This is a genomic window from Pseudomonas vranovensis DSM 16006, from assembly GCF_000425805.1.
In the GTDB taxonomy this organism is placed as follows: Bacteria; Pseudomonadota; Gammaproteobacteria; order Pseudomonadales; family Pseudomonadaceae; genus Aquipseudomonas; species Aquipseudomonas vranovensis.
Genome location: NZ_KE384454.1, coordinates 114,569 through 164,353 on the forward strand (window position 1 = coordinate 114,569; position 49,785 = coordinate 164,353).

The 49,785-nt window shown below is 64.0% G+C and carries 41 protein-coding genes and 1 riboswitch (1 of these 42 running past the window's edge); of the genes, 29 read left to right on the forward strand and 12 right to left on the reverse strand.

Going from position 1 to position 49,785, the window contains the following annotated elements; all coding sequences use genetic code 11:
* The 5 genes from H621_RS0120055 to H621_RS0120075 all read right to left on the reverse strand — a co-directional run.
* Nucleotides 1-6,391, reverse strand: the 5' portion of a protein-coding gene (locus H621_RS0120055) for a VCBS domain-containing protein (RefSeq protein WP_028945084.1). 4,961 nt of this gene lie to the left of the window's left edge; 6,391 of the gene's 11,352 nt are visible here — the first part of the coding sequence; its start codon is at nt 6,389-6,391; its stop codon lies off the left edge, out of view.
* Nucleotides 6,392-6,524: 133 nt separating this feature from the next.
* A complete protein-coding gene (locus tag H621_RS0120060; RefSeq protein ID WP_028945085.1) occupies nt 6,525-7,346 on the reverse strand; it encodes an HpcH/HpaI aldolase/citrate lyase family protein in 822 nt (273 codons plus the stop codon).
* Nucleotides 7,343-8,191: an HTD2 family dehydratase gene (locus H621_RS0120065; protein ID WP_028945086.1), complete on the reverse strand. Its 849-nt coding sequence runs from the start codon at nt 8,189-8,191 to the stop codon at nt 7,343-7,345. The genes H621_RS0120060 and H621_RS0120065 overlap by 4 nt, the downstream gene beginning before the upstream one ends.
* 39 nt (nt 8,192-8,230) lie before the next feature.
* Nucleotides 8,231-9,433: a CaiB/BaiF CoA transferase family protein gene (locus H621_RS0120070; RefSeq protein ID WP_028945087.1), complete on the reverse strand. Its 1,203-nt coding sequence runs from the start codon at nt 9,431-9,433 to the stop codon at nt 8,231-8,233.
* Nucleotides 9,434-9,516: 83 nt separating this feature from the next.
* Nucleotides 9,517-10,680: an acyl-CoA dehydrogenase family protein gene (locus tag H621_RS0120075; RefSeq protein ID WP_028945088.1), complete on the reverse strand. Its 1,164-nt coding sequence runs from the start codon at nt 10,678-10,680 to the stop codon at nt 9,517-9,519.
* Between the two features lie 130 nt (nt 10,681-10,810).
* Here H621_RS0120075 and H621_RS0120080 point away from each other — a divergent pair, with 130 nt between their 5' ends.
* Together H621_RS0120080 and H621_RS0120085 are read left to right on the forward strand one after the other, a co-directional pair.
* Nucleotides 10,811-11,734: a LysR family transcriptional regulator gene (locus H621_RS0120080; protein ID WP_028945089.1), complete on the forward strand. Its 924-nt coding sequence runs from the start codon at nt 10,811-10,813 to the stop codon at nt 11,732-11,734.
* A 144-nt stretch (nt 11,735-11,878) separates the two neighbouring features.
* Complete coding sequence (locus H621_RS0120085; RefSeq protein ID WP_051270640.1) at nt 11,879-13,780, forward strand: potassium transporter Kup; 1,902 nt, start codon at nt 11,879-11,881, stop codon at nt 13,778-13,780.
* A gap of 62 nt (nt 13,781-13,842) precedes the next feature.
* On the opposite strand, the gene H621_RS0120090 is transcribed toward H621_RS0120085, so the two are convergent.
* The 3 genes from H621_RS0120090 to pdxR all read right to left on the reverse strand — a co-directional run bounded on the left by H621_RS0120090 (nt 13,843) and on the right by pdxR (nt 17,816).
* Nucleotides 13,843-15,111: an MFS transporter gene (locus H621_RS0120090; RefSeq protein WP_028945091.1), complete on the reverse strand. Its 1,269-nt coding sequence runs from the start codon at nt 15,109-15,111 to the stop codon at nt 13,843-13,845.
* 31 nt (nt 15,112-15,142) lie between these two features.
* Nucleotides 15,143-16,204 (reverse strand): TIM barrel protein, encoded by a 1,062-nt coding sequence (locus H621_RS0120095; RefSeq protein WP_028945092.1) that lies wholly within the window; start codon nt 16,202-16,204, stop codon nt 15,143-15,145.
* Nucleotides 16,205-16,316: 112 nt separating this feature from the next.
* Nucleotides 16,317-17,816, reverse strand: coding sequence for a MocR-like pyridoxine biosynthesis transcription factor PdxR (gene pdxR, locus H621_RS0120100; RefSeq protein ID WP_028945093.1), 1,500 nt, complete (start codon nt 17,814-17,816; stop codon nt 16,317-16,319).
* Nucleotides 17,817-18,011: 195 nt separating this feature from the next.
* On the opposite strand from pdxR, the gene H621_RS0120105 reads away from it, so the two are divergent.
* From H621_RS0120105 to H621_RS0120135, 7 genes are all read left to right on the forward strand, one after another.
* A complete protein-coding gene (locus H621_RS0120105) occupies nt 18,012-18,992 on the forward strand; it encodes a quinone oxidoreductase family protein (protein WP_028945094.1) in 981 nt (326 codons plus the stop codon).
* Nucleotides 18,993-19,004: 12 nt separating this feature from the next.
* Nucleotides 19,005-19,853 (forward strand): TauD/TfdA dioxygenase family protein, encoded by an 849-nt coding sequence (locus tag H621_RS0120110; protein WP_028945095.1) that lies wholly within the window; start codon nt 19,005-19,007, stop codon nt 19,851-19,853.
* A 58-nt stretch (nt 19,854-19,911) separates the two neighbouring features.
* On the forward strand, nt 19,912-20,964 hold the full coding sequence (locus H621_RS0120115) for a beta-keto acid cleavage family enzyme (RefSeq protein ID WP_028945096.1): 1,053 nt from the start codon (nt 19,912-19,914) through the stop codon (nt 20,962-20,964).
* Between the two features lie 108 nt (nt 20,965-21,072).
* A complete protein-coding gene (locus tag H621_RS0120120; RefSeq protein ID WP_028945097.1) occupies nt 21,073-22,389 on the forward strand; it encodes an MFS transporter in 1,317 nt (438 codons plus the stop codon).
* Entirely contained in the window at nt 22,386-23,036 is a 651-nt protein-coding gene (locus H621_RS0120125) for a DsbA family oxidoreductase (protein ID WP_028945098.1), read from the forward strand. The genes H621_RS0120120 and H621_RS0120125 overlap by 4 nt, the downstream gene beginning before the upstream one ends.
* Complete coding sequence (locus H621_RS0120130) at nt 23,033-23,359, forward strand: Rieske (2Fe-2S) protein (protein ID WP_028945099.1); 327 nt, start codon at nt 23,033-23,035, stop codon at nt 23,357-23,359. The genes H621_RS0120125 and H621_RS0120130 overlap by 4 nt, the downstream gene beginning before the upstream one ends.
* Nucleotides 23,356-24,366 carry a YeiH family protein gene (locus H621_RS0120135; RefSeq protein ID WP_028945100.1) on the forward strand — a complete coding sequence of 337 codons (1,011 nt, stop codon included), beginning with the start codon at nt 23,356-23,358 and terminating at the stop codon, nt 24,364-24,366. The genes H621_RS0120130 and H621_RS0120135 overlap by 4 nt, the downstream gene beginning before the upstream one ends.
* A gap of 23 nt (nt 24,367-24,389) precedes the next feature.
* On the opposite strand, the gene H621_RS0120140 is transcribed toward H621_RS0120135, so the two are convergent.
* The 4 genes from H621_RS0120140 to gspG all read right to left on the reverse strand — a co-directional run bounded on the left by H621_RS0120140 (nt 24,390) and on the right by gspG (nt 27,559).
* Nucleotides 24,390-25,049 carry a TenA family protein gene (locus H621_RS0120140; protein WP_028945101.1) on the reverse strand — a complete coding sequence of 220 codons (660 nt, stop codon included), beginning with the start codon at nt 25,047-25,049 and terminating at the stop codon, nt 24,390-24,392.
* Between the two features lie 3 nt (nt 25,050-25,052).
* A complete protein-coding gene (locus H621_RS0120145; protein WP_028945102.1) occupies nt 25,053-25,700 on the reverse strand; it encodes a TenA family protein in 648 nt (215 codons plus the stop codon).
* Nucleotides 25,701-25,779: 79 nt separating this feature from the next.
* Nucleotides 25,780-25,894: riboswitch (TPP riboswitch) on the reverse strand.
* Nucleotides 25,895-25,933: 39 nt separating this feature from the next.
* Entirely contained in the window at nt 25,934-27,121 is a 1,188-nt protein-coding gene (locus H621_RS0120150) for a type II secretion system F family protein (protein WP_028945103.1), read from the reverse strand.
* A gap of 15 nt (nt 27,122-27,136) precedes the next feature.
* On the reverse strand, nt 27,137-27,559 hold the full coding sequence (gspG, locus tag H621_RS0120155) for a type II secretion system major pseudopilin GspG (protein ID WP_028945104.1): 423 nt from the start codon (nt 27,557-27,559) through the stop codon (nt 27,137-27,139).
* 176 nt (nt 27,560-27,735) lie between these two features.
* Here gspG and H621_RS0120160 point away from each other — a divergent pair, with 176 nt between their 5' ends.
* The 20 genes from H621_RS0120160 (at nt 27,736) to H621_RS0120255 (ending at nt 49,652) form a co-directional block, all read left to right on the forward strand.
* Nucleotides 27,736-28,341 carry a lytic transglycosylase domain-containing protein gene (locus tag H621_RS0120160; protein ID WP_028945105.1) on the forward strand — a complete coding sequence of 202 codons (606 nt, stop codon included), beginning with the start codon at nt 27,736-27,738 and terminating at the stop codon, nt 28,339-28,341.
* 198 nt (nt 28,342-28,539) lie between these two features.
* Complete coding sequence (gene mnxG, locus H621_RS0120165; protein ID WP_028945106.1) at nt 28,540-34,419, forward strand: manganese-oxidizing multicopper oxidase MnxG; 5,880 nt, start codon at nt 28,540-28,542, stop codon at nt 34,417-34,419.
* Between the two features lie 18 nt (nt 34,420-34,437).
* Entirely contained in the window at nt 34,438-36,432 is a 1,995-nt protein-coding gene (locus H621_RS0120170) for a cytochrome D1 domain-containing protein (RefSeq protein ID WP_028945107.1), read from the forward strand.
* Nucleotides 36,429-37,076 (forward strand): SCO family protein, encoded by a 648-nt coding sequence (locus tag H621_RS0120175; protein WP_028945108.1) that lies wholly within the window; start codon nt 36,429-36,431, stop codon nt 37,074-37,076. Before H621_RS0120170 ends, H621_RS0120175 begins: the two co-directional genes overlap by 4 nt.
* A 26-nt stretch (nt 37,077-37,102) precedes the next feature.
* Entirely contained in the window at nt 37,103-37,741 is a 639-nt protein-coding gene (locus H621_RS0120180; protein WP_028945109.1) for an SCO family protein, read from the forward strand.
* A gap of 5 nt (nt 37,742-37,746) precedes the next feature.
* Nucleotides 37,747-39,282 carry a cytochrome c/ABC transporter substrate-binding protein gene (locus tag H621_RS0120185; protein WP_084168008.1) on the forward strand — a complete coding sequence of 512 codons (1,536 nt, stop codon included), beginning with the start codon at nt 37,747-37,749 and terminating at the stop codon, nt 39,280-39,282.
* Nucleotides 39,279-39,923, forward strand: a complete 645-nt coding sequence (locus H621_RS0120190; RefSeq protein ID WP_028945111.1) for a SurA N-terminal domain-containing protein — start codon at nt 39,279-39,281, stop codon at nt 39,921-39,923. Before H621_RS0120185 ends, H621_RS0120190 begins: the two co-directional genes overlap by 4 nt.
* A gap of 230 nt (nt 39,924-40,153) precedes the next feature.
* Nucleotides 40,154-40,687, forward strand: a complete 534-nt coding sequence (locus H621_RS0120195; protein WP_028945112.1) for a response regulator — start codon at nt 40,154-40,156, stop codon at nt 40,685-40,687.
* Between the two features lie 53 nt (nt 40,688-40,740).
* A complete protein-coding gene (locus H621_RS0120200) occupies nt 40,741-42,444 on the forward strand; it encodes a GspE/PulE family protein (protein ID WP_028945113.1) in 1,704 nt (567 codons plus the stop codon).
* A complete protein-coding gene (locus tag H621_RS0120205; protein WP_028945114.1) occupies nt 42,425-43,213 on the forward strand; it encodes a hypothetical protein in 789 nt (262 codons plus the stop codon). Before H621_RS0120200 ends, H621_RS0120205 begins: the two co-directional genes overlap by 20 nt.
* Before the next feature lies 1 nt (nt 43,214).
* On the forward strand, nt 43,215-43,757 hold the full coding sequence (locus tag H621_RS0120210; RefSeq protein ID WP_028945115.1) for a pilus assembly protein: 543 nt from the start codon (nt 43,215-43,217) through the stop codon (nt 43,755-43,757).
* Nucleotides 43,744-44,292 carry a type 4a pilus biogenesis protein PilO gene (gene pilO, locus H621_RS0120215; protein WP_028945116.1) on the forward strand — a complete coding sequence of 183 codons (549 nt, stop codon included), beginning with the start codon at nt 43,744-43,746 and terminating at the stop codon, nt 44,290-44,292. The genes H621_RS0120210 and pilO overlap by 14 nt, the downstream gene beginning before the upstream one ends.
* Nucleotides 44,292-44,792, forward strand: coding sequence for a hypothetical protein (locus H621_RS0120220; protein WP_028945117.1), 501 nt, complete (start codon nt 44,292-44,294; stop codon nt 44,790-44,792). The genes pilO and H621_RS0120220 overlap by 1 nt, the downstream gene beginning before the upstream one ends.
* On the forward strand, nt 44,789-46,618 hold the full coding sequence (locus tag H621_RS27365; protein WP_036990180.1) for a secretin N-terminal domain-containing protein: 1,830 nt from the start codon (nt 44,789-44,791) through the stop codon (nt 46,616-46,618). Before H621_RS0120220 ends, H621_RS27365 begins: the two co-directional genes overlap by 4 nt.
* 3 nt (nt 46,619-46,621) lie before the next feature.
* Nucleotides 46,622-47,095 carry a prepilin-type N-terminal cleavage/methylation domain-containing protein gene (locus tag H621_RS0120230; protein WP_028945118.1) on the forward strand — a complete coding sequence of 158 codons (474 nt, stop codon included), beginning with the start codon at nt 46,622-46,624 and terminating at the stop codon, nt 47,093-47,095.
* A gap of 5 nt (nt 47,096-47,100) precedes the next feature.
* Entirely contained in the window at nt 47,101-47,475 is a 375-nt protein-coding gene (locus H621_RS0120235) for a type II secretion system protein (protein WP_028945119.1), read from the forward strand.
* Entirely contained in the window at nt 47,450-47,977 is a 528-nt protein-coding gene (locus H621_RS0120240) for a type II secretion system protein (RefSeq protein ID WP_028945120.1), read from the forward strand. The genes H621_RS0120235 and H621_RS0120240 overlap by 26 nt, the downstream gene beginning before the upstream one ends.
* Nucleotides 47,974-48,369 (forward strand): curli production assembly/transport protein CsgE, encoded by a 396-nt coding sequence (gene csgE, locus H621_RS0120245; RefSeq protein WP_028945121.1) that lies wholly within the window; start codon nt 47,974-47,976, stop codon nt 48,367-48,369. Before H621_RS0120240 ends, csgE begins: the two co-directional genes overlap by 4 nt.
* Nucleotides 48,366-48,782, forward strand: coding sequence for a curli assembly protein CsgF (locus tag H621_RS0120250; RefSeq protein WP_028945122.1), 417 nt, complete (start codon nt 48,366-48,368; stop codon nt 48,780-48,782). The genes csgE and H621_RS0120250 overlap by 4 nt, the downstream gene beginning before the upstream one ends.
* 27 nt (nt 48,783-48,809) lie before the next feature.
* A complete protein-coding gene (locus H621_RS0120255) occupies nt 48,810-49,652 on the forward strand; it encodes a CsgG/HfaB family protein (RefSeq protein WP_028945123.1) in 843 nt (280 codons plus the stop codon).
* The last annotated feature ends 133 nt before the right edge of the window (nt 49,653-49,785 follow it).

The following is a 49,785-nucleotide window of genomic DNA, read 5'->3' on the forward strand; positions in this document are numbered from 1 at the left end:
CCGCCACCGGTGTGTCGTTCACGGCAGCAAGGATGATCTGCAGGCTGTCCTGGTCAGTGAGCGCATCGCCAGCGGTGCCAGGGATGCCGTCGCCATCGGCGTCGCCAAAGTTGCCCTGGTCGTTGCTGAGCACGGTCAGCGTGTCGGTGCCGTTGAAGTTGGCATTGCCCAGGTACATCAGGTTGGCCAGGGCCAGGTTGAGGTCGGCGAGGTTGCCGGTCAGGGTCATGCTGGCACTGTTGCTGCCGGTGACCGTCACACCCGACGGCGTGGTGCTCAGCGACAGGGTGCCGTGCAGCACGTTCAAGGTGATGGTCAGGGTGCGGTCGTTGATAGCGGGATCGCGGTCGGCGTCGGCATCGCTGACGCTGATGCCGGTGATCGCCAGGGGGATGTCTTCCTGGCCGTTCTGGGTGCCCGGCAGGTTGTTGACCGGCGCATCGTTCTGCTCCACGAAGCCTGCGTCGGCGATGCCGGTGCCGGCATCGGCCAGGGTGACGTTGATCTGACCTACCGCGGTATCGGCGTCACTGTCGATGCGTACGCGCAAATCACCCACAGGCTGCGGGTAGTTGATCAGGCCGGTGGGTACATCGATGCGGAACACGCCCGCCGGCAGTACGCCGAAGCGGTACTGGCCGGTGGCATCGGTCACGGTGCTGAACTGCAGGTTGTCGGCGGTGGTGTCGAGCAGGCCGTCCACGCCGGCCCAGGTCAGGATCACGGTTTGCCCGGCAAGGCCAGGGCCGTCGGGAGCAATGCTGGTGTCGGCGGAGCTGGTGTCGTCCCACAGGGTGCCGCTGATCACGCCAAGCCCTGCGTTGTCGCGCAGGATGTACTGGTTGGGGCCGGTGCCGCTGCCGGTACGCTCGCCATCGACCTGGCCATCGACACCGACGCTGGAGCCGGCGAAGCTGCTGAAGTCTTCAGGCAGGCTGCTCCAGGTCAGGGTCGCATCGCTGCTGGCGATGATCTGCGCGTTGGGCAGGGTTACCTGGTACACCACGCTGACCTGGGCGCCGACATCCAGCTGGTCGAAGTTCACGCTCAAGCCGCCGGTGGTGCTGACGCTCACGCCGGCCGGCAGGTTGCCCGGGCCGTAGGTGATGCCGTTGATCTGCACGCTGAGCAGGGTATAGCCGCTGCCGCCGGCAAAGCTGTCGGTGAGCTGGGTATCGAAGGCGGGCAGGCCGCCGTTCTGGGTGAAGTTGATCTGCACCGTGGCGGTGCCGGTGCTGCCGCCGGGGTTGGGGTCGAAGCTGCTGATGTGTTTGTCCAGGCCGGTGAAACTGGGCTCCACCACCTGCTCGAACAAGGTATCGCTGCTGGCCCGGGCGTTGCCGTTGACGATTTCCTGCGCGCTTACGCCGAGCTGGGCGCCGGCAATGTTGCTGGCCTCGTTGCTGACGCGCACGTTGAACTCCAGGGAGATCCCTTCGAGGTCGTCGTCGTTGCCGTTGCCGTTGGTCACATTGCCCAGGTTGAAGGTGATGGTCTGGCTGCCGTCGGGGTTGGTGACGATGACCAGACGGGAAGGGTCGAATATCCCCGTGGGTGCCGCGCCGGAGAGGTCCGGGGTGATGGGCAGGGCCTCGGCGCTGTTCTCGTTGCCATCGATATCCAGGGTGCCGCCAATGATCAGGTTGGCGTCGCTGGTCAGGCCGCCATTGGAGATAAAGGCAATGCGCAGGGCATTGGCCAGCTCATCCGGGGCGATGAATTCCAGGCCGTTGGCCAGGGTGATCTGGATCTGGTAGTTGGGGTTGTCGCCTTCGGGCACCAGCACCACCACGCGGTAGCGAATCACTTCGCCGACCGTGACCTGCTCCACCGGACCATCGGTGGGCGAGGAAGGCGGGGTGTCCGGCAAGCCACCGACCCGCGAAATGCTGATGGCCTGGGCCACTGGCACGATCAAGCTGGAAATGAGCTGGTAGTCGTTGAGCACGCCGCTGTTGAGGGTGCCGTCGACCCCGGTACGTTCCCCGGCCTGGGTGCCGTCCAGGCTGGTCCACTGCACCATGGCCTGGTTGTCGAACGAGGCCTCGGCAGCGGCGGTGGCGTTGATCACTCCACTGATGCGCAAGACGATGCTGCCGCCCTTGGCGATGTCGATATTGGCGCCGCTGACCGTGCGCAACTGGCCGTCGACCAGCTCGAAGTCGACGCCGCCATTGTTGGTGGCGCCATTCTGGTACAGCACGCCGACCAGGGTCAGGTTGTCGATTTCGGTGGGCAGGTTGTCCAGCAGGCTAATGTCGAAGGCGTTGAAGTCGCTGCTGCTGGTGCCATTGCTGATGGTGATGGTGAACTCGACGGGGTCGCCTTCGTCATAGCCGGCAGCGCCGGTGGTGGAGGTCAGCTCCTGGGTCACCTGCAAGGTCGGCTCGCGCACGGTGATGGTGGGCTGGCCGCCGGTGAGCGCAACCGGGCGGTCGACCGGGGTCGTGCCGTTGGGGGTGTCGGCGTCCGGGTCGCTGTAGAGCACCTGGGCACTGTTCTGCAGCGACTTGTTGGCCTGGTTGCCGATGACGTTGTTGGCCACCAGTTGCAAGCGGATCACAAAGCTGTTGTTGCCCGTCTGGTTGTCGGCGCTGGCGCCGGACACGCTGAAGGTCAGGCGGGCATCCACGCCGTCGTCGCCCAGGGTGCCGCCCTGGCCGCCAATGCCGCTGACCACCACACTGCCGACAAAGTCAGCGCCCAGGGCGCCGCTACCGGCAGTGGTGGTAATGATCTGGTAGCCCAGGCCGCCGTTGAAGCTGGTATCCAGGCGCATGCCCGGTGGAATTAGGTCGTCGATGCGCAGGTTCTGGGTGCCGCCTTCGGGCAGCGTGACAATGATGTCGTAGCGCATGGATTCACCCACCACCAAGTCACTGCCGGTGGTGTGGCTGGCGCTGGAATCGCCGTCGTCGAGGCTGCCGTCGGCAAAGTTCTTGCGTATCTCGGGGGCGGCGACCTGCTGGTTGGCGAGGTCTTGCAGGTCGGTGGGGGTGAAGTCGCTGCCGCCATCGACACTGGCATAGTTGCTCAGGGTGGCAGTGCTTTGCAGGCTGCGACTGGCTTCGATGCTGGCGCTGACTTCGACATCGTAGCTGATGACCACAATGTTGGCGCCGCTGGTGTCGGCGGCCGTGCCGCTGCGCCCGGCCTGCAGGCTGGCGACGCCACCGGCGTCCTGGAAAATGATCTGGTTGCCGCTGACGATGTAGTCGGTGCCGGCAACCATCTGGCTGCCGTCGCCGCGATAAATCTGCAGGTTGGCAGTGGCCAGGCTACCGCCGACAAAGCTCAGGCCCGTGGGCAGCGTGATGCTGGTGGTGACATCGAAGGCGCCGCCACCGCCGCTGTTTTCGATGGCCGTGACCAGGCGCAGGCGGTCGGCACCGTCGATGCCACTGATATTGCCATCCACGGCGGCAAGGTCGGTGATGGTGCCGTTGAAGGGCACGCCGGTGCTGCCCGGCGGGTTCCAGCTGCCGGTGGTGTTGGTGACCGTACCGTTGGAGCCGGAGACCACGCCGTGCTTGATATTGAGCACAGGTTCGGCAACCGAGACGATCACCGCGATGTCCGAGGAGATCAGCGTGCGGTCGGTGAGGGTGGTCTGCTGGCTGGACTGGGCCAGTACGTCCAGAGAGCGCTGGTCGGCAAACGGCTGGTCGCCCACGCGCAGGGTAAAGCGCACCACGATACGGCTACCGGCGGTATCGGCAGTGACGAAACTGCCGAAATCGAACACCACCGCGTTGCCATCGGCGCTGGTGACTGTCACCACGCCGCCCAGGTTGGTGTTGCCGTCACCGATCTGCCATTGCCCGGTCTGGTCGCCCTGCGTCCAGGTGATACCACTGACATTGAACAGCGGCAGCGGCAGGTAGGCGGTGAGCTTGAAGTTTTCGTAGTCACCGGTGACCAGGTCGTAGCTGAGCTGGAAAGTGACCTCATCGCCCGGGCGCAGCTCGCCATTGGCAGGTGGTGGCTGGTTGTTGACGTCGAGAATCTCGATGTCGACGTTGCGCGTCGGCACGGTGCTCAGGGTTGAGGAATCATCGGTTTGCGAGGCGCCGGTGAGGTTGAGCACATCCTGCAGCAGGGTGCCTTCGACCACCGCCTGGTTGCCCAGGTCGTCGCCTTCGTTGATTTCGCTGTGGGGGGCGCCAGACGGTGGCCGGTAGCTTTGGCCCACCAGGGCGGTGTAGCTCAGTACCGCCAGCGCGGCGCCTTCAAGGCGGTCGTCGAAGGCCAGGTCGCCATTGAACCAGCCGCCCACCACGGCCGCGGCATTGCGCAGTGACTGGGCGATATCGAACACCATCGAGGTGCTGCCGTCGCCGTTGTCGACCACGCTGGTGACCAGGGTAATGGTGCGCGCCACACCGTTGATGGTCACGGTGAGGGTCGGGGTGCCGACCAGCGTCTGGCCGTCACTGAGCTGGTCGCGGACCACCAGTTGGCCATCGTTGAAGAAGTCCTTGCCGAAGGCGAAGAAGTCCGACACGGCCAGGTTGAGGGTGTACTGCAAGGTATCGCCAGGGGTCACGCCGGTCTGGCCGATATCGTTCTGGATGCCCACTTGCTTGAGCAAGGTGATCGACTTGGCAACGAATTGGACCGGATCGCCCGTGCCGCTGAAGTCGATGGTGGTCGCCGGGGCTACTACGTCGCGCGGGTCCAGCGGTGCCCATTGGCCAGTGGCTGAAGGCGCGTCCACGGTGATGGTCACCGCGTTGCCGGTGACCGGGTCAAGCACCGGTTGGGCGTCTGCATCGAATTCGGGTACATAGAACGCCACTTGAGTGTCTGTGGCGGCCGACAGTGTGGCGTACTCGACGGTGAACGAATCGATAAAGATGTTATCGGCGGCAATCGCCGCAGCGATGGCTGTCGGGTTGCTGATCACCGTGCCGTCGTGCAGCGTGATTGACCGCAGCACGCCGCCGGGGCCCGGGGTAATGGCGGTGACCTGAACGTTGTCGGGCAGGGGTTGCGTCACCACCACATTGCTCAGGGTCTGTCCCGGTGCCGGGGTGATGGTCACGGTCAGGGAGCGGTTGAAGTTGGGGCCGGTGGCCGTTTCGCCTTCCGGGGTGGACACCGTCTGGTCGAACGTCAGTACTGTCGGGTGTACGGTGTAGTCGACGGTGCCGACCTGCATCAGGCTGGGGTCGGCCTGGGGGTTGTCGAGGGGGTCATTGCCAAACTCGAAGCCACCGCTGGTCTTGATCACCAGATCCGGCGTGCCGTTGGAAAAAGCGGTGTCTGCCAGCTGGCTGAGGCTGGCGGTGATCTGCACCGGGATCACCGGCTGGTTGGCGGTCACGCTGGCAAATGGCAGCTCCACCACAACCAGTTGGTCGCCGGCGCGCATGCCGTAGGTGGCAGCGTTGAGCACCACGAAATTGCCACTGGCGTCCTTGGCCAGCGGGTGGGTGGCGTTGCCGGAAGCATCGAAGGTGACTGCATGCGTCGTGAGGGTCTGGCCCAAGTAACTGGCGGAGATGAAACTCACGCCATCATCGCCATCCCTACCGGTAACGGGCATGAAAATATTGAGAAACGGCGCGTAGCCTTCCTGGGTCGAAGGGTTGGTGAAGTTCACCGTGAAATTGAAGGTATTACCGAGCAATACATCGTCACCGGCCACCGGCAGGCCGGTGGTGGGCGCGGCATCGGCCAGCAGGCCGTCGAAGTCGGCCAGGGCTGCGGCGCTCAGGGCGATATGCTGGTCGATGGTGCCGTTGCGCACCTCGAGGGTCCAGTCGCCGCCCCCGGCTGCGCTACCGGTGTCGTTGCTGGACGCAGCGACATCGGCGCCCGTCCAGCGGGCCAGTTCGGTGACCAGGGTCTTGCCGGCGTCGCCCGCACCGATGTTGCAGCCGTAGAGCTGGATATCGGCGCCCTGGGTCAGGTTGCCTTGCCACTGTTGCAGGGTGGAGGCGAGATTGTCGACGTTGTCCGCCGTGATGGTGCGGTTGCCCAGGGTGAACTGCCCGGCGCCGCCGTGCGACAGCACCTGGATCGAGTCGACCTTGCCCAGTTGCGCCAGGGCTGCGGTAATTGCCGCCAGGCCGTCCTGGCTGCTGTCGACCACCAGGGCGGTGACGTCGCTGGGCAACTGCGCGACCAGTTGTTCTTTATTTTCGATACGGCTGTCGAGCACCAGCAGGTGGCGGGCGGCCGAGGGTGCAGGTTCGCTGCGCGCCGGGGCATCGGTGGGGGCAGGGTGTGCGCTGGCATCATCCTTGGGGGCCGCCGTATCGGCGTGTTGCTGATCGGCCGCTGCCGTGGCAGCAGCGCCGTCGAACAGAATCCTGGGTTCCAATGCTAGCGTCTGGGTTTGCGGACGCAGATGAAGAGCAGGGGAAAAACCACGCGAACCATGCATAGCAACAACCCTCAGAAAGCACGGCGAACCATTCCATTGAGTTCATTCAAGGCACTGAACAGTGCAAGCGTAGGATGATTCTGAGGGAATTCCAGTTGTTACGACGGCGTGCGTAGTCTTTGGCGTACGCGATTCAGACGTCACCCGCCTGTTCGAGTAGCGAGCGGGCACGTGCGATCACCGGTGCATCGACCATCTGGCCGTCCAGGGCAAAAGCACCGTCAGTGTGGTGCGCCGCTTGCAGTACGCGCCTTGCCCAGTCCAATGCCTCATCGCTAGGCCGCAAGGCGGCGTGAATCACTGCGACCTGGCTTGGGTGAATACACAGGGCACCGCCAAAACCCATGTCACGGGCAGTCTGTGCTGCCAGGTTAAGGCCGGCAGTGTCCTGGAGAGTGGGGAAGACGCCGTCCAGGGCAGGGGCCAGGCCAGCGACACGGGTGTGCAGCAGGACCGCATAGCGGGCCTGGTCCAGCAGCCGTTCGGCGCCGGGGCTGCCGTTGCGCAGGTTCAGGTCCAGGGCAAGATCGAGGCTGCCGAAGGCCAGGCGCTCGACCCCCGTAGTGCCGGCAATGGCCGGTAGCGCCGCCAGGCCCCGGGCGCTTTCGATGATCGGCACGACCGGCTTGCCGGTCGCCGTGGCCTGGAGCACCTGAGCGGGTGACTCGGCCTTGGGCAGTACGATGCCGCTGACTTCGGCGTAGCGCCGGCACAAGGCAAGATCCACGGCGTGCGCCCGGTGCTCGGGTGCGTTGACCCGTACCAGCACCTGGACGCCAGGATGCGCCTGCAGGAAGCGCTGCAGGTTGTCGCGGGCCTGATCCTTGAGGGACTCCTCGACGGCGTCTTCAAGGTCGACGATAACCCTGTCGGCGCCACTGGCAAGGGCCTTGGGGATGCGTTCCGGGCGGGTGGCGGGCACGAACAGGGCACTGCGGACAACCGCCGGGGTCATTGCGCACCTCCTTCTATATAGGTATAGGTGACTTCGCCCACCTGGGCAGTGCCGTCCTGGTTCCCCGCCTGGAGCAGGGCTTTTCCTGGTGCCGTCAGTTGGCCGACGACCTGGAACGGCTGGGGTGAAATCAGTGGGCGCACCCCGCGAAAACTGAAGCCTTTGACTGTGGCTTGTGGATGGGCGCGCTGGAAGGCACGCAGGCTCAAGGTCGCTATCAGCGGGCCATGTACCACCAGCCCCGGATAGCCTTCGGTCTCGGTGACATAGGGCCAGTCGTAATGGATGCGATGACCGTTGAAGGTGACCGCCGAATAGCGAAACAGCAGGGTGGCGTCGGGCTCGATGGTTTCTTGCCATTGGCCGACCATCAGCACGTCGGTGTTGCCCAGTTTCGGCGGCGAGGGTTCGCGGTAGACGATGTCCTGTTCATCGACAAGGGCGCAATCACCGTTCTGGTAGAACTCGTGGCGGACCGTGACGAACAACAGCGAGCCCGTACGTCCGTGCTTTTCCTCGACCTTGAGCAGGGTGGAGATGCGCTCGACCTGGGCGTCGACCCGCAGCGGCCGATGGAAGCTCAAGCGGCTGCCTGCCCACATGCGTTGGCGGTTGTAGGCGGGCGGCAGGAAACCACCCAGTGCGGGATGACCATCGGGGCCAAGCCCGGCCTCGGCCACGGGTTCCTGGAAGAATGCCCAGTGCCAGAGCAGCGGCAGGGCCTCCCCAGGGTTGGGTGCCGCCTCGCCCAGGGTGGCCGCGATGCGCTTGACCAGGTTATGGCTGAGCTGGTCGCGGCTTTCTTCGATGCGGCCAACCCAGGTCGAGTAATCAGGTGCGTTCATGGTGGGCTCCTTCACGGTGGCGGGGCGAGGGGGGCAAGGTCATACCACCCCACGTGCGCGTAACTGGCCAATCCGCTCGGCCGACCAGCCCAGGCCTGCCAGTACCTGATCGGTGTGTTCGCCAAGCCCCGGGACCGGGTCCATGCGCGGTGCATAGGCATTGCTGGTAACCGGCGGCAACAGGCCGGGAATGGGGCCGGCAGGCGTGTCGACCTGGGTCCAGCGTTCACGGGCCTGCAACTGCGGATGGTCCCACACCCCCTGCATGTCGTTGACCTGGGCGTTGGCGATCTGTGCCTGCTCGAGTCGCTCGGTGACGGCGCCAAGGCTCAGGCTGGCAAAGGCCTGCACAATCAGGTCGCGCAGCGCCGCACGGTTTTCCACTCGCTTGACGTTGGTGTTGAATCGCTCATCATTCGCCAATGCTGGCTGATGCAGCACGTTGACGCAGAACTGTTGCCATTCCCGTTCGTTCTGCACGCCCAGCATCACCGTGTTGCCATCGCCCGTCGGGAACGGCCCGTAGGGGTAGATGGTGGCGTGGGCCGCGCCGGCGCGCACCGGCGCGCAGGCACCGGCATAGGCGTAGTACAGCGGAAAGCTCATCCATTCGACCAGGCTTTCGAGCATCGACACGTCCACGTGGCTGCCTTCGCCGGTTTTCTCTCGCAACAGCAGGGCACTGAGGATCCCGGTGTAGGCGTACATGCCGGCTGCGATGTCGGCGATCGAGCAACCGGCCTTGGCCATCTGCGATTGCTCCGGGCCGCCGGTCACCGACAAAAAGCCACCCTCGCTCTGGATCAACAGGTCATAGGCTTTTTTCTGTTCGTAGGGCCCACCTTTGCCATAGCCGGAAATGTCACACACGATCAAGCGCGGGAAGCGCGCGTGCAATGCCTCGAACGACAGGCCCAGGCGCGCGGCGGCGCCAGGGGCAAGGTTCTGCACCAGAACATCGGCGTCGGCGAGCAGGGTGTCCAGCACCTCGGTCGCGACCGGTTGCTTGAGGTCCAGGGTCAAGCTCTGTTTTGAGCGATTGGTCCACACGAAGTGCGAGGCCAGGCCCTGGACTCGTTGGTCGTAACCACGAGCAAAGTCACCCACACCGGGGCGCTCGACCTTGATGACGCGGGCGCCAAGGTCGGCAAGCTGGCGGGTACAGAAGGGCGCGGCAATGGCATGTTCGAGGCTGATGACCGTGATACCGTCCAGCGGGCGAGGGCGTGTGGGCTGGCTCATGCTGTTGTCTCTCTTGTCATGGCGCATTCCGGGGCACCGCACGATGCGATGCGGTGCGGTGCGGTGCGGTGATCCAGCTAAACCTAGAACGAACGTGGCAACTCCAGCAGGTGTTCGGCCACGTACGACAGGATCAGGTTGGTGGAAATCGGCGCGACCTGGTACAGGCGGGTCTCACGAAACTTGCGCTCGACGTCGTATTCATTGGCAAAACCGAAGCCGCCGTGGGTCTGCAGGCAGGCGTTGGCCGCCTCCCAACTGGCCTTGGCGGCCAGGTACTTGGCCATGTTGGCCGCGGCGCCGGCGTTCTTGCCGCTGTCGTACTCCTCACAGGCGCGCCAGCGCATCAGGTCGGCCGCTTCGATCTCGATATGCGCTTCGGCTATCGGGAACTGCACGCCCTGGTTCTGGCCGATGGGCCGGCCGAACACAACGCGGTCACGGGCGTAGTGGCTGGACTTCTCGATGAACCAGCGGCCATCGCCGATGCATTCGGCGGCGATCAGGGTGCGTTCGGCGTTGAGGCCATCGAGGATGTACTTGAAGCCTTTGCCTTCTTCACCGATCAGGCTGCTGGCCGGAATGCGCAGGTTGTCGAAGAACAGCTCGTTGGTTTCGTGGTTGACCATGTTGGCGATGGGCTGCACGGTCAGGCCGTTGCCGATGGCTTCGCGCAGGTCGACCAGGAAGATCGACATGCCTTCGGACTTCTTCTTGACCTCCGCCAGGGGCGTGGTGCGCGCCAGCAGGATCATCAGGTCCGAATGCTGGACCCGCGAGATCCACACCTTCTGGCCATTGATCAGGTAGTCGTCGCCCTGGCGCACGGCGGTGGTCTTGATCTTGGTGGTGTCGGTTCCGGTGGTCGGCTCGGTGACCCCCATCGACTGCAGGCGCAGTTCGCCACTGGCGAGCTTGGGCAGGTAGTAGCGCTTCTGCTCGTCACTGCCGTGGCGCAGCAAGGTGAACATGTTGTACATCTGGCCGTGGATGGTGCCGGAGTTGCCACCGCAGCGGTTGACCTCTTCCAGGATCACCGAGGCCTCGGCCAGGCCCAGGCCGGAACCGCCATAGGCCTCGGGGATCATTGCCGACAGCCAGCCGGCGGTGGTCATGGCGCTGACGAAGGCCTCGGGGAAGCCTTTGCGTTCATCGATCTTGCGCCAGTATTCGGCAGGAAAATCGGCACACAGCGCGCGCACGCCTTCGCGGATGGCATTGAGTGCTTCGTGATTGCGATCGGTCATGGTCATTGGACTCGCCGGGATACGGATGCAGTGATTCTGCCCAGGCGAGGAGGGGAGCACGACTACCTTTTTTGTCTTTGAGGTATGCTGGTTGGGCATAGCTCATCGATAATTCCGGGGTGGTGTTTCTATGGATGTCGTTCAACTCAAGACACTGATCCACGTCGCCGAGCTCGGCAGTCTGAGCAAGGCGGCTGATCGCCTGCATATCGCCCAGCCTGCCCTCAGCCGGCAGATTCGCCAGTTGGAGCAGGAGCTGGGCGGCTACTTGTTCGAGCGCCATGGGCGTGGCATGCAAATCACCGAGATGGGCCGCGAGGTGCTGGCCCATGCCACGCGGATCATGGAAGAGATGGAGTCGATCCGCAGCACTGTGGCGGGTGGCGGTACGCTGTTTCGCAGCACTGTTGTGGTCGGCACCACGCCAACGGTGGCCGAAATCGCGACCGTACCCTGGGTGCGCAAAATGCGTGAAGCGCAGCCCCACCTGGGTATCCGCTTTTCCTCGGCCTACAGCGGCTATCTGCTGGACTGGCTGCAGCGCGGAGAGCTGGAGCTCGCCATCTCCTACGACCCACCGCCGCTGCACACCTTGCGTATTGTCCCGGTGATGATGGAAAACCTGATTCTGGTCGGCCCGCCGCAGGCGGGCCTGCACCTGGACATGCCGGTCGCCTTTGCGCAACTGCAAGCGCACGAGCTGGTACTGCCCAGTGCGCGCCACGGGCTGCGGTTGATCGTCGATGAGTGCGCACGCAAGGCCGGCATTACCTTGCGTACCAGCCTTGAGGCCGATTCCTTTGCGGCGATGGTCGACCTGGTACGCAATGGCTTCGGCCTGACCGTGCTGCCCCTGGCTTCGATCTATGCCCACCTGCAGAGCGGCAGCCTGTGCGCTGCTCCGCTGGTCGACCCGACTCCGATGCGCAAGCTCGTACAAGTGTTCCCGGCAGATCGGAGGGTCAGCCCGGCGGCTAAATTCGTCGGCCAGGCCTTCACCGAAATTGCCGCCGACCTGGTCGAACGGCATATCTGGGCAGGGCACATGCTGTAGGGCGACAGGCATTTTTTACGGACTTTTTACGCCGCCCGCCAGCGCTTGCAAGGATACTGGCGGCGTAATGTCCTGACTGCTTGCGCATCGAAACCCGGTGCCGGGCAGCGGTGTCCAGGCCCTCTGTGTTCGAGACCGCTTACCGTGAGCTCATCTGCTTCCCACGCAACGCCCCTGAACCCTGCAAAAACCTCGTCAATCAGCTTGCTCGTCGCCGCCGTCGGCGTGGTCTACGGCGACATTGGCACCAGCCCGCTGTACACCCTCAAGGAAGTCTTCGCCGGCCACTATGGCGTGCAGGCCAACCATGACGGGGTACTGGGGATTCTGTCGCTGGTGTTCTGGTCGTTGATCTGGGTAGTGACCGTCAAGTACGTGTTGTTCGTGCTGCGTGCCGACAACCAGGGCGAGGGCGGCATCATGGCCCTGACCGCACTGGCACGGCGCGCTGCGGCGCCGTATCCGCGGCTGAGCCGGGTACTGGTACTGCTGGGACTGTTCGGCGCCGCGCTGTTCTATGGCGACAGCATGATTACCCCGGCGATCTCGGTATTGTCGGCGGTCGAGGGGTTCCAACTAGCCTTCGACGGCATCGAGCATTGGGTGGTGCCGATTGCGCTGGTGGTGCTGGTGGGCCTGTTCCTGATCCAGAAACACGGCACGGCGCGCATCGGCATATTGTTCGGCCCGGTGATGGTGCTGTGGTTCACCGTGCTGGGGGCGTTGGGTATCCACGGCATTGTCCAGCGCCCGGAAGTGTTGCAAGCGCTGAACCCGGCCTGGGCAGTGCAGTTCTTCGTGGTCCACCCAGGTATTGGCGTCGCCATTCTGGGTGCCGTGGTGCTGGCCTTGACCGGCGCCGAGGCGCTGTATGCCGATATGGGCCACTTTGGCCGCAAGCCCATTGCCCGGGCCTGGATCCTGCTGGTGCTGCCAGGGTTGGTGCTCAACTACTTCGGCCAGGGCGCATTGATCCTCGGCAATCCGGAGGCTGTGCGCAACCCGTTCTACCTGCTGGCGCCGGGCTGGGCGCTGGTGCCGATGATCGGGCTGTCGACCCTGGCCACCATCATCGCCTCCCAGGCGGTGATTTCCGGGGCGTTTTCCCTGACCCGCCAGGCCATCCAGCTCGGCTATGTGCCACGCATGTTCATCCAGCACACGTCGAGCCAGGAGCAGGGGCAGATCTACATCGGCACGGTGAACTGGGCGTTGATGGTTGGCGTGGTGCTGCTGGTGATCGGCTTTGAATCCTCCGGCGCCCTGGCGGCCGCCTATGGTGTGGCGGTGACCGGCACCATGTTGATCACTACCTTGCTGTCGGCGGCCGTGGTGCTGTTGGCGTGGAAGACCCCGCGCTGGCTGGCGGTGCCGTTGCTGCTGGGTTTCTTGTTGGTCGACAGCCTGTATTTCGCCGCCAACGCGCCGAAAATCTTCCAGGGTGGTGCGTTCCCGGTGATCGCCGGTATCGGCTTGTTCATCCTGATGACCACCTGGAAGCGCGGGCGCAAGATGATCGTCGAACGGCTGGATGAGTCGGCGCTGCCGTTGCCGTTGTTCATTGCCAGCATCGCCGCGCAGCCGCCGCACCGGGTGCAGGGGACGGCGGTGTTCCTGACCGCCCGGGCGGATGCGGTGCCCCATGCGTTGTTGCACAACTTGCTGCACAACCAGGTATTGCATGAACGGGTGGTGTTGTTGACCGTGGTGTCCCAGGACCGGCCGCGGGTGCCGCTGGCCCAGCGTTTTGAAGTGCAGGGTTTCGGGGAGGGCTTCTACCGGGTGAATTTGAACTTCGGCTTTATCGAGGAGCCGGATGTGCCGGCGGCGCTGCAGCTGTGTCATTTGCCGGCGCTTGATTTCAGTCCCATGGGCACCACGTACTTCTTGAGCCGCGAGACGGTGATTGCCACCAAGCGCATGGGCATGGCGCGGTGGCGGGAAGGCTTGTTTGCGTTCTTGCTGAAGAATGCCAACAGCAATCTTCGCTATTTCAACCTGCCGCTCAACCGGGTGATCGAGCTGGGGACGCAGGTGGAAATGTGATCGCGGGGCAAGCCCGCTCCTGCCGGACGGGTGGGAGCGGGCTTGCCCCGCGATGGATTGACTTAACCCGCCGCAGCCTGGGCTTCACCACCTGCCACCTGAGCGGTGTTGCGTACCAACCGATGCAGCCGGCTGGCCACGACAAAGCCGATCACCGCCAGCACCATCATGCTGATGAAAACGTAGTTGTAGCCCTGTGGCCCGGGAAACCGGTCAAGGATGGCGCCATAGCCGACATAGGCGAACATGCCCGGCGCATAGCCGATCAGGCAACCAATGCCAAAGGCTGAGCCGGTGATGTGCGCAGCGATGCCGACTTCGCCCATGGGCGCCCAGAACACGCCACGCATGGAGAACACGATGAAGGCAAACGACAGGGTCGCGGCCATGCCGGCATAGATGTAGCCAGGACTCTTGGGCACCAGGAGGATCATCGCCATCATCGGCAGCAACGCCAGGAACGCCCATTTCAGGTAACGGCTGGGGCTCTTGAATTGCTTGTCGGCCAGGAAGCCGCCCGCCGGGCCACCGAGGATCTTGAGCATGTACTGGTTGATGATGCCGTAGGCCCCCACCAGCGCGACCGGCAGGCCGTAGACCTCCTTGAGGTAGGGGATGAAGTAGGTCAGCCCGCAATACACGATGTAGACCATGAACACGTTGAAACTCACCAGCCAGATTGCCGGGACCTTGACGGCCTGCATCAGGTTGGCTGCTGGGTTCTTCAGGGTGGTGGCCTGTGCAGGCTGAGCGCCTTTGAGCAGGAACCAGGTCAGTACGCCGGCAGCAATGTCGATGACCGAGTAGAAGACAATTGCCGCCTTCAGGCCGGCCTCGGCAGCACCCATGGCAATGAACACACCCAGGGCCGAGAATGCCACCAGCGTGTCGATCACCCCGCGACCGCCTTCCAGCAGGCCGAACAGGCGGCCTTGTTCCTTGTCGTCGCCCAGGCCACGTACCGCCTTGAGCAACGCCGGCCAGTAGATGCAGTCGGCGCATACCGCCAGCAGGCAAAACACGATCATCAGGCTGTTGAAGGGCGGGAAGGTGGCCAGGTACAGGCCCAGCGCACCGGTGCCCAGCAGGCCCAGGGGAATCAGCTTGCGGGTGTCGAAGCGGTCGGCCAGCACACCGCCGACCACGAACAGCCCGGTGGCGATGATGGCGTTGGCACTGAGCAGCAGGCCGATTTCAGTGTGCGACAGCCCCATGAATTCCTGCATGGGGACATAGAACGCGTCCTTGAGGTTTGCCAGCTTGTAGATGGTGCCGCCACCGAGGATCAGTATCAGGAATTTGAACCATTTGGCCTTGTCTTGAGTGCTCATTGTTGTTCTCCAGGCGTGATGGGTAGGGCGCTCAGGCGGAGGTGGCCAGGGCAAGTTCGGCCAGCGTGCGCAATTCGGCCAGCAGGCCCTTCACATAGCTGACCTGGTTGTTGGCCCAGCGCTGTTCGCCGGCCAGCATCTGTTCGAGGGTGAAGCCTTCGGGCAGGGGGGTGTCGCTCATTTCCCGGTAGGCAATGAACGGGTCGGCCGGCTCGTGCAGTTGGCGAAATGCCGGGGCGACGTAGTGGTTTTCCTGTTCGAGGATGAAGGCGATCACTTGTGGTTCGCGTTCCCCGAGCATCAGCAGTTCGAACAACATGCGCGGGCTGGGCAGGTCGTCTTCGGCGCTGCCTTGCAGTACCCCGTAGTGGCCAAAGCCCTGGACCTCGGCTACCACGCGAACACCCTTGAGGTGGGTCTGGCGAATGTGCGGGGCCAGGTGCGCCAAGGCCTGCAAGGGTTGCTCGCAGGCATTGATCATGTTGCCGAAGTCGAACAGGGCGTGCAGGCGCGGGTGGTTGGCCTGGCTCAGCAGTTGGGCGATTTCGTCGCTCTTGAGCTCCTCGTGCTGCTCGAAATCAAAGTAAAGGTCGTGGGCATCGGCCTGCTGGGCGAGGTATTGAAGGTCGCCGGCGATCCGCTCCATCACCTGCGACAGCGGGCCTTCGTAGCGCGAATAGACGCGGATGTTGCGGGTACCGATGGCCTTGGCCACGGCGATCGCGGCATCGACATCGGCCTTGAGGGTGCTGCTCAGCTCAAGGTGAACAGCCAGCTGCAACGCCTGGGCCTTCTCGGCAAAGGCGCCCAACTGCTCGGCACTCATCTGCGACAGGCTGTTGTGCTCACCGTCGAGCATATGCAGGCTCAGCCCCGCCAGTTCGTGGCGATAGGCAAAGTCGAGGAGGTCGAAGGGCGTCAGGCGACCATGGGTGAGGTTGGTCAACAAGGGGTAGGCATGGGCGAACAGGCGAACCTGATCGAGGCGTTCGAGCAGGCGTGCGGCCAGTTCGCGGGTCAACAGCACCGGCGCTGCAGCGCCTTTGGTCTTGTTATCGAGCAACCGGGTGAAGCGTTCTTGGATAGCATTCATTCGAGTCGTTCCTGGTGCGGGCACCGGTTCTACCGGCGCGTTCTTTATCGCGCCGGCGAGGATCGCTCGATAGATCCATTACGAATCGAATGTTAAGGCCACTGCAAAACGGTTACGGCTTCAGGTGCCCCAGGGCCCGCAGCGCCTGGGCCAGGGCCCGAACCTTGGCCGGGGCCTCGACCTGGGGGGTACCGGCAAAGCCGATCAGCAGGGCGGGCGGCAGGTACCGCTGCAGGCAGTAGTCGCTCAAGGCATAGGTGTGAACACCTTGCTCGGCCAATTGCCGGGCGACCAGTTGATCGTCCAGGTGCGGCGGTAGCCAGGCGATCAAGTGCATGCCGGCTTCTACCGGGGCAATTCGCAAGAGCCCGCCCAGCTCTCGCTTGAGGGTATCCACCAAGCACTGCTGGCGGGCTTGATACAGTACACGCATGCGGCGTATGTGGCCGATGAAGTGGCCTTCGCACATGAAGTCCGCCGTTACCGCCTGCAGCAGGGTGGGCGGGCTGCGGTCCATGACAGCGCGGATGGTGCAGAAGGGTTCGACCAGGGGCTTTGGTAGAATCACATAGCCCAGGCGCAGGGACGGGAACAGCACCTTGCTGAATGTGCCGACATAGATCACCCGATCGGTTTGGTCCATGGCATACAGCGCCGGCAATTGGCGACCGCTGTAGCGCAGTTCGCTGTCGCAGTCGTCTTCGATGATCCAGCGCTCATGGCTTGCTGCCCAGTCGATCAGTTCCAGGCGCCGGCTGTGGCTCAGGGTCACGCCCAAGGGATGCTGGCGGGACGGGGTCGTGAAGGCAAGGCGGGCATCGGCGCAGTCGGCAATGCCTTGCTGCACATCAATGCCCTGGTCGTCGATGCGTACCGGTACCACCCGGCAGCCATGGGCCTGGAAGGCTATGCGCGCGGCAATGTGGCCCGGGTCCTCCATCCACACCGGGTCGTGCGGATTGAGCAGCAGCATCGCCAACAGATTGAAGGCCTGCTGCGCGCCGGAGACGATCACCACCTGCTCGGCACTGCAGTCGATGCCACGGGCGTCGAACACGTACTCGGCGATGGCCCGGCGCAGGTCCAGTAGCCCCTGCAGCTCGCCATAGCCCAGCAGCGCCTTGCTCGGCTTCTGCGCATGGCGGCTCAGCAGGCGCTTCCACACCGCCTGGGGAAAGGCCTCGAAGGCGCCATGGCTGGGCAGGAACGAGGTCGGGGTGTCGGTGCCGCAATGGGCATAGGACACCCCGCGAAAGTGATCGCTGCGCAGCGACAGCATCGACTGGCTCAACGCCGACAGCTTCGGTGGCACAGGCGGCTGCGGCTCGGTTCCGCCTGCGCGCTCCCACTCATCGCCCACATAGGTACCGGCTCCGGTACGTGACACCAGGAAGCCCTCGGCAATCAACTGGTCGAAGGCGTTGAGCAGGGTGATGCGCGAAAGGTTCAGTTCCTGGCTCAAGGTGCGCGTGGACGGCAGGCGGATGCCCCCTTGCAGGCGCCCGGTGAGAATCTGCTTGCGGATCTGCAGGTACAGCTGGCGATAAAGCGGGGTGGTGCTGTCGCGATCGAGCTCAATACCTGAAAGCAGCAAACCGGCGGGGGACTTCATTCGGGACTCGTTGGCAAGGTGAAGAGGGCCTGATCATCGTACGAGAAAGCCTTGCGGGCGGCCACTGGCGGCTGGGTTGTCATCAAATGAAAACAGTGTGTCGTCCGATGCGAAGCACCTCGCAAGCGTAGGGCTTAGAGTCCAATCAACCTGAACTGACGCACTGCGTCCAGATCGATGATTGGAGTGACATGCATGGCCAAAGTCGTACGTTTTTATCAAACCGGTGGTCCCGAGGTGCTGCGCTATGAGGACGCCGAGGTCGGCGAGCCCGGCCCGGGCCAGGTCCGGTTGCGCCAGGTGGCTGTGGGCCTGAACTACGCCGATACCTACTTTCGCAACGGCACCTACCCGATTCCGATGCCCAACGGCATGGGTGTCGAAGCCTCGGGCGTGGTGCAGGCAGTAGGTGAGGGCGTGACCCAGGTGGCCGTCGGTGATCGTGTGACCTACACCGGTTTTCTCAACACCCTGGGTGCCTACTGCACCGAGCGCCTGATCCCTGCCGCCGCGCTGATCAAACTGCCCGAGACCATCGCTTTTGAAACCGCCGCAGCCATGACCATGCGTGGCCTCACCTCGGCCTACCTGATGCGCCGCCTGTACGACTTCAAGCCCGGCGATACCGTGCTGCTGCACGCCGCTGCTGGCGGCGTCGGCCTGATCGTTTCGCAGTGGGCCAAACTGCTCGGCGTGAATGTGATCGGTACCGTGTCCACCGAAGCCAAGGCGGAAGTGGCCAAGGCCCATGGTTGCACCCACACCATCAACTACAGCCATGAAGACGTGGCTGCGCGCGTGCGCGAGCTGACGGACGGGGTGGGCGCCAACGTGGTGTTCGACAGCGTTGGCAAAAACACGTTCATGGCCTCGCTCGACTCGCTCAAGCGCCGCGGCCTGATGGTCTGCGTGGGCACTGCCTCCGGCACCATCCCGCCGTTCGACCCGCAGATCCTGGCGATGAAGGGCTCCTTGCACCTGACGCGTCCGGCACTGGCCGACTATATCGCCGACCCCGCCGAGAAGGCCGACCTGGCCGGCGAGTTGTTCGACCATGTCAGCAGCGGCCGGATCAAGATCGAGATCAACCAACACTACGCCCTCCAGGACGCCGTCCAGGCGCACCGAGACCTGGAAGCGCGCAAAACCACCGGCTCCTCGATCTTCGTCATCTGAAGAGGGCAACACATGCACATCGAACAACTGACTTGCGCCATCGGTGCTGAAGTGACCGGTGTAAACCTGGCGGATGCGGTCCACGACGATGGCCTGTTCGACCAGTTGCGTGAACAACTGCTCAAGCACCGCGTGCTGTTCTTGCGTGACCAGAACATCACCCGTGCCGAACATGTGGCCTTCGCCCGGCGCTTTGGCGACCTGGAGGACCACCCGGTGGCCGGTAGCGACCCGGAGCACCCGGGCCTGGTGCAGATCTACAAGCGTCCCGACCAGCCGGTCGATCGCTATGAAAACGCGTGGCACACCGACGCCACCTGGCGCGAGGCGCCGCCGATGGGCTGCGTGTTGCGCTGCGTGGAGTGCCCGCCGGTGGGGGGCGACACCCTGTGGGCGAACATGGTGCTGGCCTACCAGAACCTCCCCGATGACATAAAACAGAAAATTGAAGGCCTGCGCGCTCGCCACAGCATCGAGGCCAGTTTCGGCGCCGCGATGCCGATGGAAAAGCGCCTGGCGCTCAAGGCCCAGTACCCCGATGCCGAGCACCCGGTGGTGCGCACCCACCCTGAAACCGGCGAACAGGTGTTGTTCGTCAACGCCTTCACCACTCATTTCAGCAACTACCACACCCCGCAACGGGTGCGTTTCGGCCAGGACGCCAACCCCGGTGCCTCGGACCTGTTGCGCTACCTGATCAGCCAGGCCTACCTGCCCGAGTATCAGGTGCGCTGGCGCTGGAAGCCCAACAGCATCGCCATCTGGGACAACCGCAGTACCCAGCATTACGCGGTCATGGACTACCCGCCATGCCACCGCAAGATGGAACGCGCCGGGATCAAGGGCGACCGTACCTTCTGAGCATTACCGATCCGCCCCACGGCGGACAAAAGACAATAACAAGACTGAGGATGACAGCATGCAATTCTTCGATGATTCGTTGCACCCGGAAAACATGGAAAAGGTGGTGATCACCGTCGCCCCGTACGGCCCGGAATGGATGCCTGAGGACTTTCCCGAAGACATTCCGCTGACCATGGATGAACAAGTTCAAAAAGCGGTCGATTGCTACGAGGCCGGTGCCACCGTACTCCACCTGCACGTACGTGAACTCGACGGCAAGGGCTCCAAGCGCCTGTCCAAATTCAACGAACTGATTGCCGGCGTGCGTGAAGCGGTACCTGAGATGATCATTCAGGTGGGCGGTTCGATCTCGTTCGCCCCGGAAAGCGATGGCGAAGCCGCCAAGTGGCTGTCCGACGACACCCGCCACATGCTCGCCGACCTGACGCCCAAGCCCGACCAGGTCACGGTGGCAATCAACACCACGCAAATGAATATCATGGAGCTGCTGTACCCGGAGTACCTGGAGGGCACCTCGCTGGCCAATCCGGCGATCCAGGCCGCCTACAGCGAAATGACCGTACCGGCCGGGCCTGCCTGGGTACGCGAACACCTGCGCCGCCTGACCGCGAGCAACATTCAGCCGCACTTCCAGCTCACCGGCATGCATGCCCTGGAAACCCTTGAGCGCATCGTGCGCCGGGGCGACTACATGGGCCCGCTGAACCTGACCTGGATTGGCATCGGCGGCGGCTTCGACGGCCCCAACCCGTTCAACTTCTTCAACTTCATCCACCGCGCGCCCAATGGCTGCACCTTGACCGCCGAATCGCTGCTCAAGAACGTGCTGCCGTTCAACACCATGGCCCTGGCGATGGGCCTGCACCCACGCTGTGGCAACGAAGACACCATTATCGACCAGCACGGCAAGCGCTTCGGCTCGGTGCAACAGATCCAGCAAACCGTGCGTGTTGCCCACGAGCTGGGCCGCGAAATCGCCAACGGCAAGGAAGCCCGTGCCATTTACCGCATTGGCGAGCAGTACCGCAGCATCGAGGAAACCCTCAAGGCCAACGGCATGGCGCCTAACCGCCTGCCGGGCCAGAAAGGCGTACCCCAGCGCGCCTGATGGACCAGGGTCGGCGCGCCCGACAGGCGCCGACCCGTCCGTTACAGCGTTATCAGTCAGGCTTTTCAATAACAACAAGATTTACGCCAGACAACCAGAGGAGGCAGCATGGCCGCCTATATCGCCAGCGCCACAGATGATGGTGCCGACACTTCACGTGGCATTCCGCGGCGTTATGCCTGGATTGTCTTTGCCTTGACCTTCGGCCTGCTGATCTCCGACTACATGTCGCGTCAGGTACTGAACGCCGTTTTTCCGCTGCTCAAGAGCGAATGGACCCTGACCGACAGTCAGTTGGGCTTGCTCAGCGGCATTGTTGCCCTGATGGTGGGGCTTTTGACCTTTCCGCTGTCGTTGCTGGCCGACCGCTTTGGCCGGATCAGGAGCCTGGTGCTGATGGCTGTGCTCTGGAGCCTGGCGACCCTGGGTTGCGCCTTGGCGGAAAACTACCAGCAAATGTTCATTGCCCGTTTCCTGGTAGGTGTCGGTGAAGCGGCCTATGGCAGTGTCGGCATCGCCGTGGTGGTGGCGGTATTCCCCCGCGACATGCGTGCAACGCTGGCCGGTGCGTTCATGGCCGGAGGCATGTTCGGCTCGGTGCTGGGCATGGCGCTGGGCGGAGTGATGGCCCAGCATTTTGGCTGGCGCTGGGCATTTGCCGGCATGGCGGCGTTCGGCCTGTTGCTGGCCGTGTTGTACCCGCTGATCGTCAAGGAAGCCAAGATCGCCCCCAAGCGCGCCGCCGCAGCCGCCTGCAAGGTCGCCCGACCGCTGCACACCCTGTATGGCAGCCGTTCGGTGATTGCCGCCTATGTGGCCAGCGGGCTGCAGCTGTTCGTGGGCGGTACGGTGATCGTCTGGATGCCCAGCTACCTGAACCGCTACTACGACATGGGCACTGACAAGGCTGGCGCCGTGGCGGCCATCATCGTGCTGTGCAGCGGCATTGGCATCATTCTCTGCGGCATGCTCTGCGACCGCCTGGGGCGTCAGCGCCCGGACCGCAAGATCAGCCTGGCCATTGGCTATTGCCTGGGCAGTTGCCTGTTGCTGTCGCTGGCCTTTGCATTGCCCTCGGGCACCGCGCAACTGGTACTGATCTGCCTGGGGATGATGATTGCCGCCGGCACCAACGGGCCATCCAGTGCCATGGTTGCCAACCTGACCCATTACTCGGTGCATGGCACCGCGTTCGCCACCCTGACCTTGGCCAACAACCTGTTGGGCCTGGCCACCGGGCCTTTGATTACCGGCCGCGTCTCCGACGTGATCGGCCTGCACGCAGCCTTCCAGCTGGTGCCGCTGATCAGTATCGGCGCGGCTGCCGTGTTCTTTATTGCCAAACGCCACTACCACAACGACATGGCTCGCCTGCAAGACCCTCAGGTGGCAGAGCCAGGCGTGGCCCAGGAGTTGAAACCGTGAAGCCTGTGTTGTCCATCGATGTATTTTTCGATTTTATCTGCCCCTGGTGCCTGATCGGCCAGCGCCACCTTGAGCGTGCGCTGGCGCAACTGCACGCCGAGCAACCCCGGCTACAGGTCAACTTGCGCTGGCGGGGCGTGCAGCTGTTGCCGCACATGCCTGCAGATGGCCTGCCGTTCGAGGCGTTCTATCGTGAGCGCCTGGGCAGCGAGCAGGCAGTGCGTCACCGCCAGGCGCAGGTACGGGTGGCGGCCAGCGCAGCGGGTGCGCACATCGACTTTTCCCGCATCAGCCGCATGCCCAACACCGCCGATGCTCACCGGTTGCTGGAGCGCGCCGTGGCCCTGGGCAACCCGACTCAGGTAGAGGCGCTGCTCGATCAACTGTTTGCCGCCTACTTTCACCAAGGCAAGGACCTGGGCAATCGCGCCACTTTGCTGGGCATTGCCGAGGGCTGCGGGCTGATGCCGGCACAGGTTGCCGACTGCCTGCGCGGTGAGGGTACACCGTTCACCAGTGCCAGCCCGGCGCCGGCCAGCGGTGTGCCGTGCTTCAGTTTCAACCAGCGCCGTGTGGTGTCTGGCGCCCAACCTGTGGAGGTGTTGCTTGAGGTGATGCGCGAGTCCCTGGCAGAGGCTGCAGCATGACGCTTCGATACCCCGTGCCCGCCCACAAGGTGCCAGCACGCGACAGTCGCGCGCTGGTGGAATTCGAGGGCAGGAGCCTGGCGTTGTTCAACGTCGCCGACACCCTGTACGCCATTGACGACAGTTGCCCGCACCAGGGTGCTTCGTTGTGCGGCGGGCGTCTGGACGGGCGGGTGATCCAGTGCTGCGCCCATGGCCTGCGCTTCGATCTGGCCAGCGGCTACCTGCTCAATTCCACGGCGCTCAAAGTGCCGAGCTACCCGGTCGAACGCCTGGGTGAGCAGGTGTACATCGTGTTGGATGCCCAGGAGCCTGGCCAATGAGCACAATCGCAATTGCCACCGTCAACCACCGTGCGCGGGAGCTGGCGCCGGGCTTTATCGTCAGCCTGATCGCGGCGGCGGCGGCGAGTTTTCTGAGTGAACATTACGACGCACCGGTGATGCTGTTTGCCCTGTTGCTGGGGATGGCCCTGAACTTTCTCGCGGCAGACGGGCGCTGCAAGGCCGGTATCGAGTTCACCGCACGCACGGTATTGCGCATTGGGGTCGCGTTGCTGGGCATGCGTATTACCCTGGAGCAGATTGCCAGCCTTGGCTGGAAGCCGGTGGCACTGGTCATCATTATCGTGGTGGTGACCATTGGCGTGTCGATGGTGGTCGCCAAGGCCATGGGGTTCAATCGGCTGTTCGGCATGTTGACCGGCGGTGCGACCGCCATCTGCGGAGCGTCGGCGGCACTGGCACTGGCGGCGGCGCTGCCTGCGCACAAGCAGAAGGAACATGCCACGCTGTTTACGGTGATCGGCGTATCGGCGCTGTCGACCCTGGCGATGATCCTGTACCCCATGATCGCTGACTGGCTGCAGTTGTCGCCACCGCAGGCCGGGGTGTTCCTGGGCGCCACTATCCACGATGTGGCGCAGGTGGTGGGGGCTGGCTACAGCATGTCCACCGAGACCGGCGATGTGGCCACGGTGGTGAAATTGATGCGGGTGGCGATGTTGCTGCCGGTGATCGTGGTGGCGGCGATGATCACCCGGCGCGCCGGGGACGATGCCAGTGGTCAGCGGCCGCCGCTGTTGCCCTGGTTCGCGGTAGGGTTTGTGCTGTTGGCGTGCCTGAACAGTACCGGTTGGGTGCCAGCGCTGGTGCAGGGCGGGGTCAACGACCTGTCGCGCTGGTGCCTGGTGGTGGCGATCAGTGCGCTGGGGATGAAGACCCAGCTCAAGGAACTGGCCAAGGTGGGCATCAAACCCATTGCCTTGATGGTGGGGGAGACGGTATTTCTGGTCGTGCTGGTACTGGCCCTGATGCATTGGGGGTTGTAGCCCCCAATGCGGGGCTTGCCTTGCTACTGGGCGTCCAGGCCCATCTGCCAGAAGTCGGCCTCCAGGCGCGAGGCCTGGGCGAAGACTTTCACCAGCTCCTCGAACCGACGCTCGGTCATGGCCCGTGAGGCCAGGTCGTCCAGGTGCGCCCGGGCAGCCGTCGCAACCGCCTGATAGCCGGCACCGGCGTATTCGCCGATCCACTCGCGGTACGGGTGATCGACCAGGGCCTCGGCCCCCTCGGGGCTTAAATTGCGACCGATTTCGGCATAGCCGATGACGCAGGGGGCCAGTGCCACATGCAGGTCGAGCAGGTCGCCTGCCGCACCGCAGTCCAGGACGAAACGGGTGTAGGCCACCGTCGCCTGGTGTTCCGGTGTGGCAGCAAGCGCTTCAGGTGACAGGCCCCAGCGCTGGCACAGGCGCACATGCAGTTCGGTTTCGTCGAGAATGGCCGCCAGCCCCGCCTGGGCCGAGCGAATGTCGGCCAGGGTGCGACTCTTGTAGGCGGCAAGGGCCCAGGAGCGGGCGAACTGGATCAGGAACAGGTAGTCCTGCACCAGGTACTTGCGAAAGGCTGGCTGGGCCAGAGTGCCCGCGCCCATCTGGCGGACGAAGTCGTGGTCGACGTAGCTGTTCCAGTCGGCGGCTGCGGCCTGCTTGAGGCGCTCGAAAATGTCCATGCGTTACCCCTTGAGGTCGTAGGCGGCGTCGAAAAAGGCTTGTTCCAGCGCGACGGCGCGCAGGAAGAAGTCGCTGCTGAGCTGCTCATGGGCAGGGCCTACACGGTCGAGCTCGGCGCGCAGGAAGGCGACGAAGGCCTGGAAATCCGGGTTGTCGTGCAGGGTGATCCACTCGGCATGTTCAAAGCGCGGTGGCAGTTCCCTGGGCGCACGCAGTGCCCAGTCCAGGTACAGGCCTTCGGCAACATTGAGCACCGCCAGGGCGGCGGCGTAAGAGCGGGTGGCAGCCGCTTCCTGCATGATTGCCTTGAAGCCTGCGGTGGGCACCGAATCCGGTGCCTCCAGGCGTTGAGCCTCGCTGACGCCGAGCGCCTCGAAGGCACGCAGGAAATAGGTGTTCTCTTCCCCCGAAATCACCCCGGTAAAGCGGCCCAGGCGAATGCGCGCCTCGAAGGTGTCGGCACTGGCAATGGCGGCCCCCAGCAGGGTCAGAAAGCTGTCGATGAAGCGATGGTCCTGGATCAGGTAGTTGACCATGACGGCATCGTCCAGGGTGCCGGCCATCAGTTCGTTGACGAAACGATGTTCGATGGACTGGGTCCAGCGCGGTTCGCTCTGGTGGCGAAGGGTGTCGGTAAAGCGTTCGGTCATCCTGCTGTCCTCATTGATGGCGACAGCGAGACCGATTGTTTCAGACATGGGCGGCCTCGCAGTGAGACCGGCAAAAAGGCAGGTTGGCTATCCCCATCCCTCCGCCGGCATGATCCGGATCAGGTTCGTAGGGTCACCGCGCTGCTTGCGCCAGCGGTTTCTCAGCCCGTTGCCGGGCTCCCCTTGGTGGGCCGAATCTATACAGCAAGCGCACAGGAATGTCACGTTGCCCGCTAGTGGATGCTCGAGGCCAGCTCGAAAATCGGCATGTACATCAAGATCACGATAAAGCCGATCAACAGCCCGATGAAGGTCATCAGCAACGGCTCGAACAGGCGTACGAACCACTCGATCCAACGGCCGATCTCTTCGTCGTAGAAGTCGGCGCTGCGCTCCATCATCTGCCCCAGGTTGCCCGATTGCTCACCGGCGCGCAGCAAGCGCAGCGACACTGGTGTCACCAGTTGCCCGGCCTCCAGCGCCGCCGACAGCGACAACCCTTCGCGTACCCGTTCGCAGGCCTGCTCCAGGCGCTGGCTGGCAGCCGCCCCGAGCAGGCCACGGGCCATTTGCATGGCCGTCAGGATCGGGATGCCGCCCTGCAGCAGAATCCCCAACGAGCGGTAGAACCGTGCCAGTTCATACATCACCAGGCGCCGGTGCAGGGCCGGCAGGCGTTCGAGCTGACGGTTGAGCCAACGCCGCACCCGCGGGTCGCGGCGCAGCACGAACATTCCCACCAGCGTTGCGACAAAACCGATGCCCAGCGGTGCCTGGTGGGCATGCAGGAACATCCCGGCCTGCATCAACAACCGCGACAGCCAGGGCAGCTCGGTACCCAGGCCCTCGAACACCAGGCTGAAGCGTGGCACCACATAGCCGAGCAGGAACAGTACGACGCCACCGCCGACCAACAGCAGCAACAGCGGGTAGATCGAGGCGCTGATGATCTTCTGGCGTACTTCGTCCATGCGTTGGCGATAGGCAACATAGCGCCCCAGGGCATCCCCCAGGGCACCGGTCTTTTCGCTGGACTGCACCAGGGCGACGTAGAGCGGCGGGAACACACTCGGCAACTGCGCCAACGACTGGGAGAACGACTTGCCTTCGTACAACAGGCGCACCAACTCGCCCAGGGTCTTGCGGGCCTGGGGCGCCGACTCTTTCTCGGCCAGGCTTTCCAGGGCGTCGATCAGTGGCAGGCCGGCGTTGAGCAGGGTGGTCAGTTCCTGGCTGAACAGCACCAGGTCGAACGCCTCGCCACGCCGCCAGCGCAGCTTGGCGAAACGCTCGCAACTGCGCACGCTGACCACCCGCAGGCCTTGTTGCTCGGCCTGTTGCCGGGCTTGTCCGGCGTCCTGGGCGTCCAGCGTCAGCAAGACCACGCCAGCCTTGCCCAGTGCCTTGAGCTCGTAGCGCATGGGGCGTTCCTCCGCTTACTGCCAGCTGGTGATCTCGGCGTTTTCACCTTCGCCACCGGGTTGGCCGTCCTTGCCCATCGACAGCAGGTCGTACTCGCCATTCTCGCCAGGCTGGCGGTAGATGTAGTTGCGGCCCCACGGGTCCTGCGGGACTTTTTTCTGCAAGTAAGGGCCAGACCAGCGGGTTTCGTCGCTGGGGGCAGCCACCAGTGCGTTCAGGCCTTGCTCGGAATTGGGGTAATGCCCCACCTCCAGTCGATACAGGTCCAGGGCCTTGCCCAGGCCTTCGATTTGCGCCCGGGCCACCTTGGCCTCGGAGCGTCCCAACTGGCTGAAATACTTGGGCGCGACGATCCCCGCCAACAACCCCAGCACCACCAGCACGACCAGCAGTTCGAGCAGGGTGAACCCCTGTTGTGCGCGTTTCTTGTTGTGCATGACCAGCCCTCCATTGTGCGTCTGCAAGGCCTCATGCAAATGCCGTGCGCGTCTGCGCCAAGCCTTTGCGCCACGGGCACGGCAAGGCGGCACAGTGCTTGCGTCAGTGGATAAAAGCCTCGGCAATCGGGGCATATGCCCCACTTTTCGGGGGACGCAACGGGGAGGGCGGCAGCATGCGCTGGCTCACTGCAGGAATGTTTGTCTGGCTGGCATCGACCAGCCCGGTCCAGGCCGATGTCTACATCTCGATCAAGGCAGATGGCAGCTACGTGCTGTCCAATGTCCACCGGCCTGGACGCCAGTACGAACGGGTGATCAGCGAACCTGGGGCAAGCCTGGCCAGTAGCGGCCAGGCGCAACTGATCACCGGCATGCCTTATGCCAAGGTGGTCGCGGCGGCGGCCAAGGCCAACGACCTGCCCGAAGCCCTGCTGCATGCGGTGATCCAGGCCGAATCGCGCTACGACCCCAATGCCCGGTCGGCCAGTGGCGCGGTGGGCCTGATGCAACTGATGCCCGACACCGCCAAGGAGCTGGGCGTCAAGAACGCCCTGGACCCGGCCTCCAACGTGCAGGGCGGGGCGCGCTACTTGAAGCGCATGCTCACCCTCTTTGACAACGACATCACCCTGGCGGTGGCTGCTTACAACGCCGGGCCCGATGCGGTGATGCGCCGCGGGCGGGTGGTGCCACCGTATGCCGAGACCCAGCGCTACGTGCCCAAGGTGTTGCGCCAGTACCGGCGGTTGCAGGGCCTGGCCATGGATGCGCCGCTGTGAGGGCTTATCGCGGGGCAAGGGTGGGAGCGGGACTGCCCCGCGATAAGGGTTACCCCCGTTTAGTGGGGAATACCGGGGAATCCCCCCCAATCAGGATTCAGTACGGGCTACAACTTTTTGATATTTAACCAAAAAACCATCTGGCACGGCCCTTGCTCAAGCCTCCCCAGAGAACCCAGGCACCAGCGGAGGTGCACAATGACCCCACTTAAAGGCTCAGTCCTTACCTCATTGCTGCTGGCCGCTGCCACCTTGGGCTGGCAGCACGGCAGCGAGGCCGCGGTGCGTTGCGAACGCAACCTGGTGGCCAACGTCGTCGCCCTCGATCAGCCGCTGATGTTCAACCGGCTGGGCGCACAGAACGCCAATGGCATGATGTTCGCCCTGCGCCGCGACGTGGTCGACGAGCACAATGTTTCCCTGGCCCAGGGCGGGGCGGCAGTACCGGGCAAAGTGACCCTGCGGCCCGACAAGCGCCCACGGCCCATTGTGCTGCGGGTGGCCGCCGGTGACTGCCTGACCGTCAACCTGCAGAACCTGCTGGCCTACCAGGCCAACCCGAACAAGCACGGGATCGATCACGAAGAAGAAAACGAAGGCGAAGAAAACGAAGCTGAAGAGAATGAGTTCGAGAACGAAGGCAATGAACAAGGTGGCGAGAGCTTCGTGGTCGATGACCAGGTCACCGACCGCCACGTGGGTTTCCAGGTCAACGGCATGCAGGCGGTCAACAGCATCGGCGACATCGCCGCCAACACCGGCCGCAACGGCAATTTCCTGATCGCCCCCGGCTCCAGCCGTACCTACACCTTGTATGCCGAGCGTGAAGGTGCTTTCGCCGCCACCAGCCAGGGCGCAACCTTCGGCGGCCAGGGTGGCGCCGGCAACGTCGCCAACGGCCTGTTCGGCCAGGTGGTGGTGCTGCCTAAAAAAGCGCTGACCTTCCGCAATACCCTCACTGAAGAAGAAATGCGCCTGAGCACCACCGGTCGCGCGCCGACCGGCCAGCCGATCGTCGACTACCAGGCGCGCTATCCGCAACGCGAGCCCTGGATCCGCGAGGGCAAGGCAGGCTCGCCGATCATTGCCATGATCGATGGCAACGAGATCATCTCCAGCGAATCCGATGCCGTGGTCATGGGGCCTAACACCGACGGCAGCTTCCCGCCGTCCACCTACCCGCTGGAAAGCATCGGCAAGCGCAACCCGGCGGTACCCAACCGCCTGGAGCCGTTCCGCGACTTCGCCGCCCAGTTCACCGATGAAGCGGCCGCCACCCAGGCCTTCCCCGGCTACTGGGCCGATCCGGTCATGGGCCATGTGCTGGAGCCGACCCGCGACTCGTTCATGATCAACTACGGTTCCGGCGGCATGGGGGCCGAAGTGGTGGCCAACCGCCTGGGCGTGGGGCCGATGCACGACTGCCTGTCGTGCTCCTATGAGGAATTCTTCCTGAGTTCGCACACCGTCGGTGACGTAGCGATGCTGGTCGATGTGCCCGCCAACATCGGCCTCGAGAACATTCGCCCGGGGCAGACCCCCAGCGCCGAGCAGATCGGGGTCAAGGCCACCATGGCCCTGTACCCGGCAGAGCCTGCCAACGTCAACCACAGCTACATCGGCGACTTCGTCAAGTTCCGCAACACCCACAACGGTCACGAGCAGCACATCTTCCACCTGCACGGGCACCAGTGGCTGTTCAACCCCAACGACGACAATTCCGACTATGTCGACGCCCAGGGCATTGGCCCGGGTGTGGGCTACACCTATGAAATCGCCAACGGCGGCTCGGGCAACCGCAACCGGGTAGCGGGCGATGCGATCTACCACTGCCACTTCTACCCGCACTTTGCCCAGGGCATGTGGAGCATGTGGCGGGTACACGACGTGTTTGAAGAAGGCACCCGGCTTGAGGTGTCCAACCAGGGCGAGGACGGCTATCACAGCGAGCCTTATGCATTGCGCAGCGGCAAACCGGCCGCGGGTGCCCGTGCCTTGCCCGATGGCGAGATCGTAGCCGGCACGCCCATTCCGGCCATCGTGCCGCTGCCAGGCAAGGCCATGGCACCGATGCCGGGCAAAGTGGCGGTCATTCCAAAACTGGCGCCCACCCTGGTGGCCGAGAACGAGAACGATGACGATGACGACGAGGAAGAAGGCGATGACGACTCCGGTCATCACGACCAGGCGCCACGTGCCATTGGTTCGCTGGTGCTGGTCGACCGCAGCGAAGCCAACCGCAATGCCGACGGCAGCCTGAAGAACCCCGGTTATCCATTCTGGATCGGCGGCATGGAAAGTACTGTCGGCCAACGTCCGCCAACCCCGCCGCTGGACATGCTCGACCCTGCTATGGCCACGGCGCTGAAAAACACCGGCAATGCCCTGTGGGCCAACCTGGACCCGGCGCAAGTCGGCGGTTGGGACGGTGGTTTGCCACGCCATTCCCTCGACGGCATGGCCGCCGGTGGCGAGGCGACTACCACCACCACGGCGCTGGACTTCACCAAGTCGATCACCAAGGCCAAGGCGGTGTTCCTGCCGGAGGAGGGCACCGACGTCGAGCAGGCGGCGATGAGCTTCCATTCCAAGCTTGAACACCCCAGCTACGCCGTGCTGCCCGACAACCAGACGGTGGCGCGCAACTTCCGCACCAACGGCGCCGCCCCCACTGCAGGCGCACCGTTCTTCGAACCCTGCATGGACGACCGTGCCAAGCGCCTGACCTTGGCGGCCGGCAACGGCGAGTTCAACAGTGGCGAGCGCCTGGACGCCATGACGTTTACCGGCTCCTCGATGTTTACCGCCGACCGTCCTCGCATCTACAAGGGCGCCAACATCCAGTTCGACGCGGTGTACAACAAAGTCGGCTACCACTTCCCGCAGGCGCGCATCATTGCCCTGTGGGAAGACGCCTGGCCGGTGATCAACAAGCAGCGCCCGCCTGAGCCGCTGGTGATGCGCATGAACACTTTCGATTGCGTGATGTACCAGCACACCAACCTGATCCCGTCGTACTACGAGATGGACGACTACCAGGTGCGTACGCCTACCGACGTGATCGGCCAGCACATCCACCTGCCAAAATGGGACCTCACCGCCGCCGATGGCTCGGCCAACGGCTGGAACTATGAAGACGGCATTCTCTCGCCCGGTACTGTGGTCGAGCGTATTGAAGCCATTCGCGAGTTCAATGGCTGTCACAGCGGCGACCCGCGCGAAGGCACCGCCGAGTGCCCGGTCGCCAAGACCCACCCGTTCTTCGGCCGCTACGGACGGGCCGACTGGCTGGGCGCACGCACGGCCATGCAACGCTGGTTCGCAGACCCTGTGGTCAACGTGCATAACGTCGACCGTGGCCTGGGCACCATCTTTACGCACGACCACCTCGGCCCATCGACTCACCAGCAACTGGGCCTGTATGCCACCGTACTGGCGGAACCGGCAGGTTCCACCTGGTACCACGCGGAGACCGGCGAGCAGCTGTACAACCCGGCAGTACGCGAGGACGGTGGCCCGACCTCATGGCAGGCCGTGGTCAAGACCGGCGACCTGGATGGTGACGGGCGCAATGACAGCTATCGGGAGTTCTTCCTGGAATACAGCGACTTCCAGCATGCCTATGAAGCCGGCGTGTATGTAGGCGCAGGCCCGGACGGCATTCCCAACGGCCAGGCATACCCGGCCACTGCCGACAGCTTCCGCTTTGCGATCAACCCGCCTGTGCGGCAGAAGGCCTCCAACCTGCTCGAAGCCGTGGTGGAGTCCCGTGGCGGCCTTTCGCCGGGTTGCCCATCGCGGCCTTGCCCGCAAGCCATCTCGGTGGATGACCCTGGCATGTTCGTCGTCAACTACCGCAACGAGCCGCTGGCCCTGCGGGTCTACGATCCCAACAAGGTGGCGCCGGACGGCAAGCGCGGCATGCAGGCCGACGGCATGGGCGGTGACCTCGCGTTCGCCATGCAAAGCCGTACCGACCGTGCCATCCCGGCGATGAACCTGTCGCCGGCGGCAATCACCTCGGCAGTCGGCCCAACCGGCGGCACCACGCTGTTCCCGCCGCACATCAACAAGGCCGGCGCCGAGCCGGGTGACCCGTTCACCCCGATGCTGCGCACCTACTCCGGTGACAACGTACGCCTGCGGATGCACGCCGGTGGCCATGAAGAAGAGCACAACGTGACCCTGCACGGGGTCAAGTGGCTGCAAAATGGCTCGGGCTTCGGCAACAGCTCGAACTCCGGCTGGAAGGCTTCGCAGATGGTGGGTATCTCCGAGCAACTGGGCTTCATGGCACCGGTGTCGATGATCTCCAGTTCTTCGGCACCCAACGGCGACTACCTGTACTCGCTCGATGCCGCCCACGAAGGCTATTGGAACGGTATCTGGGGGGTTATGCGCAACTACACGGCCAACCGTCCCGACCTGTTCCCGCTGCCCAACAACCCATTGCCGATGGCTGCACGCAATACCGTGGCGTTCGACGGCATCTGCCCGCGCTACACCACCAACGCCACCGGCATCGGGACCCGGCCAACCGTGCAGCGCAGCTATGAGATCGTCGCGGCGCTGGCCAACGACATCCTCGCCAACCCGCTGGCGGTGAGCATTAACGACCCCAGCGGCGTCGGCCAGCATGTTGGTGGCCCGTTGAAGGCCAACGGCGGCACCCTGGTCTACAACAGCCGGCGCACCAGCATCCCGCAGGTGACCGTGACCGATCCGGAGGACGGCGAGACCTTCACCGTGGGTGGCCACAGCGGGCCGCTGCATGACCCGACCGCCATCCTCTATGTGCGCAAGGCCGATCTCGACCCTGTGACCGGCAAGCTCAAGCCTGGCGTGCCGATCGAGCCCCTGGTGCTGCGTGCAGCGGCCGGTGACTGCCTCAAGATCACCCTGGAGAACCGCTTGCCCCTGGTGATGCCCGACCTGCCGAGCACCGCCGTGATGCAGAACGTGGTCAAGCGCGACCGTCAGGGCAGCGAGGGCTCTACCGCCTTCAACAACAACCTGATGCGTCCGTCGAGCCATGTCGGCCTGCACGCACAACTGCTGGCCTACGACATCACCAAGTCGGACGGTACCAACGTCGGCCAGAACCCGGTGCAGACCGTACCGCCGCGCAATGGCAGCAGCGGCGCCTATCCAAGCAAGGTGTACCAGTACTATGCCGGGCACCTGGAGCGTGAAGGCAAGCCGGTGATGCAGATGGGCCGCTCGGTGGACAATATCAACACCACCGCCATCGAGTTCGGCGGCCTGAACATCACCCCGGCCGATGTCATCAAGCAGGGGCAGAAAGGCCTGGTGGGTGCCATGAGCATCCTGCCGCAGACCGCTACCTGGACCGAAGACAGCGCCAGCCGGGCCTCGGCCACGGTGCAGGTGCCCGGGCAGCCGGCCTACCGCGACTTTGCCACGGTGTGGCAGCGGGCGCTGAACATGCGCTGGTCGGACGGCCGTCCCGTGGAAGGCATTGCCACCGAAGGCAATGGCGTACCGGGTGACCCGAAAGACAACTCCAATATGGCCATCAACTACAAGACCGAGCCGCTGTGGTTCCGCTTCGGCCTGGCCCCGGATGCGCCATTCGGCCATGCCGACGGCTATGGCTGGGCAGATGTCCCCAACGCGCACATGGCCTACAGCAACGCCCTGGTGGGCAGCGACCCGCAAACGCCGGTGCTCTGGGCCAAGCCGGGTCAGCCGTTCCGTAACCACATTCTGATGCCTACCGGCGGCAGCCGCGGTATCACCTACCAGCTCGATGGGCACATCTGGCCACTGCATAACTACCAGGCCGAGAAGTCCGACGTCGGCGGCTACCCCATGAGCCTGCCGGGCATTGGTTCGGTGCGCTTTGGCTACAACCCGCAGGCGATGTTCATCGGTGCCCAGGAAAGCGTGCTGCCGGCAGCGCACTTCAGCTTCATGGTGCCCAGTGCCGGGGGGGCCAACGCGGTGCCGGGCGACTACTTGTTCCGCGACTACGCTGCATACGGCAATGCCTCGGGGTTGTGGGGCATCCTGCGGGTAACGGAAGAAACACCACCAGCCACGCCACCAGCGCAGTAAGGGCAAGGGGAAGAGGTCATGATCAAGAAGAACAGACCGTTGTACCTGGGACTGCTGACCGGAATGACCCTGATGGGCTTGGGGGTCGCCTATGAAAGCCTCTGGTGCGACCCGCGCAGCGAGCTGGCCGAGGCTGAAGCCAAGGCCGATTCGCAAGCTCTGCACCGGCTCAGCCGCGACGGTGTCACCGTCGAGTTCGAAGCCAGGCCGCTGGGCAGCGGCGGGGTGCTGACAGAAGGCGCCTTTGCCAATGTGCGCTTCAAGATCACTGACCAGAACAGCGGCCAGCCACTGTCGGGGGTATCCCCCGGCGCCTGGCTGGACCCGGCGCTGACCGGCGAGGCTGCCAAGGACCGCAGCAAAAGCTGCAAGGCACGGGTGGCGTTGTTTCTCAAGAGCAGCATTGGTGCCCGGCCGTTGCTCGACCTCAACAGCTACTTTCTGCTGGTACTGAACAAGGACGCCAGCCTCACCGTGATCGACCCGTCGGTGTCGGTGGGTGGCGTCACCAGTACCCTGGCGCGTATCGAACTGCCCGGCCAGCCGATGGACTGGACCCCCAGCGGCGACGACAAGCAAGTGTTCGTGTCGATCCCCGAACGTGGGGAGGTGGCACTGATCGACACCGAGACCTTCCAGCGCATTGGCAGTATTCCCGCCGGCAAGCAGCCGCTGCGCGTGGCCCTGCAGCCCGACCAGCGCCTGCTGTGGGTCGGCAACAATACCAGCGATCCGGCCCAGAGTGGCGTGACCGTGATAGACGTTCCCAGCCGCAAGGCCATGAAGTTCTTTGCCACTGGCGCCGGCCACCACGAAATCGCCTTCAGTGCCGACTCGCGCTACGCCTTTGTCAGCAACCGCGACAGTGGCACCTTGAGCGTTATCGACGCCAGTGACATGCGCCTGGTCAAGACCGTCAAGGTGGGCTCGCACCCATTGTCAGTGGCCTATTCGGCGCTGTCCCAGGCGGTGTATGTGGCCGACGGGCGTGACGGCACTATCAGCGTGATCGACGCGCGCAGCCACACCCAGCGCCACCTGATCCAAGGCGAGCAAGGGTTGGGACCGATGCGTTTCAGCCGTGACGGGCGCTTTGGCATCGTCCTCAACACCCTGGAAAACCAGGCACTGGTGATCGACGCCAGTACCGATAGGCTGATCCACAGCCTGCCCGTGGCGGCCGAACCCTACCAACTGACCTTTACCCAGGCCTATGCCTATGTCCGGGGCCTGGCTTCATCCAAGGTCAGCATGATCAACCTGAGCAGCCTCGGTGAAGGGCGCCAGCCGATTGTCCAGGGCTTCGAGGCCGGCGCCTCGGCCCCGCGCCAGGCTGGCGACCTGCCGTTGGCGCAGGGGCTGACCGTGGCCCGGGACGAAAACTCGGTGTTCGTGGTCAACCCGGCCGACAACACCACCTACTTCTACGCCGAAGGCATGAACGCGCCGATGTCCGGCTACCCCAACCGTGGCCACAATGCCCGGGCTGCACTGGTGATCGACCGCAGCCTGCGGGAAGTGGCGCCAGGCGTGTACAGCTCGACGGTCAAGCTGCCGGCCGCAGGCACCTTCGACGTGGCGTTCCTGCTCAACCAGCCACAGATCATCCACTGCTTCAGTACCGAAGTGGCCGCTTCGCCCACCGCCCCGCATCGGCAAACCCCGCAGATCCAGTTCATGCTCGAACCCGCCGTGGTGGTACAAGGCAACCCCTTCACGGCGCGCTTTCGCATCGTCGAAGGCAATGGTGCGCCGCGCAACGGCATCAAGGACCTGAGCGTGCGCTACTTCCTCGCGCCGTCCTCGCGCGCCCGCAACAGCCAGGTCACCGAGGTGGGTGACGGGGTGTACGAGGCGCCCCTGGAGCTGGCTGAAAGCGGCGCCTGGTACCTGCATGTACAGGCCCCTTCACTGGGCGACGCCTTTGCCGAGAAGAACTACGCCAGCCTGCGGGTGCTGCCCGCAGAGGCTCAACAAGCGTCTGACACCGGTTCAACAAGGAGTTCGCGATGAAAATGCTCGATCGCTGCAGACTGTTCAGCCTGTGCCTGCTGGCCGCCAGTTGTGGCCTGGCCCAGGCCCACAATGGTGTCGACCACAGCGCCCACGGCACGCCCGCCGTCCACCAGGAAAAGACCTCGGTGCGCTTTGCCGATGTGCAACTGCTCGACCAGAACGGCATGCCGGTACGCCTGGAAAAAGACCTGGTAGCCGACCACCTGGTGGTCATGGGCTTTATCTACACCAGCTGCACCACGGTGTGCCCGGTGGTGTCCTCGATCATGGCCAAGGTGCAAAAGCAGCTGGGCGGTCGGGTGGGCAGCGAGGTGCAACTGGTATCGATCAGCGTCGACCCCCAGCGCGACGATGCCAAGCGCCTACTCGATTACGCCAAGACTTTCCAGGTCGGCCCCGGCTGGAGCTGGTTGACGGGTACGCCGTATGCAGTCAACGAAACCCTCAAGGGCCTGGGCAGCTTCAGTGCCAACCTGGGTGAGCATCCGCCGCTGATTCTGGTGGGCGATGGCCGCAGCGGCAAATGGACGCGCTTCTATGGCTTTACCGACCCGGCGTTGCTGGTCACGGAAATCGACCGGCTCAGCGCCCGTCGGGTGCATGCCAAGCACACCGCCATTGCCCAGGAGGTGCAACCATGAGCGCCGCCAGTCACCGTCCGGGGACGATGCGCAGTGTCGACTGGCTGGCCCTGGGGGCCTGCCTGTGGATCTTGAGCAGCGTGGCCTTTGCCCATGAAGGCCACAAGACCGAGCCCGACAGCGCCCAGGCGGCCGACCCTCGGCCGGTCACCCCGACCGCCGGCACCCATGACGCCCAGGCGTACTTCACCGACAGCCTGGTAAAGGACCAGAACGGCCGCACCCTGCGCTTCTACAGTGATGTATTGAAGGACAAGGTGGTGATGCTCAATGTGATCTTCACCCACTGCAACGACGCCTGCCCGCTGATTACCCGCAAGCTGCGCGAAGTACGCGAGGCCATGGGCGAGGAGCAGGCCAGCAAGGTGACCTTCATCTCCCTGAGCAGCGACCCGACCAACGACACCCCGCAGGTACTCAAGGAATTTGCCCAGAAGCAAGGGGTGGATGGCCCCAATTGGCTGTTCCTGACCGGTGACAAAGCGCAGATGGACCTGGTGCTGGCGCGCCTGGGGCACCTGATTCCCAGCCCTGAACAACATTCCACCCAGTTGATCGCCGGTGACGTCGCCAACAAGCGCTGGAGCAAGATCCGCCCCGATGCCCCCGCCCAGGCCATTGCCCAGCGCCTGCAACTGCTGTCGCAACCACTGGCTGGACGTTGAACAGCATGAACGCGGTGCTGCGTGCTGGGGCCCTTGTACTGATGCTGGTTGCCAGCTGCCAGGCCGTGGCCCTGGACCTGACCCCGAGCGAGCTGGCCGGCAAGCGCCTGTACCGGGAAGGGCTGTCGAGCAGCGATGCCCAGGTGTCGGCGCGGGTGGGCGCTGCGGACATGCTGGTGCCAGCCAGCGTGGTGCCGTGTGCCAGTTGCCATGGCGCCGATGGCCTGGGTCGCGCCGAAGGCGGCGTACGTCCGCCGGTGTTGAGTTGGCAGCGGTTGGCGATGGGGCAACAGTTGCGCCAGGCCAACGGCAGGTATTACCCGGCCTATACCGAGGCCACGCTGGCCCGGGCTATCCAGGAGGGCCGCGACCCGGGTGGCAATCAACTGGACCCGGTGATGCCACGCTTCGTGTTGAGCATGGCCGACCAGCGCAATCTCAATGCCTACCTCAAGCGCCTGGCCGATGACCGCGATCCGGGTGTAGAGGAGCAGACGCTGCGCCTGGGCACCTTGCTGCCCACCCAGGGTCCACTGGCCGGGTCGGCGAAGGTGGTGGCGGCGGTGCTTGCGGACCGCATCGCCCACATTAACCAGCAGGGGGGCATTCATGGCCGCCAACTTGAACTGGTCAGCCTGGACCCAGGGCCCGACCAGGACAGCGCAGAGAAAGCCCTGGGGCAATTGCTGGTGCAGGACCCGGTGTTTGCGCTGATCGCCCCGCTGGCCCCGGCCTTGGAGTCGACCCTGGCTACGCGTCTTGAGCAGGCAAAGGTCCCGTTGGTGGGAGCGGCGCCGGCATTGGCGGACAGTGTGCAGATCTTCGACCCCTTGCCGGGCTTGCGCGAACAGCTGCTGAGCCTGGCCGACTACGCCCAGGCCAACCTGGCCCTGGAGCAGGCCGTTACACGGATCGTGTATGCCGACGAGGCCCAGGCCGGCCTGGCTCGCAACCTTGAGCATGCACTGCAGGATCGAGGCTGGAGTGATGTCGGGGCGCAGTCGCTCAATGCCTGGAACGGGGAAGGGCAGGCGATTTTCTTTCTCGGCCAGGGCGACAGTTTTACCCAACTCACAGCAGCGCTGAAGCAGGCGGGTCACACACCGTACCTGTTCGCCGTTTCCAGTCAGGTGGCGGGACAGTTGCCGCAGGTGCCCGATGCCTGGTCGCGGCGGGTATTCCTGGCTTATCCCTTTGTGCCCGGCGACTGGACGGCCTCCGGCCGCGAGGCGTTGAGCGCCTTGCGCCAGCGCCAGGGCCTGGATGGTCGCCAGGGGGCGCTTCAAGTAAGCACCTGGTGCGCTCTGCAGCTGTTGACCGATGCGCTCAAGCGCATTGGCCGCGACGCCAGCCGGGAGAAGCTTGTGCTGGCACTCGAAAGCCTGCACGACGTGCAAACCGGCCTCACCCCACCTTTGGGCTTTGGCCCGGGCCGCCGCCAGGGTCTGGCGGGCGCCCACGTCGTGACCCTGGAAATGCCCGGCCCGGTGTTCCGCCCGGTTGCCGCCTATCGACCTGTCGTCGAGGTGAATTCGCCATGAAACTGTTCGGTCTGTTGTTGTGCCTGTTGGCGCTGCCGCTGCAGGCGCAGGAAGTGCCACCTGCTGCCCTGGTCAATGGCGTGGCGATCAGTCAGCTGCGCCTTGAACGCTATTTCGCCGAATACCTCGAAGACCGCGGGCGGGCGCTGACCAGTATCCGCAACCCCAGCGTTTACAAGCGCCTGCGTGACCAGGCCCTGAACGACCTGATCGACAAGGAGCTGCTCTGGCAGGAAGCCCAGCGCCAAGGGGTGACGGTCAGCGACGCCGAGGTCAACGCGCAGGTCGACCAGTTGCGCCAGGCCTTCGGTTCTACGCAGAACTTTGAACAACGCCTGGCCGATGCCGGTTTCGATACCACCAGTTTTGCCGACTACACCCGCCATGAACTGGCTGCGCAACGAGTCTTTCTGGACGCCACGCGGGTGCCCGAACCCGATGGGGCGCAGGTAAAGGCGTTTTATCTGGCGAACGAGAATTCTTTTCAGGCGCAGCAGAACCTAAATGCCAGCAGCCCTGTCGAAGCTGAACAGGGACTGGCATTGGCAAAATCTCTCCTGATCGATCAGCAACAGGCGCAGGCGCGCCATGCCTTGCTACAGCGTTTACGAGACGCCGGGCAGGTGCAGAAACTTGACTGACGACTGACTCGACCCCCAATGTTGGGGACATCAGTAGGGGCAAAGTGCCAGCCGGTCCCCGGCATTGGGGGGAGGGCGCACGGCTCATTTGCGTCTACGCTTAAAGAATCAATGACATAGCACAGTTAATAGCGCCGTCTCATGTCTGGCACGAAGCATGCGTAAGCCTGTACAAGGTCGCACTTCGCCAGACCGGGAAACCGGGCCTGTGGTGCTTCAAGGAGTCGACCTTGGTTAACACAGTATTGGTAGTCGATGACGAACAGACCCTTGCGGGCAATATCCAGGCGTACCTGGATGCGCAAGGCCTGAACGTCCATGTTGCCTACGACGGGGCAACGGCGATCGGTGAAGCCGAGCGCACCCAACCCGACGTAATAGTGCTCGATTATCGCTTGCCCGACATGGAGGGGTTTCAGGTACTGGAGACCGTGCGCCAACGCAGGGACTGTCATTTCGTGCTGATCACTGCTCATCCGACCGCCGAGGTCCGTGAGCGTGCCACCCAGCTGGGCGTCAGTCATATCCTGTTCAAGCCTTTTCCACTGACGGAACTGGCCCGCGCAGTCTTCGACCTGATGGGTATCAAGCGTGAAGAGAAGGGCACCGGCAACACGGACACGGGGTTTGTCGAACGACGCCAGAGCAGGAGTGAAAGTTTCCCCCTGCAGTTGTTCGATGGTAGTTGGGTGCTGGCAGACCGCCGCCGTAATGGCGCAAGGCCTCCAGGACCGGACGAGGACCAACTGCTCACCGGGGAGTAATGCGCGAGCAAACCTGAACCTGGCTTGCCGCGCTCCGCGCTGGAGAGCAAGCCATGGAAACCTTGTCGCTCGCCGCTGTCCCCGCCCAGGTTGTTACGCCTGCGCCCCTGGGTCGCGAGTTACTGGCTCAAGCCCGGGCTAGCGCCGAGCAAAGTGCCGAACGCCTGATCGACACCCTGCAACGCTTGAGCGGCCTTGCCCCCGCCGATTTTGTCGCAGCCCTTGGCACCACCCTGCATTACCCGGTGCTGGACGGCCAGGCGCTGTTTGCCGCCACCCCGCTGTTTGACCGGGTCAGCCTGGCCCAATGCCTGAAACGCGAATTCATTTTCCTCGAACACGACGGCCAGGTGCTGGGTGTGTTCGCCGACCCCTTTGACACTGCCCGTCTTGCCTGGATCGATGAATGTCTGCAGGGCGCGCCGCTGTACCTGGTGCAAGCGGCCGAGCTGAGCGGTTTTCTGGCCCGTCACGAAGAAAGCTTCCATGCCGTGGACTCGCTGGATAACGACAGCGAGGCGGTCGCCGAACTGGACACCGTGCAAAGCCTCTCGCTGGCCAGTATCAGCGAAGACCAGAGCCGGGTGGTCAAACTGGTCAACTCGACCCTCTACGACGCCCTGAAGATGCACGCCAGCGACATCCACCTGGGCGTGACCGGTAGCGGCCTGGTGATCAAGTACCGTATCGACGGCGTGCTCAACAGCATCAGCAAGGTCAGCGGCAGCGAATTCGCCGAGCAGGTGATCTCGCGGATCAAGGTCATGGCCGAATTGGATATCGGTGAAAAACGCGTCCCCCAGGACGGTCGCTTCAAGATCGGCATCAGCGCCCGGCAGATCGATTTTCGTGTATCGATCATGCCGAGCATCTTTGGCGAGGACGCAGTGCTGCGGGTGCTCGACAAACAGGACCTGGCCGACCGCGTCAGCGGCGTGCAGCTCCAGGCCCTGGGATTTGAAGACCATACCCTGCGCAGCCTGCGCCGCCTGGCCAACGAACCCTACGGCATGATCCTGGTCACCGGTCCCACCGGCAGCGGCAAGACCACCACCCTCTACGCCATGATCAGCGAGATCAACCACGGCGTGGACAAGATCATCACCATCGAAGACCCGGTCGAATACCAGTTGCCGGGGGTGCTGCAGATCCCGGTCAACGAAAAGAAGGGCCTGACCTTCGCCCGTGGCCTGCGCTCGATTTTGCGTCACGACCCCGACAAGATCATGGTCGGCGAGATCCGCGACCCGGACACCGCGCAGATTGCCGTGCAATCCGCGCTGACCGGCCACCTGGTGTTCACCACCATCCATGCCAACAACGTCTTCGATGTAATCGGCCGCTTCAGCCAGATGCAGGTCGACCCCTACAGCTTTGTCTCCGCCCTCAACGCCGTACTGGCCCAACGCCTGATCCGCCTGGTATGCCCGCACTGCGCTGCGCCCCATCACCCTGACGACGAAGAACTGAGCCTCTCGGGCCTGGAAGCCGGGCAGGTCGGTGAATACCGCTTCGTACACGGCAAAGGCTGTGGCCAATGCCGTGGCAGTGGCTATCGCGGCCGCACCGCCATCGCCGAACTGCTGCACCTGGACGACGAACTGCGGCAAATGATCGTTGAACGTCGGCCGCTGGCCCAGATCCGCACCCTGGCCTGCCAACGCGGGCTGCGCCTGCTGCGCAGCTCGGCACTGGAGCTGGTGCGTGATGGCCGGACCACCTTGGAGGAGATCAATCGTGTCACATTTGTCGCCTGATCGTTTCGTCGCCGTGCTTGGCGCCCAAGGCGTCGGCTTGTCCCGGCTCCAAGGCCAGAAACAGCAGTGGCTGGGCAGCCTGGGCTTTATCGCCGAGCGCAGCCAGGCCGCCACCCAGGCCCTGGACACCCTCCATAGCCTGCTCGGCGAGCACGGCTGCAAGGGTGCTCAACTGCAACTGCTGCTGTCGGCCCAGTACTGCCGCTTTTGCCTGGTGCCCTGGAGCGCCGCCATCAATCGCCCTGATGAACTGCACCACTACGCACGGGCCTGCTTTGAAGCCCACTACGGCCAGAGCCTGGACGGCTGGCGCCTGGTGGTGTCGCCGGAGGCTGCCGGCAGTGCGCGGATTGCCACGGCGGTGCCCGAAGCGCTGCTGCAGCGTCTCAACGACCACTGCCGCACCCTGGGCCTTCGCCCGCGCTCGGTGCGTCCCTACCTGATGGCTGCCTACAACCGCTTTGCCGAGCAACTGGGGCAGGGCGACTTTCTGTTCGTGCTGGCCGAACCACAACGCAGCGTGTGCCTGTTGGCACAGAACGGCACCTGGCAGCAGGTCAGCGCCCAGGGTAGTGGTGACAGCGACGCAGCGCTGCAGGCGCTGATCGCCCGCCAGTGCGAACTGAATGCCGGCGAGCGCGAGCTACCGGTATTCCTCCATGCACCAGGTCGCATGGAGCAACCCCCGACGCTGGACGGCGTGCAGTTGTGTGCGCTGACTGAGCCCGGCGGTGACGTGTTGTGCAGCATGTCCCGGGCGGTGGCCTGAAATGCGCCGCCTGGAGCTGGACTTCCAGCCACGGCGCACCGGCCTTGCCGCCTGGGCGCTGCTGGCCGTCGGCGCAAGCCTGGTGCTGGGCGCAACGCTGCTGCAGCAAGGTTTCAGCCAGCAGCAGGAAGCCCTTGAGCAGCAGTTGCAGCACGTCGAACGCCAACTGGGCAAGCGTCCGGAAACAATCAGTTCCCTGACCCCGGCACAAAGCCGCGAGCAGACCGAGAAACTGGCCCAGATGCGCAGTGTCTCGCAGCAGCTGCAGCGCCCCTGGGAACGCTTGTTCAACATGCTCGAAGGCTTGCCCCAGGATGATGTGGCGTTGCTGACCCTGACCCCGGACGCCCGCAAGGGCCAGGTGCGCATCAGTGCCGAAGCCCGTGACCTGGAAGCGATGCTGGCCTTTCACAAACGCCTGGAAGCCAGTGGCGAGCTGCGCGATGTGTCGCTGCTCAACCACGAAATCATGGCCAAGCAGCCCGAACATCCGGTGCAGTTCAACCTGTCGGCCACCTGGGAGATCGGCAATGCGCATCCCTAGTCTGATTCTGCACGAACGTGCGCAGCGGCTCGGCATGGTCGGCCTGGCCGGTGCTGCGCTGGTGGTGCTGGCCTTGCTCTACGGCGCGTTCGGCGTGCTGCCACAGTGGCAGCAAGTACGGGACCTTGAAGGGCGCAATCAGGACGCCGGCACCCAGTTGCGTCAGATCAAGAGCGGCACGCTGAAGCTGCCCCAGGTACCCCAGCGCGAACTGGAGGACTTTCACAAGCAGCTACCGGCCCAGCCCCAGGCCACCGAGGCCATCGACCGTATCTACAGCCTGGCCAAGACCGAACGCATCAGCCTGGCACGGGGCGAGTACGCCCTGGGGGTGGACCCCAAGACTCAACTGGCGCGCTACCAGATTCTCCTGCCCGTGCGCGGCAGCTACCCGCAGATCCGCCGCTTTGTCCATGCCTTGCTCGGTCAACTGCCGGCGCTGGTGCTCGAAGACGTCGATCTGCAACGCAAGAAGATCGGCGACAGCGAGCTGACCGGCCGCCTGCGTATGACCCTTTACCTGTCGAGGTCGTGATGAACACTCAACGCCGCCTGGCCTGGCTGGCCTTTCTCGGACTCGCTGCCGTACTGGCCTGGGCACCGGGGTATTTCTTCGACGACGAGGCCGCTGATACCCGCGCCACCGTTGCTGTCGCCGACAAGGCCCAGGTCGCCGCCGCCTCTGCAGCCGGCAAAGCCGCCAAGCCGACCGCGCTCAAGCCACGGGACCTGTTCCCGAGCAAGAGCTGGAAGCCGGCCGTGCAGATGGCCACGGTCACGGAAAAACCGGCGGTGGTGGCCGCGGTGGTGGCGGCACCTTCGGCACCGGTGCTGCCGTTCCAGTTCGTTGGCCGCCTGCACAACCTCGAGGACGAGCAGGTGTTTCTGCAAAGCGGTGAAAAGCTCTATGTCGTACGTCGCGGTGATGTGATCGACGACACCTATCGGATCGAGCAGATCTCCGCCACGGAGCTGAGCCTGGTCTACCTGCCATTGCACCTGTCCCAGACCTTGTCTGTAGGGAGCGCACCATGAATTCGTCCAGGTTGTGCAACAAAGCGCCATTTTTGATGCTTGCACTGTGCGTCGCCCTGGCCGGCTGCGGCACGACTGCAGCACGCAAGGATGGCCAGGCGCTGATCAATGAAGGGCAATACGAAGCCGGTATCGCCCGGCTCGAAGAGGCCCTCAAGGAAGACCCTCGCGATACCGAGTTGAACATCGCCCTGATGCAGGGGCGCAAGCAGTCGGTGGAAGAGCTGCTGGCAAAGGCCGACAGCGACCGCAGCCGCCACGACTTCGGCGGCGCACGCATGGGCTACGGCCGGGTGCTGACCCTGGAGCCGAACAACCGCCGTGCCCAGGATGCCGTGCGCCAGATCGAGCTGATGCGCAACCTCGGTGAGCGTGTTGCCCTGGGTCAGGCAGCGCTGCGCAGCGGCGACCTGTTCGGTGCCGAGCGACACATGCGCGAAGTGCTGCAACTGGACCCGCAGAACGAAGCCGGCCTGGCCCTGCGCAAAGACATCGAGCTGGTGCAGAGCCGCACTGCCCAGCCCAATCCGCAACTGCAAACCAAACTGGAAAAACCGGTGACCCTGGAGTTTCGTGACGCCAACCTCAAGACCATTTTCGAGGTGCTGTCGCAGGTGGCGGGGTTGAACTTCATTTTCGACAAAGACCTGCGCCCGGACATGAAAGCCACCATCTTCGTGCGTGACGTGCGCATCGAAGACGCCGTGTCGCTGCTGCTGGAGCAGAACCAGCTGCACCAGAAGGTGGTGAACGAAAACACCTTGTTGATCTACCCCGATTCGCCGCAGAAGACCAAGGACTACCAGGAATTGGTCATGCGCACCTTCTACCTGACCAGCATCGACGCCAACACCGCGCTGAACATGGTCAAAACCATGCTCAAGACCCGCGATGTGTTCGTCGATGAACGCCTCAACACCCTGACCATGCGTGACACCCCGGACGCGGTGCGCATGGCCGAGAAACTCCTGCAGTCCCAGGACCAGTCCAACCCCGAGGTGGTGCTGGAAGTGGAAGTGATGGAAGTGGCCCGTTCGCGGATCCTCGAGCTGGGCCTGCAATGGCCCAACACCTTCGGCATCCTCAACAACGACGGCAATCCGGTCAGCACCATTGACCAGCTGCGCGGCATCAACTCCGAGCGCATCACCTTCTCGCCGTCGCCCCAGGCCAAGATCAACGCCCAGGACAACGACATCAACACCCTGGCAAGCCCGGTGATCCGGGTCAGCAACCGCGAGCAGGCACGCATCCATATCGGCCAGCGGGTACCGATCATCAGCGCCACTTCGGTACCTTCGACCCAGGGCCCGGTGATCACCGAAAGCGTCACCTACCTGGATGTCGGTTTGAAACTCGAAGTGACCCCGGTGGTTCACCTGAACAACGAAGTGGCGATCAAGATTTCCCTCGAGGTCAGTAACGCCAAGCCCCTTGAACCCACTCGCCAGGGCACCATTCCGGTCCAGGTCGACACCCGCAACGCGCAGACCAGCCTGCGCCTGCATGACGGCGAAACCCAGGTGTTGGCCGGCCTGGTGCGCAACGACGAAGGCGCCAGTGGCAACAAGATCCCTGGCCTTGGCGACATCCCCGGTCTGGGCCGACTGTTCGGCAGCAACCGCAACGATAAGAGCCAGTCGGAGCTGGTGTTGTCGATCACCCCACGGATCGTGCGCAACTTGCCTTACCAGAGCCCCTCGGACATGGAGTTCCCGACCGGTACCGAGACCAGCATGCAGATCCGCAACCTCAACCGCAGCATCGATGTCGACGTCGAAACCGAACAACCCATCGCCGCCGTTCCTACCGGCGTGAGGCCCTGAGCCATGAAACGGTCAATGGCAGGATTCAGCCTGATTGAAGTGATGCTGACCCTGGCCCTGCTCGGGTTGCTGGCTTCGATTGCCGCACCGCTGACCGAAACCCTGGTTCGCCGGGGCAAGGAACAGGAGCTCAAGACCGCCCTGTACCAGATCCGCGATGGCATTGACGCCTACAAGCGCGCCTTTGACGCCGGCTACATCGAAAAGTCGCTCAACGCCACGGGCTACCCACCAAACCTGCAGGTGCTGGTCGACGGCGTGAGGGATGTGCGCAGCGCCAAGGGCGCCAAGTTCTACTTTTTGCGGCGCATTCCCCGCGACCCGCTGGTTGCCGCCAAGCGCGACGACGAAGGCGGCTGGGGCCTGCGCACCTACGAAAGCTCCGCCCAGAACCCGCGTGAAGGGGAGGACGTCTTCGACGTCTACTCCCGGGCGCGGGGTAAGGGCCTCAACGGCATCGCCTACGGGCAGTGGTGACCAGCATGAAACGTAGCCAAGGTTTCACCCTGATCGAACTGCTGGTGGTGATGGCGATCATCGCTACCTTGATGACCATCGCCATGCCGCGTTACTTCCAGAGCCTGGAGACCTCCCGCGAGGCCACTTTGCGCCAGAGCCTGGCGGTGATGCGCGAGGCGCTGGACCACTACTACGGCGACACCGGGCACTACCCCGAGTCGCTGGAACAACTGGTCGAACAGCGCTACCTGCGCAGCGCACCCCTGGACCCGATCACCGAGCGCCGCGACCTGTGGCAAGTGGTGGCCCCGCCTGAAGGCGTGGCGGGCTCGGTGGCCGATATCAAGAGCGGTTCAACCGGGAGGGCGCGTGATGGCAGCCTTTATGCCGAGTGGTAGCGCCGCCGAAGCGGGCTACACCTACCTGGGCGTGCTGTTGCTGATTGCCGTGACCGGCATCGTCCTGGGCTCTACCGTCACCCTGTGGTCGACCGTCGCCCAGCGCGAACGTGAGCGCGACCTGCTGTGGGTCGGCACCCAGTATGCCCAGGCACTGCGCAGCTACTACCGCAGCTCGCCGGGGCTTGCCCAGTACCCGCAGACGCTGGAGGAGCTGCTCGAAGACCCGCGCTACCCGAACCCCAAGCGCCACATTCGCCAGCTGTACAGCGACCCGATCACCGGCAGCGACGACTGGGGGCTGGTGCGCTCCATCGACGGGCGCATCACCGGGGTCTACAGCCAGTCGCAGCAGCCGCCGCTCAAACAGACCGGCTTTGCCGCGCAATGGTCGGACTTCGAAGGCCTGACCCACTACTCCGACTGGCAGTTCGTGGCCGAGAAAGCCTTTGCCGACAACGGCGGCGTGCGCAACGACGCGCCGCAAGGAGCCGGGCAATGAACCGCCGCCTGACTGCCTGCACCCTGGCCCTGGTGCTGCTGGCCGGCACCGCCCGCGGCGGTGCCGAGGACGAGATGATGGGCTTTATCGTCGACAACACCATCTCGCACATTGGCCACGACTTTTACTACAGCTTCGCCGAGCGGTTGCGTGCCACCAGCCGCCTGGATTTCAACCTGGTGGTACGCGAAAGACCGGACGCACGCTGGGGCAGCCTGGTGACGGTCGAGTACGAGCAACGTGTGATCTACAAACGCTTTCTGCCACCCAACACCACCGAGCTGAAGGACGCCGCCTATGAGGCGGCTGACCTGGTCAAGGCGCAGATCATCCAGCGCAAGCTGCAGATGCTGCTGCAAGACACCACCGATCTTGAGAGGGACGAGCTATGAACAACAATACCTGCGGCCTGGCCTCCCTGGTCCTGCTGGCTGTCCTGTGCAGTCAGGCCGGTGCCACTGAACTGGTGTACACCCCGGTCAACCCGGCGTTTGGCGGCAACCCGCTCAACGGCACCTGGCTGCTCAACAATGCCCAGGCACAGAACGACCATGACGACCCGGACATCAAGGACCGCGCTTCAGCCTTGGCCAGCACTTCGTCACTGGAGCGCTTCACCAGCCAACTGGAGTCGCGCCTGCTCTCGCAGCTGCTGACCAACATCAACAACGGCAACACCGGCAGCCTGCAGACCGATGCCTTTCTGATCAACGTGCTGGATGACTCCGGCGCCTTGACCATCCAAATCACTGACCGGGCGACCGGTGAGGTGTCTGAAGTGCTGGTCAACGGCCTGAACCCGTAACGGGCAGGGTAAAGGGGAGAAACAATCATGAAACGATTTCTGACCGCACTGATGATCCTGGCCACCTTGCAGGGCTGCAGCCTGCGCGAGCCCATGTCGGCAGAGCAGGACAGCGAAAGCCCGACCCTGACGCCACGGGCCTCGACCTACTACGACCTGCTGAACATGCCTCGGCCCAAAGGCCGGTTGATGGCGGTGGTGTATGGATTTCGCGACCAGACCGGGCAATACAAGCCGACGCCTGCAAGCTCTTTCTCCACCAGCGTCACCCAGGGGGCGGCGAGCATGCTGATGGATGCCCTGCAGGCCAGTGGCTGGTTCGTGGTGCTGGAGCGTGAAGGGCTGCAGAACCTGCTGACCGAGCGCAAGATCATCCGCGCCTCGCAGAAAAAGCCCGATACGCCGGTCAACATCCAGGGCGAACTGCCGCCGTTGCAGGCGGCCAACCTGATGCTCGAAGGCGGCATCATTGCCTACGATACCAACGTGCGCAGTGGCGGGGAGGGCGCGCGCTACCTGGGCATCGATATCTCCCGCGAATATCGGGTCGACCAGGTTTCGGTCAACCTGCGGGCGGTGGACGTGCGCAGCGGCCAGGTGCTGGCCAACGTCATGACCAGCAAGACCATCTACTCGGTTGGACGCAGTGCCGGGGTGTTCAAGTTCATCGAGTTCAAGAAACTGCTGGAAGCCGAAGTGGGCTACACCACCAACGAGCCGGCGCAACTGTGCGTGCTCTCGGCGATCGAGTCGGCGGTAGGGCACCTGCTGGCCCAAGGGATCGAACGGCGCCTGTGGCAAGTGGCCGACGATGGCAGTGGCGACAAGGCAGTGCTGGACAAGTACCTGAGCCAGTACCAGGCGCCTTGAGGAATTGAGAACGGAAGGAGCGAGCTGCTTCAGGGCGTGCAGAACCACGACCGCTGCGCGGCCGATCGCAGGCTGGCGCCAGCGGCTACGGTGCATACGGTGTAGCCGCTGCCGAGGAACGAGGCTGCGATCG

What these genes read in the sequence shown, in the direction of transcription:
- H621_RS0120115 (WP_028945096.1), top strand. Translation starts at nt 19,912, where the DNA reads ATGCAATTCTTCGATGATTCGTTGCACCCGGAAAACATGGAAAAGGTG.
- H621_RS27365 (WP_036990180.1), top strand. Translation starts at nt 44,789, where the DNA reads ATGAATTCGTCCAGGTTGTGCAACAAAGCGCCATTTTTGATGCTTGCA.
- H621_RS0120060 (WP_028945085.1), bottom strand. Translation starts at nt 7,346, where the DNA reads ATGACCCCGGCGGTTGTCCGCAGTGCCCTGTTCGTGCCCGCCACCCGC.
- H621_RS0120210 (WP_028945115.1), top strand. Translation starts at nt 43,215, where the DNA reads ATGCGCCGCCTGGAGCTGGACTTCCAGCCACGGCGCACCGGCCTTGCC.
- H621_RS0120220 (WP_028945117.1), top strand. Translation starts at nt 44,292, where the DNA reads ATGAACACTCAACGCCGCCTGGCCTGGCTGGCCTTTCTCGGACTCGCT.
- H621_RS0120110 (WP_028945095.1), top strand. Translation starts at nt 19,005, where the DNA reads ATGCACATCGAACAACTGACTTGCGCCATCGGTGCTGAAGTGACCGGT.
- H621_RS0120255 (WP_028945123.1), top strand. Translation starts at nt 48,810, where the DNA reads ATGAAACGATTTCTGACCGCACTGATGATCCTGGCCACCTTGCAGGGC.
- H621_RS0120185 (WP_084168008.1), top strand. Translation starts at nt 37,747, where the DNA reads ATGAACGCGGTGCTGCGTGCTGGGGCCCTTGTACTGATGCTGGTTGCC.
- H621_RS0120090 (WP_028945091.1), bottom strand. Translation starts at nt 15,111, where the DNA reads ATGAGCACTCAAGACAAGGCCAAATGGTTCAAATTCCTGATACTGATC.
- H621_RS0120160 (WP_028945105.1), top strand. Translation starts at nt 27,736, where the DNA reads ATGCGCTGGCTCACTGCAGGAATGTTTGTCTGGCTGGCATCGACCAGC.
- H621_RS0120190 (WP_028945111.1), top strand. Translation starts at nt 39,279, where the DNA reads ATGAAACTGTTCGGTCTGTTGTTGTGCCTGTTGGCGCTGCCGCTGCAG.
- gspG (WP_028945104.1), bottom strand. Translation starts at nt 27,559, where the DNA reads ATGCACAACAAGAAACGCGCACAACAGGGGTTCACCCTGCTCGAACTG.
- H621_RS0120075 (WP_028945088.1), bottom strand. Translation starts at nt 10,680, where the DNA reads ATGACCGATCGCAATCACGAAGCACTCAATGCCATCCGCGAAGGCGTG.
- mnxG (WP_028945106.1), top strand. Translation starts at nt 28,540, where the DNA reads ATGACCCCACTTAAAGGCTCAGTCCTTACCTCATTGCTGCTGGCCGCT.
- H621_RS0120175 (WP_028945108.1), top strand. Translation starts at nt 36,429, where the DNA reads ATGAAAATGCTCGATCGCTGCAGACTGTTCAGCCTGTGCCTGCTGGCC.
- H621_RS0120095 (WP_028945092.1), bottom strand. Translation starts at nt 16,204, where the DNA reads ATGAATGCTATCCAAGAACGCTTCACCCGGTTGCTCGATAACAAGACC.
- H621_RS0120070 (WP_028945087.1), bottom strand. Translation starts at nt 9,433, where the DNA reads ATGAGCCAGCCCACACGCCCTCGCCCGCTGGACGGTATCACGGTCATC.
- H621_RS0120135 (WP_028945100.1), top strand. Translation starts at nt 23,356, where the DNA reads ATGAGCACAATCGCAATTGCCACCGTCAACCACCGTGCGCGGGAGCTG.
- H621_RS0120230 (WP_028945118.1), top strand. Translation starts at nt 46,622, where the DNA reads ATGAAACGGTCAATGGCAGGATTCAGCCTGATTGAAGTGATGCTGACC.
- H621_RS0120240 (WP_028945120.1), top strand. Translation starts at nt 47,450, where the DNA reads ATGGCAGCCTTTATGCCGAGTGGTAGCGCCGCCGAAGCGGGCTACACC.
- H621_RS0120150 (WP_028945103.1), bottom strand. Translation starts at nt 27,121, where the DNA reads ATGCGCTACGAGCTCAAGGCACTGGGCAAGGCTGGCGTGGTCTTGCTG.
- pdxR (WP_028945093.1), bottom strand. Translation starts at nt 17,816, where the DNA reads ATGAAGTCCCCCGCCGGTTTGCTGCTTTCAGGTATTGAGCTCGATCGC.
- H621_RS0120170 (WP_028945107.1), top strand. Translation starts at nt 34,438, where the DNA reads ATGATCAAGAAGAACAGACCGTTGTACCTGGGACTGCTGACCGGAATG.
- H621_RS0120235 (WP_028945119.1), top strand. Translation starts at nt 47,101, where the DNA reads ATGAAACGTAGCCAAGGTTTCACCCTGATCGAACTGCTGGTGGTGATG.
- csgE (WP_028945121.1), top strand. Translation starts at nt 47,974, where the DNA reads ATGAACCGCCGCCTGACTGCCTGCACCCTGGCCCTGGTGCTGCTGGCC.
- H621_RS0120180 (WP_028945109.1), top strand. Translation starts at nt 37,103, where the DNA reads ATGCGCAGTGTCGACTGGCTGGCCCTGGGGGCCTGCCTGTGGATCTTG.
- H621_RS0120145 (WP_028945102.1), bottom strand. Translation starts at nt 25,700, where the DNA reads ATGACCGAACGCTTTACCGACACCCTTCGCCACCAGAGCGAACCGCGC.
- H621_RS0120065 (WP_028945086.1), bottom strand. Translation starts at nt 8,191, where the DNA reads ATGAACGCACCTGATTACTCGACCTGGGTTGGCCGCATCGAAGAAAGC.
- H621_RS0120200 (WP_028945113.1), top strand. Translation starts at nt 40,741, where the DNA reads ATGGAAACCTTGTCGCTCGCCGCTGTCCCCGCCCAGGTTGTTACGCCT.
- H621_RS0120080 (WP_028945089.1), top strand. Translation starts at nt 10,811, where the DNA reads ATGGATGTCGTTCAACTCAAGACACTGATCCACGTCGCCGAGCTCGGC.
- H621_RS0120105 (WP_028945094.1), top strand. Translation starts at nt 18,012, where the DNA reads ATGGCCAAAGTCGTACGTTTTTATCAAACCGGTGGTCCCGAGGTGCTG.
- H621_RS0120130 (WP_028945099.1), top strand. Translation starts at nt 23,033, where the DNA reads ATGACGCTTCGATACCCCGTGCCCGCCCACAAGGTGCCAGCACGCGAC.
- H621_RS0120250 (WP_028945122.1), top strand. Translation starts at nt 48,366, where the DNA reads ATGAACAACAATACCTGCGGCCTGGCCTCCCTGGTCCTGCTGGCTGTC.
- H621_RS0120140 (WP_028945101.1), bottom strand. Translation starts at nt 25,049, where the DNA reads ATGGACATTTTCGAGCGCCTCAAGCAGGCCGCAGCCGCCGACTGGAAC.
- pilO (WP_028945116.1), top strand. Translation starts at nt 43,744, where the DNA reads ATGCGCATCCCTAGTCTGATTCTGCACGAACGTGCGCAGCGGCTCGGC.
- H621_RS0120120 (WP_028945097.1), top strand. Translation starts at nt 21,073, where the DNA reads ATGGCCGCCTATATCGCCAGCGCCACAGATGATGGTGCCGACACTTCA.